This window comes from Crossiella sp. S99.2, assembly GCF_023094165.1.
Classification (GTDB): domain Bacteria; phylum Actinomycetota; class Actinomycetes; order Mycobacteriales; family Pseudonocardiaceae; genus Crossiella.
In genome coordinates this window covers 706,594-761,972 of sequence record NZ_JALMDK010000002.1, presented here as the reverse complement: position 1 = coordinate 761,972, position 55,379 = coordinate 706,594, and the positions used below count along the sequence as shown (strand labels likewise).

Below are 55,379 nucleotides of genomic sequence, written 5' to 3'. Positions count from 1 at the left end.
TGTGAGGCTTTCGCGGTCACGTCCGGGTCGATGTCGATGGTGGTCACCAGGTCCGCGCTGCCGGTCAACTGGGCGAGGAGGCTGGCGTTGTACCCGGTTCCCGCCCCGATCTCGAGGATGCGGTTGCCCGGTTGGACGTCGAGTTGGTCGAGCATGGCCGCGACCAGCCAAGGCGCCGACGCGCAGGACAACGACCGGCCGTCGTCGAAGCGATGGGTGACTACCGCCTGCCATGGGTCGTAGGCGACCGCCAGGTCGGCGTCCGGTACGAACTCGTGCCGCGGTGTGTCGAGCAGCACCCGCTCGACCTCGCTTCGCTGCGCGTGTCCGGCTTTCCGGATCCTCTCGACCATTGCCGCACGCAACGTTTCAGGCGAAGTAGTGGTGGTGTGCATCGTTTCCTTCGTGTCAACGGTCGTCGGGTTGGCGGGTAATGGCCAATGATCGACACGGACTGCTTCTCGGACGGAGGAACCAAACCCGTTGTGGTCTAACGGTTTCGATTGGGGCCAGCATTACGAGTTTGCTGGAGCGTTGACGTTGGAAGACATCGCCTTCACGTTGCGTGCCATGACTTCTTCGGCGCAGGCAAGTGCTGTCGTGAGGTCTGCCAGCAGCGGGGCAGGGAGTGTGCCGCTGCCGAGCGCACACGTGTCGACCAAGTCGGACATCTCGCGTGCTTGGGAGTCGGTAAGCAGTTCGCGGCAGCCATTGTGGGCGAGTACGTCGCGGGCGACGTATCCGTCTCGTGTAGCGGTGGCGTGGTCGATCAGATCGAGGGCGACCTGGTGCACGGATGGATCGTCGGCGGTGCCGATGGCGTCGATGAAAGACAATCCGAGCCGTGTGTGGAAGACCGCTAAGCCTGGCGCGGAGGCGTCGAGTCCGCGGTACTGGTTCAGGAGCGTGGCTAGATCGACGTCGCCCGACGTGCACTGGATGGTCAGGCAGGCGGTCACGGCGTTCTCCCAGGGGTCTCCTGGTGTTGTGTCGGCCAGGAGGGCGAGGGCGTTGTCGGTGTCTCCGGATACGGCGTGGGCGATGACCGCGATCTGACGACCGTCAAGCATCCGGCGCCCGACGCCCTTGTATTCATCGAGCCGAGCGCGTGCCTCCGTCCAGCGGCCGGCTGCGGCCAGAGCGCGGCCACCGGTGGCCAGCAGGACTGCCCACAGCCAGCGGCGGATGTGCTGGTGCGTCTCGGCGGAGTCCGTGAGGTCGGCCGGGATCTCGATGCCGTCGACGATGGCGTCAGCTTGGGCGGAGACCGAGGTGAACAGGGTGTCCATCAGTGCGAAGGCGCGCTCGCCTCGGCCCTCGCGGATGTAGAGGCGGGCGAGGTTGATGATCGGTTCGAGCGCGAGACGGGCTACCTGCGCGCCCAAGGGCCGGGCGCGCAGGTAGATGTTCGCCTGCTGGTGGCACCACTGCCGGGCCAGGTCGGGCCGGCCGCAGTCGGAGGCGATGAGCGCCGCGTTGTTGTGCACGGCGGCGGCTTCGGTGAGGTCGCCGGTGCACTCGACTTGGCGTGCTCGGTCGCACAGTCCGGCAACCCGCCGGACCAGTGGGAGACAGGCCGGGCGGGCGCGGGCGACGAGCGGGAAGCGGTGGGCGAACTGGCCAGCGGGGTCCACGAGCGTCACTCCCAGGTGACGGTCATGGGCTTGGTGGGTCGGTCCAGGACCACGAAGCCGGGGTTGGTGTCTGGCTGGGGCGCGGTGTTGGGAATGGCGAAGCGGACGGTGCTGGAGCGGAAGCCCTTGTCCCAGGTCGAGATCTCGGCCGAGACCTGCTCGGCGAGTTCCTGCGCGGTGGGGCCGTGGCCGATGACGCCGACCTCGTAGCGTCGGCCGCCGTTCGGATCGGGGTCGGCGGCGCGGATGGTGAGGTAGGCGAGGCTGCCGTCGGCGGCGGTGGTGGCCATCGCCACTGAGGGGAACATCGGCCGCACGAGGCCGCTTTCCTTCGCGGTGGGAGCGACCTCCACGCGCATCAGCGGGTTGGGCAGGTGGCAGGCCAGCCAGAGGTCCAGCCACTCGAAGGATTCCATCGGGACGAAGTGCACGCCGGTCCACACCTCGCAGGCGGGGCTGTCGAAGACCCCGGCCAGGGTGTCCGAGTCGGTGGCGTGGTTGTTGTCCTTGTGGATTTGCAGCGTCACCTCCCCGGTGCCGGTGAGGTCCAGAACGCGGCGAGCGTCGTCGCCGAGGCCACGCAGGGGCATGAAGATCGCCATCTCGCTGCCCAGGCTGCGCCAGCCGTCCTGGTCGCGTTCGAAGACGATGCTGCGGGAGGCGCACCCGCGCAGGCGCACCGGAGCCACCAGGCGTCCGCCGGGTGCGAGCTGGTCGAGCCAGGCAGCCGGGACCTCGTGGGCGCCGACGGTGGCGATGACGCGGTCGAAAGGCGCCGTATCCGGGTGGCCGAGTGCGCCGTCGGCGACGACCGCCTCGACATTGTCGATACTGGCCGCAGCCAGGTGCTCGCGGGCTCCCGCGACGAGGTCCTCGTCGATGTCGATCGTGGTGACGCGCCCGTCTGCGCCGGTGAGGGTGGCCATCAGGGCGGCGTTGTAGCCGGTGGCCGCGCCGAGTTCGAGCAGCCGTTCGCCGGGCTGAACAGCGAGCTGTTCGAGCATCATGGCGACGATCTTGGGCTGGGACGCGGCGCTGATGCGGGTGCCATCGCCCTCGTGCTTGGTGTAGACGGGCTCGTCGGCGTACGCCTCGACCAGCGGGACGTCGGGCAGGAACAGGTGGCGGGGTACCTGCCGGAACGCGGCCTCCACAGCGTCGGTGCGGACCGTGCCGTCCTTGACGAGGCGGTCGGCGAGCTTGGCACGCAACTCGTCGGCGGAGCCGGTGGAAGCGTCACTGACAGTGGTTGTCATTGAGGGGACCCTAACGGTGTTGGAGGTGGTCCCGGCTGGTGCCTGCCGGGTAGGCGTGCTGTGGAAAACGGTGTTGACGGCCAGCGCGGCGAGGGTGGCCTGGTCGGCGCCGGATAGACCGGCGCGGTTGGCGTGAAAGATGAAGTGGTGCGCCAGAACCGCGCGTAGTCCTCGCTCGAGGTGACCTTCGCGGGCAAGTTCGGCGAGTTGGCGGCCTGCGGTGTCGAACGCTGTCCACCAGGTCTCGGGAACCGCGTCGGGTGCCACGTCGGCGACCTTGTGCGTGTCCGTGGTCATGAGTCGACGCACGGCTTGGCTCAACCGCTCGGTGTGTGGAGAGCGTGTGGAGGGAGCTTGGGCGGTGGGCCGGAGCGCGGCCACCTTGTCCCAGACGTCGCCCTGCTCGAACCAATCCAGCCCGGCCCCGCGCAACATCGAGCTAAACAGTAGGACGGTGGTCTCCCGCTGCCCCAAGGCGGCTGGTGCCGTGGCGCGGGCGAGGCAATGGCGGCTGTCGTGGTGGAACAGCGTGTGCGCGATGCCCATCCCGGCGGGGCCGCCGAAGGCGAGCGTCTCGGGTTCGTAGATCCCGCGTGCCCAGCGCGCGAGATGCCCATCGGCCTCCAGCTCGGACAGCAGCGTGTCGACGGCGGCCGTGTCGGGGTTGACCTGTCGGTAACGCAGTCGCCAGGCGGGCGTCTTGCGCAGGTGCCACCACGTGTTGAGTTCGCCGTCCTGCTGGGCCTGGTCGAGGGCGGGTGCGAGCAGGGTCGCGGCGGTGTGCTCGGCGGTGGTCGGGTCGGCGAACTCGACCAGGTAGTGGTGCCAGCGGCTGTCCGGCGGCATCAGCGTGGAATCTCCTCTCGGTCGGGCAGGTCAAGTGATCAGCAGGCAGGTGTCCCAGCCAGTCGCGGACGCGGTCTCTGCGGCGAGGACGGCTAGGCCGACTCCGGCGGCGCCTTCCAGGAAGCCAGGGCCTTCTGGAACGGCCTGGACCCAGGCGCGGTGCAGCATCTCGGTGGCCAGCGCGCGCAGTCGGGAGGCGGCTGGCCCCGATGTGTCGACGGCGGTGCCGACGGTGATTCGGGCGAGGCCGGCGTAGCCGTGGCACAGCGAGGCGTCGCTGATCAACGCATCCTGTTCCGGGTCCGTCACCGCACTGACCAAGGCTTCTTCGGCGATCTGGCGGCGATCGACGTCGCCGAGGGACAGAGCGGCGAGGTGCAGGGCGCGGGCGATGCCCGCTGTTCCGTAGCACCAACTCGGACGGCGGCTGGCCCCGCTGTGCCGCACGTACATCGGCGTCGAACGCGCCTCGTCTCGGGTGATCATGTAGGGCCACCGGTATCCGCTCGGGGTGTTCATGCGCCAGGAGTCCAGCCACGCACAAATCGTCGCGACGGCCTGGCGCTGCCCGTCCACGGCGATGCCCCGGCGCAGGGCCTGGGCCAGCAGTGCCAGCGGGCCGCCGATGCCATGTGCGACGCCGAAGTTGCCGTGGCCTCCGGGGAACTCGTCGTCCGTGTGACCGGTGGGACCGGTGAGGGTCCACCACCCCGGCAGGGCCTCTCCTTCGACCATCACCGATTGAGTGAGCCGCACGAGGGCGCCCAGAATGGCCGGCAGAGCGGTGCCGTCGGGATCGTGGTGCAGCAGATGGGCACCGAGACCAGCGAGGCCCCGAATCGTGTCGAACTCGGCCATCTGCGGCAACATCCCGACGGCGTCCATGCGCTCGTGAGCCTTGTCGACGCGGTTGTGGGCATCGGTGGCGATCTGCCGGGTCAAGGGCGTGAGAGCGGACTGGTACGTGCCGGGACGGACGGCGGCGGCGCCTGCGAGGGCGCGCGCGACCGCCGGCGCGCCGTAGAACAAGCCGGTGCTAGCTCCGGTGGTGACCGGCTTGCTGGTGACGGCGGTCAGCCAATCGTGGGCGCGGTCGAACGGCCGTATACCGGCGGCTGCCAGCTCGACGTGCAGCAGTGCGACGCCGGGAGCGCCGTGGGCGAGGGATTGGTGCCACCACGGCTCGTCCGTGGGCAGGTGGGCGGCGTCCGGCCGAGCGAGGCGATCGGCGATCCCCGTCGCGTACTCGACCGCGGTGTCCGAGGCGAGGTCGGCGTTCATCGCGGTCCTCCCGTGCGGGCGGCGAAGGTCAGGGCCGCGATCCGGGCCAGGTAGAGGCACACCGCCTTGTCGTCCGGCTCGATGCTGTAGGCCCGCAGGAAGTGGGTGTGCAGCAACGACCCCAATGCAGCGTCCGGGTCGACGCCCTCGGCCTCGGCCCTGGCCAGATGCGCTCGGTAGGCGGCTACGGTCTGGGCGCGCTCGGCCCATGTCGCGACGACCGAAGCTGCACCCGGTGCGCTGCGCAGGGAACGGAAGCTCTCGAAGGGGTCGGCCAGGCGTCGCGCCTCAGCGAACACCGGCCGAGGTACGACGGTAGGAGGTTTGGCCGGAACGTGGTCGATCAGCCACCGCATCCCGGCCTCGGTCCCTCCCATGAAGGCGACGGCAATGGCGGCGAAGTTCGCCGCGGCCAGAGCATGGTCGTGCGGTCGCGCGGGCCAGGCGAGCTGGGCGAGCACGGCGCGGGAGTCAGCCGTGAAGAACGCCTCGACGGCTGATAGTGCCGCACCTGAGCCCCAACGGCCGGTCTCCGGGTAGGAGGTCGCGAAAGCGATGTCGCGCAGCAGGCCGAGGCGGCGGAGCCGGTCGGCCCAGGCGCTGACCTGGCCAGCCGCCTCGCCGAACACCACCGGCTCTGAGTTGGGAAGGCGGATCCGCAAGCGCAGGTAGTGCTCGTTGCCCTCGCGGAATCGCAGAAACCACCACTGCGGTTGGGCCTCGCCCCACTCCGCCAGCAGCGCGGGCAGGTGCTTGGCGAGCACGGTGTTGTGACGTTGCGGGTCGCCGTAGAGCTTGGCGAACAGCAAGGGGGAACCACCCGGCGACAGCCCGTGCTCGCCTGGCCGGACGATCCGCTGGGGCGTCGGGCGCGGTGGTCGCGTCGTGGCCTGCGGCTGACAGCTGGCCATGGGTACGACGACGTCGTGAGCACGGCCATCGAGCCACCCGGCGGCGTCCTCAGCAGGTCCTTCCTCCAGCACCGCGTGGGGGTGGGTACCGAGGTGCTCGCGCAGCAGCACCCGGTGCGCATCCTCGATGAGATCGAGCGGCAACCGCCAGTCCCCGTCGACCAGGAACACCGCCTGCGGGAGGCGGCGGCGGGTGCGCCACTCGGCCAGGGCGGCGTCCCAGGTCGCCCAGCTGGAGGTCCGGTCGGGAAGGTCGGCTGCGGCCAACCGCCACCGGGCCGGGGACAGCACGATGCGGCCGAAGCGCAGCCGGGGAAGAAACGGCAACGTGGCCGCTGTGCCCCAGTCGAAATCGGTGACCTCCGCGCAATGGGCGCGGGTCAGTTCGACCAGGAGGCGGGCCAGCGGCGGGGTGTGTTTGCGCAGGTTGAGTGCGTGCAAGCCCCACGCTTCGACCCTCGCGCCGAGGGCGGGTGCGGTCAGATACAGGCGGTTGCTGTCGCAACTGACCGCCAAGTCCGCCGCCGTGAGGACCGCCGTTGACGCGGCGGTGTCGCGGTGTTCGGCGAGGCTGACGATGGTCGGCAGAACCTGGACGCTACGGGCGACATGTGCGGTGGCGGGGTCCAGCGGCGGGAACGACAGCTGGGCCTGGATGACCCCGCCAGACTCGGGCGAGGCGAGCGGACTGGTCAGCGTTCGGCGGTCGTGCTCGTCAAACAGGTGCAGGAATCGGCCGCTGACGACGCCAGCCGATCGCGAGACTGAGGTGACTGTGAGCTGGAAGTTACCTTGCTTCAGGGCTTGCAGGCTCTGGGAGTCGACGCGGGCGCACAGTTCGAGGTGGGAGGGCAGCTGTATCGAGTGCACAGGCGCCTGTTCCAGCTCGGCGATCAAATTCTCGTCGAGGACGACCTCGTGCTGGCCGTCCAACGCGGCGGCTTGGGCCAAATCCAGCAGCCGTTCGTCTCGAGACGTCCGTTGGGGGCGTGTGACTACGCCGCTGGTGCCGGGGTAGCCGTCAGGCCAGCCGATCCCGCTGTCGGCGATGACCTCGAGCAGCGGCACCTGCGCGCCGGTGCCGAACCGCTGATAGAAGCGCCGGTGAAAGTCAGCCCAGGCCGCTATGCCGCCGGGACGGGACGTCAGGCGCGCCAGCAGCAACGCGGCACGTTCCGCTTCGCGGGCGACTGTTTCGGGGAGCACGACGTCCAGGTCCAGCCGTAGGTCGACCGTGACGGGATTTCGCCGTGACGGAGCCAGGCGGCTCATGGACGCGGCGGCCTCGATCCGTAGCGTGCGCCGCGTTGCTGCAGGGCTGTTCCGATGTTGCCGCAACAAGTCGTGGATGTCGTTCAGCGTCGTGCACTGCTCGATGGCAGCCTCGCCGGCCATTTCCAGCTCGCGCGCCAGGTGGCCCAGTGCGTCGGGCTCGGTGCTCGGCGCGTGGAGGTTGGTGACGAGCACGCGATGAGCCACCAACGTGGCGAGCAAGCCGGTCACCGTGCTCCCGGCAGCGCTCGGGAACTCGGCAAGGACCTGCTCGCGCACGTCATCGAAAGGAATCGGTGCCCGCGCCGCGCGGACGGCCGCGCGCACCGGGCCGGTGTGGCGGAGCTCGATTTCGACCGCACCGGTGCCCCGATGGTTGATGGTCGGCTGGTACGGAACCACTAGCCGCTCACCGCGCACCATCAACGTGGAGTTCGCGACGAGGACCAAGCGCTCCAGGATCTCGGCCCGACCTTCCAACTGACGGATGACCTCGGCGAGCCACCCGGCTTCAGCGCCGGCAACTGCTCGATGATCGCCGCCCCAGCGCTGCGAGGGAGCCGAGCCGAACCGCGCCGCAGTGACCCCGGCAAACAAGCCGTTAGGAGTCGGACGACCGGTCAGCCGCGCCAGGTAACGCACAACGGACAGCGCCGCGCGCCGGGATTCGCGCTCGTCCACAACCTGAGTGCGACACAGGTTGTGGACGCGATCAGCAAGGACAGGGCTGGCCAGGCCGATGGCATCACGGACGGCTTCGACCTCCCACACTTCGCGCAGCCAGTCCACCCGCTCGGTGACGGCGTCGGCCCCGGCCGCAGTCAGCGCCGGCCACGGCGGAAGTTTCAGCTCGCCCTCTGCAACAGCTCGGACCAACAGGCCACCCGCGGCTCGGAAGCCGACGCGGTCGGGCAAGGCCGTGGACACGGGACACCTTTCTAGTGCGACGGATGGAAACCGGACGCCCGCCCAGGAAGCCCCAGGCGGGCGTCCGGTCGCTCGAGACAATCAGGCGGCGCTGATGCAGGTCGACTTCTCGCACGTCGTCCCGCAGCCGTCATCCGTCATGTTGATCAGATGCGCCGGGTCCACCACCTCGACCAGCGTGATGTCGAGGTCGAACTCCGAGCCCATCTCGACCTCCGCGGCGGGCGTGGCCACCGCGGCCGGCGACCACTCCATCTGAACCGTCACAGATCCTCCTTCGTGGGTTTTACGCTCCGAGTCCCGGCGAGTCGGTCCTGACTCGCCCGCCAGCGGGCGGACCAGCCTGGAGCTCGACTCGATGTACCGAGCGCTCCTGCCAGCACATCCGCGCGCGGAATTCCATCGAAGTGGAGGGCAGTCCCACCACCACACACCCCTCGGCGGCACGTCCCGGTGAAAGACGCTTCCGGATACTCGGGCTGCGCCGAAGCGGAAGCTCGCCCGGACCGCAGCGACATCAGTCAAGCCCTTGTGATCAACGACAGCCAGAGCGCCGACGCGGCGTCGATGAGGCGGCAATGAGGCGTCACCGCCTCTGACCTGCTCAAACGCCTTTTCAGAGGCGGTAGTCCGAACGGGTACAGCTCGCCGAGCGGGTGATCAGCCTTGACCCGTAGCTGGCTATCGTGGCAGGTGACCGACGGGGTGAGGTGGTGTTCATGGGTGACCGACGAGATGCCTTCGCCGCGCGGCGTGAGCAGATGGGCTACACCCAGGAGAGCTTCGGCGCGGCGGTGGGCGTGGAGTTCTCCACGGTCGGACGCTGGGAACGCGGCACCCTGACCCCGCAGCCGTACCGTCGACCGTGTTTGGCTAAGACCCTCGATGTGAGCCTCGACGAGTTGGATGCGTTGCTCACGCCGAACCGGCAAGCTTCTACCGTTGCCACTGAACCAGCCGACCCTGCGGAGGCCGACGACATGAACCGTCGCGACCTGCTGCGCTTGTTCACCATGACCGGCGCGTTGCTCGCGCTGCCTGCTGGCGAGACAGTATTCGGCGACGTCGACCGGCTCGCCGCCACAGCTCACACCGGCACGGTGGACACGGCGGGAGCAGCGGAGTTCGCCCAGCTCAACTCCCACCTGTGGCGCGTGTACGCACTCTCGCCGACCAAGGCTCAGGTGCTGCCACTGGTCCGAGCCCAACTCGGTGTACTCAGCGACTCCTTGCGACGACCGCAGACACCGACCATCCGACATCGGCTCTGCGAACTGACCGCCGACCTCTTCCAGTTGGCGGGGGAAATCTTCTTCGACGGCAACCGATACACCGACGCCGCTCACTGCTACACGCTTGCGGCAACAGCGAGCAGGGAGGCCGCCGCTTCCGACCTGTGGGCCTGCGCGTTGACCAGGCATGCTTTCGTCGCCGTGTACGAGCGCCGATTCGCGGATGCCGCGCCGATGCTCGACGTGGCCGCCACCCTCGCACGTCGCGGCGACCCCAGCCTGTCGACCCGACACTGGGTCGCCGTGGTGCAGGCCGAGACCTTCGCCGGCCTCGGCGACTTTGACTCCTGCCAACATGCCCTCGACACCGCTGCTGAGGTCCAGCGCCTACGAGGCCAGGTCCACAACGGCGGCTGGCTCCGGTTCGACGGCTCCCGCTTGGCTGAAGAACGCGGTACCTGCTACGTCACGCTGGGCCGCCACGACCTAGCTGAAGCGGCTCTGGTCGACGCCCTGCAGGGCACCTTGACCGCCCGCCGGAAAGCTGCCGTCCTGACCGACCTGGCGATGATCGGCGTGCACCGTCGCGACCCGGACCAGGTCGTCACCTACGCCGACACCGTCCTGACTACCGCCCGCCAGACCCGCTCGGGGGTCATCGCACAGAAGCTGCGGGTCCTTCAGCCACACCTTGCCCCCTTGCTCAACGACCAACAAATCCAGCGACTCGATGCCGAGATCACCGAACTCGTCGGCAACCGCGCCGCGTGATGGAGGACGACCGAATGCACAACGACCGTGGCCGCGTGTTCCGCGAGGCGTGGATCGCCGGAGTCACCAAGCACTACCCCGGTGAACCGAAGCCTGGCTACATCACCCCGTGGGACCAGACCCCCGACTGGGAACGCGACGCCGCGACCGCCGTGTACGACCAGGTCGTCGCCTTCATCAAGGCCACCGACGGCGCCACCACCAAACTGACCCCAGACCAGAAAGGCCGCTTTGTGGCGTTGTGCTGGATCGGCCAGATCTTCAAGCACTTCCCCGAGCCGAAGCCGTCGTACGTCGCGGACTGGAACGATTTGCCGGACTGGCAGAAGGCGACGGACATCGACATCTTCGAGCGCATCGAAAACGATGCCTGACCAGGCGAGCATCGACGCTGCGGCCGTCGATGCTCGCCTTGCCGAGACCGAGTACGACGACGCTCAGGCGTGGCTACACGCACGTTCGACCGCGTCGGAGCCGCTCGCGGCCGAAGTCTGGGTCACCGACCCGGAGCACCGCCACGTGCTGCTCGTGCGGCACCGGGTGCGAGGCTGGGTACCGCCTGGCGGAACCGTCGAGCCAGGCGAGACGCCTCGAGCCGCAGCAGCCCGTGAACTCTTCGAGGAGACCGGCCTGATAGGCGAGCTGCTGTCAGTGCCGGCGGCCGTCGCTGTCCGCTCTTTCCGCGCCGACTGGACGCCAACGCTGAGCCTGTCCTACGGAGCCGTCATCAGCCGCGACGCGCCACTCGGCGGGGAGACGGGACAGCCGCCGAAGTGGGTCGACCTGAACGAATCGTGGGAGAGCGTGTTCCCCGAGGATCGCGACCGAATCCGCGCGTATGTGCGCAGGCTCGCGGCAGAGCACGCGGTCGAGGCGCGCTGATCCTGTCGGCGGGGCTTTGGTTGGTGGCGGCCCCTGCGGACATGCACAGATCGTCCCAAGCGCCATCCCGCCCTGGTGTTTCATGGACGGTCTGGGTCGCACGTCCGGACGTGAACGTCCTGCCGTTTCGTCGTTGACATGGCCGCTGATCAGGTCCGATCAACGCCGGGTAGCGTGGTGAGCTAGCGAATCTGGGAGTGATCATGGCGATACGACGAGATGCCCTCGCAGCGCGGCGCGAGGCTCTCGGCTTCACCCAGGAAACCCTCGCCCAGGAGCTTGGGGTGGAGCTCTCGACAACCGGGCGGTGGGAGCGCGGAACGCTGACGCCGCAGCCCTGGAGGCGTCCGGATCTAGCCAAGTTGCTCAAGGTGTCCCTGGATGATCTGGACATCCTGCTCAATCCGCCGGGGTCAAAGATTGCGACTGGCCACGCCTCGGCGACGCGGCGCGAGGTCATGGTGGACGCGGCCCTTCTCACTGGCGTGATTGCCGCCGACCACATGTTGGGAACCCGCAGCGAGGAGCCACTGCGGCGTCATAGGACGACCCTCTCGAGCGCGTCAGCGCAGGTTGCAGATCTCCATCGGAAGTATCAGGCCGCCCACTATCGCGACGTTGCCCGGCGATTGCCTGAAGTCAGTGCGGCGGTTGACGCCCTGGTAGCCGACGGGCCAGCGCGAAAACGGCGAGAAGCGCTCGGGCTGCAGTGCAGTGTGGCCATCGTGGCGGCCAAGCTCGCGACCAAGGCGGGCGACGGTGAGGCGGGTTGGGCCGCAGCCGAGCGGGCTCGGGAGGCGGCCGAGTCGGCCGAGGACACCTTTGGCCTCGCCGCTGCGGCATATCAGCGGGTGTGCGCTCTGCTGCGCGCGGACAATGGCGAGATTGCTGAGCAGATAGCAGTCTCCGCCGCCGCCGAGCTGCGAGGCCAGAACCCGCAGAGTGCGACCTGGCGAGGCGCGTTGACCCTGATCAGTGCGGTCATCGCCGCGCGCCGCAACGATTTTGCCGCAGCAGGCGAGCGACTCGATCACGCCGACGCACTGGCGCGGCGGCTCGGCGCTGACGGCAACATCGGGTGGACCGCATTCGGCCCGACGAACGTGCTGATCCATCGCACGTCAGTCGCGGTCGCCCTGAATGATCCCCGAGGTGCGCTTGCGACGGCAGAGCAGTTGGACATCACCGCGTTGCCGGTCGGTCTGAACGGACGGCAGGCTCAGTTCCACCTAGACAGCGCGTGGGCGCACGCGCAGCTCACGGAAGACCCGCAGGCGGTGATCCATCTGCTGGAAACCGAGCGGGTGGCGCCCGAACTGGTCCGGGCCAACCCGAACGCTCGCTCGTTGATAGAGGGCTTGCTCGCCCGCGAGCGTCGCCGCGAAGTGCCGGCCTTGCGCGGTCTCGCCTTGCGCGCCGGAGTCGCCGCGTGAACGTCGATCCGCGGTGGCTGTACCTGGTGACCTCAGCTGCCCCGCCGGTGTTGCGGCTTGAGGAGTTCATTCCCGCCCTGTACGCCGACGGCTGGGCGGTTTGTGTGATCGCGACACCGACTGCTGCGACGTGGATCGACCTCGACGCCTTGGCCGCAACCACCGGATGCCTTACAAGGGTGCACCCGCGACCGCCCCGACAGCAGGAGGAGTCGCTCCCGCGAGCCGAAGCGGTCCTGGCGGCCCCGGCGACGTTCAACTCGATCAACAAGTGGGCATCGGGCACCAGCGACACGCTCGCGCTGGGCGTGCTCAACGAGATGCTCGGTGCCGGAGTCCCGATCATCGCGGCTCCGTGCGTCAAACCGGTACTCCGCCAGCATCCTGCTTACGCCGACAGTATCGCCCGACTCACAAACGCCGGCGTGATGCTACTCGATCCGGACGCCATAACCAGACGCGCTGAGGACGGTCTGGCGACCTTCGACTGGTCGCAAATCATCGCAGCTCTGCGCGACGCAACAAGGTCTGTTGTGGACAGGTAGCGAGGCTCCTGTTCTGAGTCGGTTCGACTTCCCGTTGCCATCGCGCAAGACCTCATCGACCGTCCAATGTAGATCAGTGGCGGCTCAATCCAGTAGCTGTTCTCGATCACGCCAGCCCAAGCGAAGCAACGTGAGTGCACTGGCTGACAACCGAGGGCCAAGCCGGTCGATGGCCTCTGCCGTGAAAGGTATGTCGGTTCGTCCGCCACGGCCGATCACCCGTCCCTCGTCGTTGGTGTCCACGAGATCGGCGAACAACCGGTCAAATACCTCGTCGTCGACCACGGCCACGGTCATCTGGACCGCCCCGAGCTCCAAGGGCTCCATCGCCAGACCGTAGTGCCAGATTCGAAGCCCACCCTCGGCGCGCGCTCGATCGAATGATCGGAACGGCTCCTCGTTTGTGTAGTCGATCGGCCGGGACGTGGAACCATCGTGCTCGGGGTTTCCGAGGAACTCCTCGGAGAACTCGCGCATGATATTGCGCCACAACGAGAAGTCATTGCGCACGTCGGCCAGATCGACCGAAGATGGCTGGAATTCACCGGCCGGCATCACGTGGCACAGGCCGCCGCCGTCCGCGACCTTTCCGCCGTCGCGCTCGTGCAGCACGAACCGGTGCTGACCGTCCGACCCGTCACGCCGGATAGTCAACGTGCTGATCCCCGGCGACATCAGCAACCGCTGAGGGTCGAAAGGATCGCCGATCGCCGCGCGCAGGGGAAGAGCGCTCCAGTCCGGCACCGAGCGGTTCGAGGCCAGCCATGCAGCCTTGAACTCGTGCGCGAGAGCCTGCTTGACGTCGAACACCTCGAAGAAGGTGGTGGTTCCGAAGCTCAGCGCCAATCCGTGATCGGATTGCAGGTCGAGTAGCCGGTAGCTCAGCCGGTTTTCCAGCAGCCGTGGTCGAACGAGATCTCGCACCGCTCGGCTGTAGCCCGCGTACAGCTCGCCCCGGTCGGTCAGCGGCAGGACGTGCTCCAACGATCCCAGTGGGCGAGTCGGTCGCTGCCCGTCGGACCACACCAGTCGCACCGACTCCAAGTGGACTGGCTGGTCAAGCAGCCAGCCGGGACCGGCGAGCACATGACCGCCGGGCGCCCGTTGTGATTCCGGATAGAGCCAGGCCGCCAGTTCGGTCAGCTCGCGGCCTCGCACCCCTGGCGCGTTTCGCACATGAAGCCATTCCTGCTGGCTGCGCCGTACGTTGGCTGGAGCGGTCTTGTTCGACTTCGGGGTGGCTGATCTGGAGTCGGATTGGTGTTTCGTCCGGTGCAGGATGTCGTCGAGTTCAGGGAGGGAGATCCGCAGGCTCGTCGCGAGGTCCGGTCGTTGCCATGGCTGGGGTGCTTGCGTACCCCGTTCCCATCGGCCGATGGTGCTGCGGTCGATACTCAGTTGCTCGGCGAGGCTCTCCTGCGTGAAGCCAGCGGCCAGGCGGTACGCGGCCAGCGGACTCACCGACTCGCCCATCAGCAGACCACCCCGTCAGTCACCGGCGCATCGTACCGACATCTCACGTATGCGCAGGTCACAGGGGTTGCAGAGAACCCCTCGATCGGAGCCTGGTCACAATGTCGACGCCGCCGGGAGGCGACCGAGGATGGGCACCGGTACGAAGTTCTCCGCGTAACGCACGCCGATTCTGGAGCCCCATAGCCGGGCAAGGATCTCGGCCATGGGACCGAAATGGTCGCTGATCGGCTGCGATGTGTGGGCCGCGAGCGCGCGCTTCTTGATCTCGTAGGTGTCACTGATTTCGATGGTGGTGTGTGCGGGTACGGGGCAGTCGGCGGTGAGGCTGTTGTAGGTGTCGGCGGTGTAGACGCGGCGTGGGTGGCCGGTGGCGATGACGACGTCGGGCAGGGCGGCGACGAGCGTTTCAGCGAGATTCCGGTGGTCGGGGTGAACGTCGCGGAGGGGGTGGGTGATGACGATCTCGGGTCGGACGGCGAGCAGCAGTTCACGCAGGGCCGTCACCGTGGGTTGGTCGTACTGGTACAACTTGGCCCCCAGGATCGCCGCTCCCGCCGCCGCTTCGGCATCCCGCACTGGTTCGGGGTGATGCGGGATCGCGATGGTGACAGCGGCCCCGGAGGCGGAGCAACGGGCGAGGGTTCCGCCCGCCCAGAGTTCGGCGTCGTCGGGGTGTGCCATCACGGTCAGCACCGACGCCGGAGCGGTGAACGGCGAGGCGGTCACCAGAGCCCGAGTTTCTCGACGACGTCGGCCGGCTTGGGCAGCTCGCGCGTGGGGTGGCCGGTCGGGTGGTGTGGGAGGTCGAGGTCGGTGCGCATCCGGATGAGGTCGCGCCAGGCGAGCACCTGCTCCCAGGCGTCGATGACCTTGGTCTTCTTCGCCCCGGTCAGCCGTCCGGAGGCGAGAAGCTGGTCGAGGCGCAGCCCGCCGGCCAGGAGCTTGGCGGCCGTGCCTTCACCGATCCCTTTCACCCCTGGGATGTTGTCGGCGGAGTCGCCCTTCAACGCGCAGAAGTCGGGCCACTGGTCCGGTGTGACGCCGTAGCGGTCGACGACCTCGGCCGGGCCGATGTGCCGTCGGCCGCGTTTCATCACGGTGTTGAGCGCGTGGACCCGGTCGTCGACGAGTTGGTAGAAGTCGCGATCGCCGGACATGATCCGCACCTGCCGCTCGGGCTCCTGGTTCCGGGTGGCGGTGACGAGGGTGGCGATCACGTCGTCGGCTTCGGCGGTGTCGATCTCGATCCAGGCGATGCCGTAGTCGGTCAGCGCTCGCTGGACGTGCGGGATCGCGCGCAAGGGTTTGAGCGCGGCCTCGTCGAGGCCGCGGTTGGCCTTGTAGTCGGCGTCGCTGTCCTTGCGCTCGGCGGCGCCGTGCTCGCCGTCGAACACCACGAGCACCTCGGGTGGCTCGGGCAGTTCTTCGCGGATGGCGACGCGCAGGAGGGCGAAGAACCCGAACTCCGCGGTCAGGTCGCGAGTCTTGTCGCGGGAGAGGATCGCGGCGGGGAATCCGAAAGCCGCGCGCCAGAGGAGGTTGTGACCGTCAACCAGGAGCAAAGGGACGCCAGCAGGCATCACCGCACCGCCTTTACGAATGTCTCGGCGACTGTGGTGGGCAGATAGTCCCGCGAGCGGTAGTACGCAGCCCTGGATAGTTCGGCGTAGCGTAGCGGATCTTCAAGCAGGTGCTCGGCGGCGCGCCACAGGCCGTGCTCGCCCCACGATCGGGGGACGATCACCCCACCGGCCCCGTCGCCGGTGCCGACCAGGGCGGGCAGGTTGCCTACGTCGAAGGCGACCACCGGGGTGCCGACGCTCATCGCCTCGAGCGCGACCAGCCCGAAGGTCTCGCGCAGCGAGGGTACGACCACCACCGCGGCCTGCGCGAGCCAGTACGGCACCTGGTCCCAGGGCAGGCCGCCGCCGTGGATTGTGCCGAGCTTGAGGTGGGCTGCGGAGTAGCGGCACCGGTCCAGTTCGACCGCCTGGCCGCCGGCCGTAATCTCGAATCCGGCCTCGCCGACGATCACCTCGATCGTCCGGTCAACCAGGCGCCCGGCGTCCAGCAAGGCCCGGATGTTCTTCTCCGGCCCGAGCCGGGCCAGGATCCGGATCGGGCCGTGCCGACGCAGGGCTTCCCGTCGTGAGTCGGGCGGCGGTGCGTGGTCGTGGAGCAGGGCGTTGGGCATGATCTGCCAACGGTCAGTGTCGTAGCCGCGATCGTGTGCCTGGTCGAGCACCGTCTGGGACGGCGCGATCACCAGGTCGGCGCGGTCCAGGGCGGGCTGGAGGTCTTGGTCGTGGCCGACGACGTGCATGGCCAGTACCGAGCGCGCCCGGCTGACCGGCGCGGCTCGGCCGAGGCCCCACAAGCCGTCGGTGTAGACGGCGACGTCGACCCGGTGCTTGCGGTACAACTCGCACAGTTCGGCGGCGAGCAGGGCGTCCTGCCCGTGGGTGCTGACCGCGTCGCGCAGTTCATCGTCGTCACAGGGGAAGTCGACGCCAACCGAACACACCCTGACCACGTCGTCGTCCGGGGTGCCGATCGGAGCGGCGGTCAGGATGAGGCTGCGGTGGCCGAGCTGGCGCAGTCCATGCGCGAGGGCGGCGGTGGCTCGCTCGATCCCGGCCGGCGCGTTCGGTGTGTAGGAGGCCAGGACGAACGCGATGGTCAACGGAGGCGGGCTAGGCATGGCAGAGGACCTCCTCCGGGCGTGGCAGAGGGGTGGTGTCCTGGTCGGCGGGCGGCTTTTCCCAGGGAAAGACCACCCAGTCCGAGACGGTCCAGATCGAGTAGTCGGGCAGCGTGGTCGCCCCGGTGTTGAGGCACAGGACTGCGGTCAGGAGCTGCGCGCTCGGGCTGAGCAAGGGTGCGAGGTCGTGCCGGAGGCGGCGGAGGGTGGCGCCGCTGCCGCAGATGTCGTCCACCACCAGCACCCTGCCCTTCATTCGTTGCCCGTTCAGGGCGCGGGTCAGCGGGTCGAGGTCGAGGGTCACCTTGCCCGTGGCCTGCTGATAGGTCGCGTCGCCGACGTTGTGGCTGGCGTGGACCGTACGAGCTTTCACCCCGAGCGTGGAGGCGATCATGCGGGCGGGCGCGACGCCACCATTGGCGATGGCGATGACGTGCTCGACCGACTGGTGATCGCGCAGGATCGCGCCGGCCAGCAGCGTGGTGGCCTCGCGGAGTGAATCGGGGCTCAAGCGCCAGATCTGGTGGTGCTCGAAGACGCGGCGTGCAGTGGTCATACGTGGTCCATTCGTTGGTGGGCAAGAGATGTCGCGTCAGTGAGGTGATCGCAGGTCCTATGCGTCTTGGAGCTCGCGCAGGGCTTGCACGAGGTCGTACATGGGAGATCCGGCGATCCCGGCAAGTGCGGTCAGTGCGTGGGCGTCGAGTTCTTCGACAGGAGTACGTCCGACCGGGCATTGGCGGGCTCGGACCGTCGCCCATCGCTGGAGGGGCTGCAGCCGGGGGTCGGTCGTGTGTGCGAGGGCCGACAGGTCGACCTTGACGCGCCCGTCGTGATCGCTGCCGAACGCGAGGGTGGTCGCGCGGAGCAACAGCTCGTCGGGCCGCTGTTTCAGCACAGCGCACAGTGCGACCAGCCGCTCGACGGATATGCGGCGTGTGCCGAGCTCGTAGGTGGCGAGGGTTTGCAGGGACAGCTCGTCCTCGTCGTCAGCGCCCATTTCGGCGCGCATCTGTTTGCGGGTCCAGCCGCGTTCTTTCCGGGCGGTCCGCAGCAGGTCTCCCAGCACCCGCGCGAACTGGTCGAGTTGTTCGCTCGTCGGCGTGTTCATCGCTTGTCCTCACCTGGTGTGGTGCGTGCCCGCAGCTGGGCTGGGTCGACGGGGTTCGAGGAGTCGTTCATGCCGAGCCGTCCCGCGCAGTCAGTGCGAGGTCGTTGACCTCAAGCAGCGGGCGAAGGGCGGAAATGGCGTGCGAGCCCGGCTGGTTGCGCCACACCTGGCCGTCGGCTCGGATAACAGTGAAACCCCCTGCTGCCTCGCGAGTGCGCAGGCGTACGGGTACGGCTGAGGTGGTGCTCAGCTCGGCGAGGAGGTCTGTGGCCTCGTCGTCGGTCAACTGCTCGGTGTCGGCTAGGGCTGCGCCTTCCCCGATGGGGAGCATCTGTAGGAAGGTCACGCCGTGCACGCCGAGTGCGGCGGCCATTTCGACCATCGCTCGGACGCCGGCTCGCGCGGTGGAGCGCATGAGTACGGTCTGGATCTGAGTGGGGATGCCGTGGGCGACCGCCGCGCGGATTCCGGCAACTGCGCGCTTGAAGCTGCCCTTGCCGCGCCAGTGGTCGTGGCGTTCAGCGTCCGGGCCGTCGAGGCTGACACGCAGGGCGTCCACGCGGGTGGCTAGGGCTTCGGCGCGGCGGGCCAGGTGCGTTCCGTTGGTCGTGACGCTGACCGCGCAGCCGCCGGCTACGAGGATGTCGATCAGCTCGGGCAATTCGCGCAGCAGCAGCGGTTCGCCGCCGGAGATGTCCACACCCAGGACCGCGGACTCGGCGAGCAGGTGCGCGATGCGGTAGCGGTCGGTTCGGGCCAGTTCGGACACGGTCTTGTCGTCCAGGCAGTGGGGACACGCGAGGTTACAGCGCACCAAGGGCGACCAGCACACGCTGATCGGCATGTCGGCGTGCACGGTCGCCGGATGGATCTCGGGCCAGGAGGCGACGTCGGCGTCGGACAACCGGACACGGTCGGAGCTGAGTTCGGCACCGGTGCGGTGGGTCAGCCCGGTCAACGGGTCATGGACGACGAACCCGGTACCGTGTGTCCGCGCCGTGAAGGTCCGCGTCGTGGCGGTGCGTCGCCCGATCACAGCGTGTCCTGCGGTGGCAGCATCGGCGGGGCGTACAGCTCCTCGAACGGCTTCGGGCCGACGTACTGGCGGCAGGTACAAGGCACCCACTGGTTTCCGATCCAGGTACCGCCCTCGGTGCGCGCGTCCTTGTGCAGGATCTGGCCGTGGCACTCCTTGGTGTCAGGGTCGTGCTGTTCCAGCCCATGCGAGCAGCCGCACAACGGTTTCGGCGTGGTGTCTGCGGGTGCGCGGCGGCGGGTCAGTTTGCCGGCCAGCAGCCCTGTGGCGAACAGGCCAGCGCCGACCGCGAGGGAGATCGGGTCGATCATCGGGCAGTGTCTTCTTTCTCGTCGTTGTCGTCGTGGCGGCTTTCGATGCAGGGGTCCGTCGCTGGCGCTAGTGGGGTCGCAGTACCTCGCAGGTGTGCAGCAGCTCGCTCACCTCGGCGATGAACGAGTGGGTGCGGCCGGTCGGGGCGGGCCGTCGCATCAGGTCCCAATAGCGAGCGAGGGTGTCGGGCCAGGTGGCGAGTTTGCGTTGCCATTGCTGTTCCGCGTCCGGTGGATCGAGGTGGAACCCGACGACCTGCCGCAGCGGGATCACCAGCAGCCCGCTCGCGATCAGGCACGCGCCGAGGTAGGTGTCTTCCATCCCCCAGCCGATCCGGCCGAACTCGGGATCGAACCCTCCGACGTTGAGGACGGCGGCGCGTGGAACGGCGACGAGGCAAGTGACGACCATGCGGGGCAGGTCCCAGTCGACATAGCGCTGGCCGTAGCCGAGGTCGACGAAGTCGTGGGTGTGGTCCAGCGGACGACCGTCGAGGCGCTCGGTCAGGGTGATGCCGGTGTAGAGCAGCGGGCGGCCGACCGGGGGCCGCCATACGACCCGGTGGTCTGCGCCGAGTTGGGGATGCTCGGCCAGGACACCGCGTCCACCCTGGTGCAGGTCGTAGGGCAGGTTGTGGCGGAACCCGACGAGCACCGTGGTATCCGTGGCACGGGCGGTGATGTCGGTGATCACGTGCGGGGGCAGGACCATGTCGGCGTCGAGGTAGAGCACCGTCTGCCCGCGGGCGAGCGCGGTGCCGAGGTTGCGTGCGGTGGCCCCGCCCGCGCGTTCTGGGAGCCGCAGGACTGTGGTGACGACCGGGTGTCGGGCAGCGATGGCGGCCGTGGTGTCAGTGCTGGCGTCGTCGACGACTATGACCTCGAACTCGTGCCGATGGTGCTGGCCTTCCAGGGCGTCGAGCACTGCTGGCAGGCAGTAGCTGACGTTGTAGGCCGGGACGACGACCGACAGGGTGCGCACGGCGGCCAGCGAAAGCTCCGACGGTGTGGGCTCGTGCCACCCGATCCCGGATATGGCTTCCCAGCTGCGAGTGCTGCTGGTGTGAAAATTGTTGCGGCGCAACAGTTCCTCGTACAGCGTGGTCACGCCCACCCCCACTGCTGGAGGTAGGTCAACCCGTCCCGCCATCCCCACGGGTCCGGGATGATCGCGATCTGATCGAACCGGTCGAGGTGGTCGAACACGCGCTGCAAGGCGAGCAGGTACAGCGGCTCAACCAGGATCAGCATGTGCCGCAACGACGGTGTCTCGGCCAGTTCGGCGTCCAGTTGCGCGGAGACCGTCCGCTCGTGCAGACGCACGGCTTCGGCCCGGTTCGTGAGCCGGCGGTCGTAGGTGCTGATCGCGTTCTCGGGACGCAGCAGACCGTGTGCGGCCGAGAGAATACGGATACGGGCTCGGCGAGCGGGATCTGCGGCGAAGTGATCACGCGCCTGCGGAACGCACGCGCCCTGGTAGAGATCAAGCGCCGCAACCGGGGCGCTGGTGACGAGCTTCTCCCGCGAGCAGTTGAGGATGATCAATCCCTGGTCGGGCGCGAGGACGCGCGTGCTGGGCGGCCGGAGTGTCAAGGTTCGCGCACCACCCGCAGGCCGATGCCGCGCGAGCGCAGTTCAGCGGGCGCGGCGTTAAGGAAGGTGGACTGCGCGTACAACAGTGGTGCGGCGTACGAACCGCCACGGATGACGACTCCGTCGCTCATCGCGGTACTGGAGGTCCATTCCCACACGTTGCCCGCGACATCGAGCACGCCTTCGGGCGTGGCGCCTTCGGGATGTGTGTCGACCGGTGTGACTGTGCCGTGCCCGGAGTCACGCAGGTTCGCGAACGCGGGCTGCCACGGTGCGTTGCCCCATGGCCAGCGTCGGCGGTCAGTTCCGGCGGCCATCCACTCCCACTCCGCCGAGCGCGGCAACCGCCCGCCCAACCGGCTGGCGATCTCGGTCGCCTCGGCGTGGCTGATCTCCGTGAGGGGGAACCGTGGGCCGTGGCCAGGGTGTTCGCTCGGCAGGTGTCCGTAGGCGATCGGCGTGCGCGTCCACAACAGGGTCGGGACCTGGATGGGGCGCGCGGCGTCCCCGAAGGCGCAGACTCCGCCGGTGACCTCGATCCATTCCAGGTTCATGCCTCAGCCGCCGATCAGGAACAGGTCTTCGACGTTGGCGTCGTCGCGGATGCGGCTCTTGGCCTCGTTGGGCCGCAACCGAAGCTGCAGGAGTGCGTCGCTGATGGTGTAGAACGCCTCCTGTGCTTCCTCGCGGGTTCGGGCGAAGGCGACATAGTTGTCGGCGAAGCGGACGACTCGAAGCCCGGAGACTCGTTTGTCCACTTGGGACAATCGGAGATTGATCAGCATGGGTGCCAGGCCGGAGCCGGGTGCGATCGGGCTCGGCATCGCGGCGAGCGCGGTTCGCAAGAGGGCCAGGAAGGTGCCGTCGTGGATGTACTCGGCGTGCCAGTCGACGACTTCGTCGACCGTCGCGCCATCGGACACCGAGGCGACGTCGAGATCGGCGACCCATCGGAAGTCCGCCTGGTGATAAACGGCGGCCTGGCGAAGGGAGGTGATGCGGTTGCGGCGCGGGCGGAATCCGGACACCCAATCGCGGAAGGCGCGCGCTTCCAGCACCGGTTCGAGGACGTTGCGCAGCGCGCGGTGCACCAGTCGATCCCGCACGGTGGGGATGAAGGTGTGCATCTGTTTGCCGGTGTAGGTGGGCAGCTGCACGTCGCGGACCGGTCCGGGCTGCCACGTTCCGCTCGCGAGTTCGATGGCCAGCTGTGGAACCATCACACGGGCCTCGCGGCGAAGGTGGCCCCAGGTCATGTCATCGGCACCGGGTGCCGAGGCTCGCCGGCCACATTGACGCAACGCGCGACGCAAGTGCCTCTCGGACAGCTGGGACATCAGCGAGTGTGACTGCGGTCCGGAGACGGAGGGCGCTGGCGGGGTTGCCGCCTGCTGCGCTACTGTGCTGGGCGCTTGGGCGGCAGGAACGATCCCCTTGCCACGCTGTACCGGTTCGCAACCCGACACGCGCGAGCCGTGGCGCGGGGAACGACGGCCCCGCCCAGGCCCAGTCGGTGAGCCGAGTTCCGCCTCCGTCATCGTCGTCACCTCTTCACGCGCAGCGGTAGCTGGTGGGGTCGGTAATGCCGCTCTGCACGAACGCTTCCTTGCGTTCGGTGCACGTTCCGCACGTGCCGCAGTGCGCTGCCTCGCCTCGGTAGCACGACCACGTCCGCTCGAACGGAACGCCCAGCGCCGCGCCGACCCGGACGATGTCGGTCTTGCTCTGAGTGAGAAACGGCGCGAGGATCTCGAACTCGTCGACCAGCAGCCCCTCGTTGGCGGTACGGGCTGACCGGGTGAACCGCTCGACGAACTCCGTTCGGCAGTCCGGGTAGATGGCGTGATCACCGGCGTGCGCGCCGAACGCCACCACATCGGCCTTGCGCACGATCGCCACCGCGACCGCGATGTCGAGCATGATCGCGTTGCGGTTCGGGACGACCGTGGCACGCATCGACTCGTCGGTGTAGTGCCCGTCGGGTACCGACACCTTGGAGTCGGTCAGGGCCGAGCCGACCAGTAGCCGCCCGAGCATCGCGAGCTCAATTGTCTCGTGTGGACAGTTGAGCAGTCGCGCGATGTCGGCCGCGTGCTCCAGTTCGACTCGGTGCCGTTGGCCGTAGTCGAAGGACAACAACGTCAGCTCGGCCCCGCGCGCGGCTAGCCAGTACGCCAGCACGGTGGAGTCCAGCCCGCCGGAGGCGATCACGATGGCGTGACGTGGGTGCCGATGTTCAAGAGTGCCTATCGGCATCTTCACCACGTCCCGCACAGCGAGGACGTTGAGCGGGCCGCGCCGACCACTGCGGTCCACGGCGGGAGGGTCATGTGTGGTTGCGGTCGTTCAAGCCACCGCACGCCTTCGTCCACGTTGTCCAAAGCGGGGAGCAGAATGCTGTCACCGCGCCGTTTCCAGCCGACCTGGATGCGCACCAGGTCGTCCCAGGCCGACTGGCGCATGGTCGTTCGTGGTTGGGTGAGGAAGATCCAGTCGCTGGGATCACCGGGGACCACGATGATGGGTGCGCGCAACATGTGGCGCGCAAGGAAGTTGTTGACCTCCCCGGCGAACCCGGCGCGCATGATCAGCGCGTCGACGTTCGTGCCGAGTTGAAGGCGGACGTCGCCGGTGGCGCTGTCGATGGTGGTTGGCCACGCAAACACGTCGCTGTAGTCCCGCGCGCGTTGGTCGGGTTGCTGCTCGGCCAGGGCGGATTGGTGGTCGATGACGGCGGTCATGAGTCGGTCCTCCTCGAGAGCGATGGGTGCTGGTGGCGGCCGGGCGGAAGGCGTCGTGGAACCGCTTCCGCCCGGCCGCAGTCGGTGGCGCGGGCGCGCGCTCGTCCGAAGGCACGGCGAGAAATCCGGCCTGGCCTCAACATCTGGCTAGACGGCCCCCGCTCGGTGAGGTGGGTGCTCGGCGAGCAGTACCTCACGCAGTGCCGCCCGGAGCTGCCCGGCCTCGGCGTTGGTCAATCGGGCGAGCCGTCCACCGGGCAGCTCGATCTCGACGTCCGCGGGAGTGCGCCGCCGTAGGTGCAGCGCGGACCGCTGGCCGTCGCCGTCGCGGCAGTCGACTTTGCGGTGGTGCCATCCCAGCCGACGAAGCAAGGTCGCGGCGGGCACGGTCTGACATGACCGCCTCATGTGCCGTTGGGCTTTCTGATCAGGCCGAGGCCGTGTGTTCCGGCCGTGGCGATCGCGTGCCGCAGGACCTGGTTCGGGGGTTGGCGTGGCGCGCGGCGATGCGAACCGGCGTAGGCGGATTCGGTCTGCTGCCGACGTCGCCATGCCAGCCGCAGCAGGCAACAGACAAAAGCCAGCGCGGCGCTCGCCGTGATGACCAGGGCGATCATCCGGCCTCACCCCTGTTGGCGGGGATCGCGGCGGGACCAGGTATCGGGGTCGTGGTCCCGCCGCGATATGACGGCAGAGCAGGGCGCCCCTCGGCGGTTGGGGGAAGACCGCCGTTGTTCTGCTCCGCCGTGCCCGCCATGCCGGTTGTCGTGATGAGGCCAGGTGCACCTGGCGCGGGTGTGGTCGCCACCTCGGTGGCTTGCGCGACGGCGGAGCGGAACTGGGCGGCGGCGGTGCGGTCGAGTACCGCGACTTCCCCTGGGGGAGCCACGACCACGACCTCCGAGCCACGCACGACAACACGCAGGATCCGCTCGCGGCCGGCGACATCACGGCACGCGATGGACCAGGGTCCGGTGTTCATCGTGCGGCACCGCCTCGCGCGGTGTCCCTACTCCATTCCCGTCGACACACCGGCTGCACGAACAAACACGGCACAGCGAGCTGAGTCTGTGGGCATCGCGGCGCGCAGGGCGTCGCGAATCGCTGGGAGAGCATATCTACTCCAATAGTCAGCGAGTCCCTATTTGGTTTGTTGAGGCGTTTGTCGTCCGCCGCAGGCCGTCAAAAACGGTCCGCGATCGGCACCCGGTGACCATTCGGGGCGCCACCCAGGCGGTGCCCGTGGCCGGTTCCAAAACTGCTGGTGGTTGCGGCTGCGAACACCGATCAACTAAACGATCGCCACAGGGACCGGACCAGAGCGGCTGTGGGGCGGCGATGAGGCGCAGATGGAGCGTCACCCCCGCTGACCTGCCCAGACGTTGGCCGAGCGGCGTCTACGTCAATCGGGTGAAGCGGGTTGACACCGTGTGTAACCAGGCTTCTCGATCGTGCGTTCCCGGACGCCGCGGCACCTAGGAGGCACATTTCCTCGGCCGCGTTCGGAGGCGTGAACGAATGGTACCTACGCCACCCCACAGTCGGTGAGGCTTCTCGACGAACACAAAGGCAGCTCGTGCGCCTGTTTCCGGCGACGCCGTTGATCCAGCGGCCTGTCGGACTTTCGGTATCTTGTGGCCCTAGCCTTGACCTGGCCAAACTGCGACGGGAACATCAAGGGCGGTCTAGCCGGACGGGGACGAGCATGGCAGCACGACGAGATGGCCTGGCACGGCGCCGCGCGGCGATGGGTTTCACCCAGGACACGCTGGCCGAGCGCCTCGGGCTCGAACGATCCACGGTAGGTCGCTGGGAGCGCGGCACCGGCACACCGCAGCCGTGGAACCAACCCGACCTCGCCAAGGCCCTGGACTTGTCCCACGACGCCCTCGCCACCCTCCTCGGTCCTGATCAACTCGCCAGTCCTCCCGCTGGCCGGACGTCCGAGCTTGAGGTTGCGCACGAGGTAGCCGCTGCGTTCAACTGGCCGGACTGGCACCAAGCCGGGCAGGCCAGCGTCCTGGAGCCACCCTGGTCGATCACCGGGACGATGCAGGTTCTTCACGAGGTCGCGGGAGGCACGATGGATCGCCGGGGGTTCCTGATCATCACGGGTGCCGCGCTCGCTGGTGTGGCAGACCGATGGGGTTCAGCCCTGACCGGTGCCATTCCCTCGACCACGGGCGCGCTGCCCGAACGTCGTGACCCGCGCCTGTCCGCCACGGTCCTGGACCGGCTCGACCACCGGCTGGCAGACCTTCGCCAGCTCGATGACGAGTTCGGCGGACGCGAGCTCCACCAGCTCGCGGTCGCGGAATTCAACTGGCTGACTCGCCTCGCCGATCACGCCGACTACAGCACCGCCGCCGGGCAGCGGCTCTTCAGCCTCGTCACCGAGGCGGCCCGCCTGTGCGGATGGCTACACTTCGACGCTGCCCATCATGCCGCCGCCCAGTCCTACTACGTCGCGGCCCTGCGGTCCTCGGCCAGCGCGAACGACTCCCTGACCGGCGCGCACGTCCTGGCGTGCATGAGCTTCCAGGCAACGCTCACCGGCCACCACCAGGAAGCCATCGCCCTGATCGACGCCGCCGAGGACCAGACCAAGCACACCGCCACTCCGCGCCTTCGAGCACTGCTGGCGAGCAGGAAGGCGCGGGCGTACGCGAAAGCGGGCGACGCGGCAGCCTGCGGTCGCGCACTCAACGATGCCGAGCGACGGCTCGACGCGACCACATCCCATACACCGGAACCCGACTGGATCTACTTCTTCGACGAGTCCGAACTCGCCGCGCAGGCCGCTGCCTGCTGGGTCGACCTCCGCCAGCCCGCCAAGGCCCGCCCGCTGATCGACAACGCGCTGAACACCATGAACCCCCAATACGTCCGGGACCGCACGATCTACCACGTCCGCAGCGCCGAAGCGCACCTGCACGCCAACGACCTCGACCTCGCCTGCGACGACCTCCACACCGCGGCCGATCTCGCCGGCCACACTGGCTCGGTGCGCTCCATCCACACCATTCACATCGCGCGCCGCGCGATGTCGCGCTACGACCGCGACGCTCGGGTCCAGAAACTCGACCTCCAGCTCGCCGACCTGGCCGCCTAACGAATGCACAGCTCTCACAGGGTCGCGCTCGTAACGGGCGCGAACCGGGGTATCGGCTACGCCATAGCCGGACAGCTCGCCGAACGGGGTATCCACGTGGTCGCCACCGCCCGCGACGTCGCGCAAGCGAACCGGACCGCGACCGACCTCATGGCCCGAGGGTGGGCTGCCTCCGGCATGCATCTCGACGTGGCGAAGCCTGACACCATCACCGCAGCGGTTCAGCACACCCTCGACCAGCATGGCCGGATCGACGTCCTCGTGAACAACGCCGGGATCAGCGACGGCGATCAGCAGCCGTCGCAGATCGACCTCGAGCTGGTCTCCCGCGTCTGGCAGGTGAACGTACTTGGTGCCTGGCAATGCGCCGAGGCCGTGATTCCCGCGATGCGAGCCGCCGGGTACGGCCGGATCGTCAACCTGTCCAGCACGCTCGGCTCCCTGCATCACATGACCCGGCCCACCGAGCCCGCCTACCGCGTCTCCAAGGCCGCCCTCAACGCCGTGACACGAGTCCTCGCCGCGGAGCTCGCCGGCACCGGGGTGCTGGTCAATTCAGCCTCGCCCGGTTGGGTCCGCACCGACCTTGGTGGCCCGAACGCTCCACGCAGCGTCGAGCAGGGTGCCGACACGCCTGTCTGGCTCGCCACGCTGCCCGACGACGGCCCCACTGGCGGATTCTTCTACGATCGCGAGCCTTTGGAATGGTGACGCACACCGTCAGAACCTCGCCGTTGCGACGGCCGGCGCCCGAAACTGCGGATCACAGGGCAGCGCATCCGTGACGGTCACCTGGGCGTGACGAATGGCCCCGCACCAGGTGACCAGATCGACTATGTTCTGCGGTCCGTGTGTTAGATGGCTCTGGCCCTACTGCGGGTTAGCCCTGATCACGGTCACCTGTGGTCGCGAACCCTGTCCACCGACCAGCCGATGAAATCCGCGATCTCCTCGTCGGGCGTGCTCTGCAAGGAGATCCAGTCGTCCAGCACCTCACTCAGGCTGTCGGGGATGCCTGCGGTCACGGGGCGGGGTCCAGGCTCCGACTCGATCTGGTCGATGTGGATCCACGTGCCATCGGGATCGAGGCGGTCGGTCGTCGCGTCGTAACCTTCAAGGCCATCGTCGCCGTGAGCTAGTTGTTCACCGGTGCGCCAGTCGAGGATCTCCCATGAGTCCGGCCCGGTCTGCCCGCCATCAACAATGCGATGTCCTCTAGCCTCCAACGCCTGGATCTCAGCGTCTCGTTGCTGCGTATCCTGGCCTTGCCCGGACAACAACGCTCGAATGTGGGCGCGGACCAAGTCGGTACGGCTCAGCGCAGGCTGCTGGCGAGGGTCGCCTACCTCACGAGCAGCGCGCGCGTAGCTCGCGCCGGATTCGGACATACGCTGCCGCACTGCTCGGGTACGAGCTCTTCTGGATTTGCTCATCACGGACTCCCAATGGGACTCCCACGCCGCCCCACGAGGTCAGCAGGCAACATCAGGTCCACGCTGCGTCGGAGACGGCTTGTCCTCGGTTGCCGGCTGCGGCGTGGGCGTTCCGGCTCGGAGTCGGGCGGGCGTGACCGCCGTGCATGAGTATATCGGGAGACTCGACGATCACAGGCTCCGTGTAGGAGGTGGCACGTGCGAGCTACCGGCGCTCGCGCAGCGCGGTGAACGGCACGAACTGGTCGACCAGGTGCAGCTTGTCGCGGCGGCCGTCGGCGTAGCCGATCTCGTAGTTGACGATCCCGTACCAGTCGCCCTCCACACTGGGGAAGCGGCCATGAAGTCGTCCTGGCACCACACCGGTGAGGTCCAGGCCGGTCACGATGACGTGCCGTGGTGCATCCGCCGGGCGGAGGAAGAGGATGTCCAGGTTCACCCACACCGACGTGAGGATCGGCCGGCGTCCCCGTGGATGTCATCGCCCTCCCAGTGCGTGAACGGGCTGTTGATCACGGCGCACCAGCCCTACCTCGCGCTGGCCGCGATCCGCACGCGGCGGAGGATGAGGTCGCCATAGGGTTCGTCGTCCAGTTCGGCACGGTCGGGGCTTGGGCGATTGCTGGTCAAGCGCCAACTCGCATCGACTCCGGGCGTTGCTGCACAGGCAGGGCAGTGCACGCAGACCTCGCCTCCGGCGAAGATCACCCTGCTGACTCCGGGTATGACGTTGTGCCGCGCGCCTTTGCAGGTGGCAGGAAGGACGGCGATCGTCGTGCCGCTCTGATCGACTCGGTAGCGCAATGCACCGTCCGGCGCGGCGGCTGAAGGCAGCGAAGTCACGTCGGCAAACTACCACCGTGCTCGCACATGTGTTCGACTCGCGTGGAATCCGGCGGCTCCCCGCCGTGCGTTTGTACCACAGGTAATGGCCTGTCGTTGTCGGTCGCGCCGGGGCGAGGAGCACTTGGCCGGGCGCGTCCGGAACGAATCCGGTGGAGACTGTCGTGATGGAGGTATGACTCAGATCGACGAGCGGAACAGTCACAGCGTGGAGCGGCAGATGGCGGACGGTGAGGCGCGAGACGAGCACGAGCCGACCCCGGCCGAGGTGCTGGCGTGGCGCCGCGATGACGTGTTCCTCCCCGAGGCCGAGGCCACTCAGGAGGAGTTCCCGTCCATGCGGAACATCTCGGCCGCATTCATTTTCGGCGGCGTGGCCCGCCCGCTCGAACCGGCTCCGCCGGAGTACGCGACGCTCTCGATGTCCCACCCCTCGGACCGGGAGGTCGTCGCACTCGCGCAGTGGAACATGCTGTGGGAGGCGGCCCAGTTCCGGCGGCGCTTCTTCGACCTGGACGACCTGCCGAAGCCGATGGCGAAGATCGCCGACCTCGGCGACGTCAACGTTACGTTCGTGCCCCGGACAAGGGCGCGGTATTTCGAGTACGCGCCGCTGTTCCACCTGCTGCCCAAGCGCGTGCTGGACATGTTCGGACTGCCGGTGCTGCGTGGCGGCCAGTGGCCGTTCATGGCCGACTGGGCGGGCATCGACGACTTCCTGCCACCCGATTTCGAGGCCCGGTTGGCCCGTGCCTGGGCGTGGACGGTGTGGCCGCAGCTGGTGTCAGGGTCGAAGATGAAGGCGTTCTCGACCGACGACCCGATCCGGCTGCTGGCTCACAACCTGGACTTCTGGGTGCCCGCGGTCACCGCCACCATCCAAGAGCGCCTACGGGACTTTCCCGAGGTCGACAAGGGTAAGACGCCCGGCCCGGTCACCTTGGAGGACGGCAGCGTGCTCGCCGGGGCCGTGGCCGGCAACCCGCGGATGGGCGGACAAGTGTGGTTTGGCGAGGACGATGCCCGCGACGCCGTGGCCGAGACCGTGGAGGCCGCCGACCGGACCGGCCGGCTGCGCGGCATCCTCGACGCGGTCCGCTCCCACCGGGTCGAGGACGACTTCTCCAGCCACTGGTCGTACGCGCGCGAAGACTTCGAACGCAAGCTGCACGGGAAGCGGCGCAAGGTGACGGTGAGGTTCGTCGAGCTGACCGACACCGTCCCCGTCCAGGGGCTGGAGAGCGAGGTGCTGGGCAACCTGGTCACCAACGACTTCCTCACGCTGCTGGATGCCCGGAACCGGCAGATCGTCGTGCTGCTTAACAGTGGTGTCACCAGCAAGACCGAGATCGCCGAGGTGCTCGGCTACGCCAACCACAGCGCCGTGTCGAAGCGACTCGCACAAATCCGCCGCGCCGCCGAGGCGTACTTCGACGAGAACTAACCCGCCCAGCTAGACCGTCCTCGGCGCTCAATATCACCCGTGCGAGTGACGATGGCCATCGTGGAAATGGTGCTCAGGCAGGGCCCCGTCCCGCCGCCGTGACGGCGCCTGCGCTTCAGCGAACGTTACGTCGGAACGACCGTGATCGTGATCAATGCCCCGAGCAACAGGAACGGCCCCATCGGTACCAGCGAGCCCTGCGGTCTTCGTCGGGTCGCCCGAAGCAGCAGCCACATCAAGGCGGCTGCGAACCAGCCGAGGACGGTGGCCGTGACGAGTGCCGACCAGCCCAGCCAGCCGAGCGCAAGTCCGAGCAGACCGCCCAGCTTCACGTCGCCGGCTCCTAGCCCGCCTCCGGACACCAGCGCAAGCGCGAGGTAGAACACGGCGATGACCGCCATCCCGACCAGCGCACGCAGAAAGTCCGGTCCTCTGGAGTACAGGATGGCCGAGGTCGCGAGCAGTCCGCCGACGAGGGCGACGCCCGAGTAGACGAGCACGCTGGGTAGCCGTTGCTCGAGGACATCGATCACGCCGAGTGCCACGCCGATCGCAGCGAGAACACTGTAAGGCAGCAAATCGAACTGGTGTCCGAAGCGCCAGGCAAGAGCTCCGAACGCGAGGGCGGTCAGCAGCACAGCCGTGAGCCGCGTCGCGTTGGATGCGGCTGGAGCTACCGTGACCAGGGGACGAACGCCGAGCGTCAGCGCGACGCCCACGAGGATGCCCACTCCTGTCCACACCATGGTGAATGCGGTGGACATCAGCCATCACCGGAATTAGTTACGTTCGGTAGCCGATCTGCCACCCTTCACCCCCGGAAAGCCGCTGGTCACATCCCCAGTGTTACCCGAGGCAACCTCAGACAGTGATGCCCGTAGCCCGAAAGAGTGAAGATTCATTAGAAATGCCATTCCGACTTCAAAGTCAGTCACTTACACACTTTGCAGTCGGTGGGGGTAGGTGGTGTAGACGTGGTGTGTATCACGAAAAAGAAAGACGATCTTCACTGATGTCTGGGGGGTGGGGTGTGGTAGCTCGTATGGTCTTGATCGCCGGTGGGCGCCGGGTCAGGGTGGTGCTCGGGCTTGGAGCCACGCTGATGGTCCTCGCCGCCTGTAGTTCCGGCACGACGACCAGCCCGCCGTCCGGCACGACCCAAGCGACCGGACAAGCACCGGCAACGTCGGCGCCGCCGACCACAGCATTGTCCGTCGTGGACAAAGCCAAGCAGGACGCTCTCGCCTCTTATCGAGGGATGTGGCAAGACTTCGTCGCCGCTGGGACCACATCGGACTGGCAGTCACCGAAACTGGGGCGGTACGCAACAGGGATCGCGCTGACGAACATGTCACGGGCCCTGTACGCCGATCACTACAACGGCTTGGTGACCAAGGGCGAACCCACTTACGAGCCTTCGGTGTCCTCTGTCGAACCCCCTGACAACCCGAACAAGATCGTGATCAAGGACTGCTCCGACGATTCACGGTGGCTGAAGTACAAGGCCGACACCGGGCAGCTCGCCAATGACACTCCGGGCGGTCGGCACCTCATCAACGCCATCGTCCAGAAGCAGGCGGACGGATCATGGAAGGTCTCGGAGTACGGCGTCCACGAGGCGGGGACATGCTGAACCTACGACGCGTTTCGATCGTGACAGGACTGGTGGTTGTCGGCGGCTTCTGCGGTGTGGCTCCGGCGTTGGCTGACGGTGGCTACGGCAGCACGACCTGTGACCAGACGCCGGCTCCGGTCTGCGACCTTGGCGCGGGCAAAGGCGGAGACAACAGCAAGCCGGGGAACCCAGGCAACGGCAACAAACCTGGACGTCCGGGCAACGGCAACCCAGGCAAGGACAACAGCAACCCCGGCGACACGATCATCGGCGGGAACTCGAACCTGGCCAAGTGTTCCTACGTGAAGAGCGACTACCAGCCGCCGTCCGGTGGTGTGGTCACCGCCGCCTTCACCAAGCCACTGAACACAGGCGGTGCGACCGCGCAACCCGCTGTCTTCACCCGTCCAGCAGCGGGTGGTGTGGTCTTGGCGCAAGCCGCCCAACCAGCACAGGGCCAGCAAGGTTCCTGGTACGTATGGCAATGCTCGACTGCGGGCGTCACCGACGGGCTGTACCGGCCACCGGTGTGGATCGCGGATGGACAGCAACCCGGAGCGGCGCAGTTGCCCTCGCCAGCCGAGTTGGCGCAGATGGCGCGCAAGCAGTTGCGGCTGCCCACACCGACGATCGCGGCGAACCCTGTCGGCGATCAGCTGGTGAACTTGCCGACGTGGATGTGGCTCTCGAGCGGATGGGGGCCGGTATCGGCGACAGCGACCGTGCCGGGCGTATCGGTGACGGCGACCGCGACGCCGACGTCGGTGACGTGGTCCATGGGCGACGGCAGCACCGTGACGTGTACCGGGGCGGGCACGCCGTTCCGAGCCGGGACTGACCCGAAGGCACCGTCACCGGACTGCGGCCACACCTACCGCACCTCGTCCGCGAAGCAAGCGGGGCAAGCATTCCCGGTCGCCGCCACGGTGCACTGGACGGTCACCTGGGCGGGCGCGGGCCAAGGCGGAACGTTCCCGGACCTGACCACGACCGGTAACGCGGCCTTCCGTGTCGCGGAATCCCAAGCCCTCAACAACGGCGGCGGCTGACCTTCCCAGGCAGCACCTCCTTTCATAACAACACAAACAAACTGACTCATCCTTCCGCTCGCTGAAGAACATCAGAGACGCGGCGCACTACCCCCATGCCTGGAGGAGGTACCGGCGTGACCACGAACATCACGAGCCAGCCGGACACCGACCGACCCACGAAGTCGGCCAGCGGTCCCTGGGTCGCGGACGACAAGAAGCCCGCCTCGCGGCTGCGCGGAACGAAACGACGCCGCAGCATCCCGCACCTGCTGCTGGGTGCACTGCTTGTGCTGGCGTGTGCCGCCGCGTTCCTGGTGGTGTCGCTGAACTCCGGGAACCGAGAAACGGTCTTGGCGTTGGCGCGGCCGGTGGCGGTCGGGCAGGTTCTGACCGCGCAGGATCTCAAGCAGGTCAACGTCGCCGTCGACCCCGGAGTGTCTGTTGTGGACGCGAACCAGGCGGCGAGCGTGGTGGGTAAGACGATGTCGTCGAGCCTGCCCGCCGGTGCACTGCTGACCCTGGACGCGGTGAGCGGTGCCGGTGTTCCCGTGACGGGGCAGGCGCTCGCGGCGTTGTCGTTGAAGGCGGGCCAGTTCCCGGTGGAGGTGTCGCCGGGCGCGCACGTGTCGGTGGTGTTCGTGCCGGGCCAGTCGGGCGCCGCGCTGGGCAGCCCGCCGACGCCGGACTCCACGACGGTGTGGCCGGCGGTGGTCACCAGCGTGACCTCGCCGCCGAACCAGCAGGTCACGGTGGTGTCTGTGCAGTTGAGCCAGGCCGCCGCCCGCCAGATCGCCGCCGTGCCCGCGGGTCAGTTGTCGATCGTGATGCTTCCGGGAAGTGGTCAGTGATGTTGGTGGCGGTGCTGTCGGTGAAAGGGTCGCCTGGGGTGACCACGTTCTCGGTCGCGCTGGCCGCGCGCTGGCCATCGCCCTCACGCGCGCTGCTGGTGGAGGCCGACCCGTCCGGCGGGGACGTCGGGACGCGGTTCTCGCTGGAATCGGCGCCGGGGCTGGTGAGCTTGGCGGTCGCCGCTCGGCGTAGCGACGACCCGGCGTTGCTGTGGCAGCACGCGCAGGCCCTGCCGGGCGGGCTGCCGGTGGTGGCCGCGCCACCGGATGCCGACCGCGCGCGAGCGGCGTTGTCCGCGCTGGCCGACCCGAGCACTGGCGCGGGCGTCCTGCGGACGGCCGCGAGCGCGCCGGATGCCGTGGTGATCGTCGACTGCGGCCGGATCGACGCCGGGTCGCCGGCGATGCCGATCGTGCGCTCTGCCGACGCGATGGTTTTGCTGACCCGTGCTCACGCCGACGACCTCGCGCACCTGGCCCGTCGCCTGCCGGCGATCGGCCGTTGGACCGCGCATCCGGCGATGTTGCTGGTCGGCGAGGGGTATTCCACCGCTGAAGTCGCCCGCGAACTCGGTGTTCTGCCGTTGGGCCGCGTTCCTGACGATCCGCACGGGGCCGCTGTGTTGTGTGGACGGCCCAGCACGCTGCGGTGGGGCCGCAGCGGACCGGCCCATTCGGCGTTGGGGCAGGTCGCGCACAAGGTCGCGAAGGTTCTCATCGCCGAGCAGGCACCGCCGCCCGCGTTGCCTCGGCAAGCACCGGCCGACAACCAGCCGATGCAGGTGTTGCGCGCGGTGCCTGGCGTACACGGTGTGCCCGGCGTGCCCGCCAGTCCGGTCTCGGCCAACGGTCTGCGACTCGCGCCGACACCCCTGCCGCCGAACACCGAGAACACCTCGCGCGGAGGGCAAGCGTCATGACCTATCCGCCCAACAGCCCTCCGCCCAACGGCTATCCGGCTCCGGTACCCCTGCGTCCCCACCAACAGCAGGGACAACCATCAGGTTGGCAACCGGCCAATACATCCGGACACCCCAACTGGGCGCAGTCAGCCCCGCAATCAGCGCCGAGCGGCCCGGAGCCGGTGCAGGCAACCGAGGCTGTCGGGCGGCTGCGCCAGCACTTGCGCGACACGCTCAGTACTGAGTTGCCGCTGCGGGTAGATGCCCAGCAGCGCCGCACCGGCGCCCCGGTCACCAGGGAGGCCCGCCGCGAGCTGGCGCGGGCGATCTTGGAGGACGCGGTCGCCGCGCACAGCGAGAACGAGCTGATGGACAACCGGTCGCTGGTCGGCCGGGATGTCGAGCAGCGGGTGATCACCGAGGTCATCAACGAACTGTTCGGCATGGCCGGCCTGCAGCCGCTGCTGGATGACCCGTCGGTGGAGACGATCAACGCCAATCGCTACGACCGGGTCTTCGTGCAGTACAACGACGGCCGCCGCGCGCGGGTCGCCCCGATCGCGGGCTCGAACGAGGAGCTGACCGATCTGGTGCGGCTGCTCGCGGCCCGCGCGTCCAGCCAGGAACGTCGCTTCGATTACGGCTCCCCAGCGGTCAACCTCCAGTTGCCTGGCGGGGAGCGGTTGTTCGCCGTGATGGGCCTGACCGCGGGTGGGGTGACCTCGCTGTCGATCCGCCGGCACGGCTACCTCACCGTCACCCTGCCCGAGCTGCGAACTCGCGGCACCATCGACCCCGGCTTGGAGCAATTCCTGCGCGCGCTGGTGCGGGCGCGCAAGAACATCCTGATCACCGGCGGCACGGGCGCGGGCAAGACCACCCTGCTGCGAGCGCTGGCCTCGGAGATGGACCCGATGGAACGCATCGTGACCATCGAGGACGCCTTCGAGCTCGGCCTGGAACTCGACCCCGACATTCACGCCGACGTGACCGCCTTCCAGGCCCGTGAAGCCAACGTGGAGGGCGAGGGCGCGATCTCCCAGGCCGAACTCGTCCGCTGGGGCCTGCGCATGAGCCCGGACCGAGTGATCGTCGGCGAAATCCGAGGACCGGAAGTCATCCCGATGTGCAACGCCATGAGCCAGGGCAACGACGGCTCGATGGCGACCCTGCACGCCTCCAGCTCACGGATCGCCTTCACCCGGCTGGCCTCCTACGCCGCACAAGGCGTCGAACGCCTCCCGCTGGACGCTACGAACCTGCTGGTCGCCTCGGCGGTGCACTTTGTCGTGCACCTGGCCCGCGGCACCGACCGCACCACTCGCGTCGTGTCCTCGATCCGCGAGGTCGTCGGCGCCGACGGCCCGCAGGTGGTCTCCAACGAGGTCTATCGGCCCGGCGCGGACCGCCGCGCCCGTCCAGTGGCCGGGGCGCTGCGCACCGACACCCTCGACGACCTCGTCGACGCCGGGTTCGACCCCGGCCTGCTCGAGCAACCGGAAGGCTGGTGGCCGCGGTGAACATCACGATCAGCGCCACCACCGCCCTGCTCGGCGTCGGCGTCGGTGTCGGGTTGCTGCTGGTCATCATCGGCTGGCGCGGCGTGGACGCGAACCGGCGCTCCGGACTGTTCCGCCGCGGGCAGTCTCGCCGCGCGCAAGCCGCGCCGCGAGACCAGCGCCAGGCGCTGCGGGTCGGACTGGCGGTCGCGGTGGGTGTGCTCACCGGGGTGGCCACCGGCTGGGTTGTCGGCGCCGTGCTGGCCGGGCTCGCGGTCTGGGCGCTGCCTCGTGTCCTGGGCCGCGACCCCGAGCACGCCCGCCGGGTGGCGCGGATCGAAGCGATCGCGACCTGGACGGAGATGCTGCGCGACACGCTCTCGGCCGCCGCCGGGCTGGAGCAGGCCATCCTCGCGACCGCGCCACTGGCGCCGCCGGCCATCCGCGGCGAGATCACCGACCTCGCGGTGCGAATCGAGAACGGAGACCGGCTGGCGCCCTCCCTGCGCCACCTGGCCGACCAGCTCGCCGACCCCACCGGCGACCTCGTCCTCGCCGCCCTGGTGCTCGCCGCAGAACAGCAAGCCCGCCAGCTCGGTGACCTGCTCGGCTCCCTCGCGCACACCGCCCGCGAGCAAGCCTCGATGCGGATGCGGGTCGAAGCCGGACGCGCCCGAACCCGAACCAGCGTGCGGGTGATCGTCGGCACCACCTTGTGCTTCGCCGTGGCCGTCGTGCTGCTCAACCGCCCGTACCTGTCCGCCTACGACTCCGCGACCGGGCAGATCGTCCTGCTGGGCATCGGCGTCCTGTTTGGACTGGGCTTCACGTGGCTGGTGCGGGTCGCCAGGGTCGCCGAGCCCGAACGGTTCTTGTCCCTGGCCGCCGATTCCGAGGACCAGCCCGCACTCCTCGCCGAGAGGCAGGTGTGACCACCGTGATCACCGCACTGATTCTGGGAGCCGGGCTGGGCCTCGGCCTGTGGGCGCTGGCGGTGTGGGCGTTCCCGCCCCGGCCCGCCCTGGGCGCGGTCCTGGCGCGCAGCACGGCTGCGCCCGCGCCGACCCCGATCCTGGCCACCGAGGACACCGGGTGGGCGGCCAGGCTCGGCCGCCCGTTCATCGCGCCGCTGTGCGCGCTCGGTCTGCCCGGCGAGCGGCTGGCTCGCGATCTGGCGGTCATCGGCCGCCCGGTCGCGACCCATCTGGCGGAGAAGGCAACCCTCGCGATCGCCGGGCTGCTCGCGCCGGTCCTGCTGCAACTGCTGCTCACCCTGGCCGGGTTGTCGCTGGGGATCGAGTTTCCGATCATCGCCGGACTCGTTCTGGCCGCTGCGGGATTCGTCCTGCCCGACCTGCAAGCGAAGTCCGACGCGGCGAAGCTGCGCACCGGGTTCCGCCACGCCCTGTCCGCCTACCTCGACCTGGTGTGGATCACTCTGGCCGGTGGCGCCGGGGTCGACAGCGCGCTGAACGACTCGGTCGCCATCGGCCGAGGCTGGGCGTTCGAGCAGATCCGCCGAGCCCTGGACACCGCCCGGCTGACCCGCACGACACCGTGGGCGACGCTGCGCCAGCTCGGCGAGGAACTCGACGTCACCGAGCTGTCCGAGCTCGCCGCTTCGGTCAGCCTGGCCGGCACCGAGGGCGCGAAGGTGCGCACCTCGCTCGCGGCCAAGGCCGGGGCGCTGCGTACGCATCAGATCACCGACGCCGAAGGCGACGCCCAAGCCGCCACCGAACGCATGTCGCTGCCGGTGATGGCGTTGTTCCTGGGCTTCTTGGCGTTCATCGCCTACCCCGCACTCACGCAAGTCCTCAATGGACTCTGAGTGGTGGGGGCACGTGGAAATGGGAGGAGAAGCGCTATGCACCTCTACCTGGTGACATTGTGGACGACGGTAAAAGCACGGTGGGAAGTGCTGCGCCGGGAACCCGAGGCCGGGTACTCGACCGAGACCGTGCTGGTGACAGCGTTGCTGGTGGTGGCCGCGTTGGCGATCATCGCGATCATCATCGCGAAGGTCACCGCCAAGGCCAACGGCATCAACCTGTAACCGTGATGAGCCGGGAGCAGGCACAGCGGTGGCGTCACCGCCGCGCCGACAGAGGCCGCGGTGATGGCCGGCAGCGGCCTGCGCACGGGAGGACGGCCTCGCGAGGCCGTATCCGGCTGCTTCTGCGCGGTGACCGCGGCGCGGTCAGCGCGGAGCTGGTGATCGCGACGCCGCTGCTTCTGTTGATGCTGCTGGCGATCGTGCAGTTCGCGCTGTGGTCGCACGCCACGCACATCGCCCAGGCCGCCGCGTCTCAAGGGCTCGCCGCCGCGCGAGCCCAGAACGGAACCGCGGCTGCGGGCAGCGCGAGTGCGCAGCAGATGCTCGATCAGCTCGCACGCGGCCCCTTGACCGGCACCAGTGTCGGTGCCGACCGCACCGCCAACTCGGCGTCGATCCGGATCTCCGGGACCGCGACGTCGGTCGTCCCGTTCCTCAGTTTGCCGGTGCACGCCGAGGCGTCCGGCCCGGTCGAACGGTTCGTTCCCGATCTGGCCAGCGGTGGGTGATCGGACGCTATGACGACCACGAAATCGCCCGCCGCCCGGACACCCGCCATGCGCCCGTCCGGTAGCCCAGAACGCCCGCTGGGGCGCTATCACCCCCGCCTGGGTCGGTGGGTGGCCTGGTGGCGCGCGGACCGTGGCTCAGTGGCTGCGGAAGTCACCATAGCGGCACCGTTTCTGGTCATGCTGCTCGTGTTCGTCGCCGTGGTGATCCACCGAGGGGTGGATGCCCGGCTGCGGCTGGACGATGCCGCGCACCAAGCGGCCCGCGCGGCGAGCATCGAACGCACCTCGGCCACCGCCACCGCAGCGGCTCAGTCCACCGCCACCAACGCGCTGTCCTCAGCCGGAGTGACCTGTGCGTCGCTGAGCGTGGACACCGCCACCGGCGGGATGCGACCGGGCGGCACGGTCAGCGTGACGGTGTCGTGTGCGGTCGACTTCGGCGACGCGCTGATCCTCGGTGTTCCCGGTCAGAAACGCTTGTCCGCCACCGCTGTCGAACCAGTCGATACCTGGCGCTCGGTCTCGGGAAATGCCTCCGGAGGCGGCGCATGATCCGCCAGGCACACGATAAGTCGACACTCTGGTGGACACGGCGGAGCCACTGGTGGCGAACGCAGCGGCGGACCTGGTGGCGGGCCGACGACGGCCGGGCGACCGCGTTCGTCGTGGTACTCACCATCGGGATCCTCGCCTTGGCCGGGCTGACCCTGGACGGGGGCTTGGCCTTGTCCGCCAAGGTCAAGGCCAACGGGCAGGCGGAAGCCGCCGCTCGCGCCGGCGCCCAGGCCATCGACCTCTCCGCCTACCGCAGCACCGGCACCCTGCAACTGGTACCGGTCCAGGCGGTCGCCGACGCGCAAAGCTATCTCGCCACCGTCGGCGCCTCCGGAACTGTGACCGTCTCCGGCGACACCGTCACGGTCACCATCACCGCCTCCCAGAACACGCAACTGCTGGGCATGGTCGGGATCTCCAGCCTCACCGTCCACGGCACCGGCAGCGCTCATCCCCAGCGCGGGGTGGTGACCATCGACCCATAGCCGCGCTCCAACGCTCACACCAGTACGCCAACACAGAGGAGATCGGGATGGCTACGACCGACGAGATCGCCACGGCCGAGGAGATCGACCGCCGAGTCGAGGCGGCCGACACGGCTCGGCGCCTGAAGCGATCCGCCGCGGCAAAGCAAGTCGGCGAACTCGCCAAAACCCGAACCGAGCTCGCCACGCAACTCGACGAGGTCGAACGACAGCTCGGCGAAGTACTCGCTGACGCGAGCGACGTGCTGGACATCGACGAGCTGGCGCGGTTCACCAACATTCCGGCAGCCGACCTGACGGGATGGCTCACGACCCGGAAACCGAACCGCACCACGAAAAAGAAGAAGCCCGCTGTGACTGCGGCGAGCACCACAGCCCGAGGACCGTCCGCGGCGAAGGGACCGACAAACGGCCTTGCGTCCGTGCCACGCGAGCCCGCCGCACCTCGCACCGACACCGCGGACACGCCTGAGCGCGTCACGGCGGGGTGACCTGACAGACGTTCGTCACCAAGACACACCCGGCGCGTGCATCCGTTGCCTCGTGGCGTGGTGAGCATCGATCCCTAAAGCCCTGTACTGCCAAGGAAACGAGTCAGCTGTGACCTCGACATCGCACAAGTCCGGCCGGGAGCCGACACGGCCACCGGGCGCGGGCCGCCGCGTGTGGTGGGCACTGGCCGGCATGTTCCGGTTCGCCGGCCGGGCGCTCCGAGGGCTCATCGCAGCCGCGGTGTTACTCGCGCTTGTGGCGGGCTTGCCCTGGGCGCTGTGGCACTACGTCGGCTGGCCGTTGCCGAACCACGTCCCGACATGGGCCGAAGTCCAGGGCGTACTGCTCGGCCCGATGACGACCACGTTCCTGCTGGGCTTTCTCGCCTGCTTGTGCTGGATCACGTGGGCCGCGTTCACCATCGACGTCCTTCGGTGCACGATCGACCTGGCACGCAGTGGGTTCGACGCAGCCCGGTTGCCGGACTTCTCCGCCGCCGGTCCGATGCACGCGCTGGCGGCCGTACTGGTCGGCGCAGTCCTGCTGGCAGTACTGGGCAACCGACCCTCACCAGCACCACCCACCTCGTTGTCCACGGCGCTCGGGACCGGATCGCAAGTCGTGGCGACCGCCCCAGCCTGGCAACACCCAGGCCCCGCCGGCGAGACCCCGGTGGTCCGCAACGCGGTCTTCGCCACCCAGACCACCACCGGCGACAGCAGCACCGTCGCCGCTCCCACACATCCGGAGTCGGTGGTCGTGCTGGCACCACAGAACGGAATCCACGACTCGTTGTGGCGCATCGCCGAACGCACCCTCGGCGACGGCGCGCGCTGGCCGGAGATCTTCGACCTCAACAAGGGCAAGCCGCAACCGAACGGGCACACGTTCACCAAACCCAGCCTGATCTTCCCCGGCGAGGAACTCGCACTGCCACACGACCCGAGCGCGCCGACGGTGCCACCCCAGCAGCCAGCCGACCCGGACCAGTCCACTCCCGCCCCACCGACCGCTCCCGCCCCGCCGACCACCGCTGTGCCACCGACGAGCATCCAACCGTCCACACCAGCGCAACCAGCGCCGTCCACCCAACAAGCACCACCGGCCGCGACCGGCACCAACTCGGCTCCCGCGACGAGCGAACCCGGCTTCCGCTGGGGAGCGGAGCTGTTCGTCGGGCTCGGCCTGGCCGCCGCGATCAGCGCGGCATTGCTCGTCGCCCGCCGCCGCCACAACAGCCGATACCGGCCCGGCAGCGGCGACCGCGACGACCTGCCCGTCGCACCGGTGGTCTACCAGCTGCGGCTGGCGCACCTGCGCTCCGAGGCCGACGACGAGATCGACCTCGACGAGGACTACCCGGGCGACGAGGAACAGCAGCGTCCGCAGCGTGTCCCGCCCGCGCCGCCCCTTGTGGTGGGCGCGCCCCAGACCGGCGCCGGCCGACCCCCCACCGTCGCGCCGGGTCTGGGTGTCCGCGACGGTCGCGAGGTCGCCCTCGACCTCGCGACCGCCCGCGGCCTTGGCCTGGTCGGCGCCGGTGCTCCCGCTGCGGCCCGTGCTCTGCTGATCACCGCGCTCACCAGCTCCCCAGACCACCTGGCGACGTCGGCCGGGGCGATCGTCATCGTCCCGGCCGACGACCTGGTCTCGGTGCTCGGACGCGGAGCAACACAGGAGCACCTGCCCTCGGCCGTGCGGGTCGTCGCCGACCTGGACGGCGCGCTGGACGCGGTGGAGGCCGAGACCCTGGTGCGAGCCACGGCCAGCCGGGAACCCGAGGCCGAGCCAGGGACGTGGCCGCCGCTGGTGTTGGTGGCACGACCACCAGCACACCACTCACGACTGCAGGCGGTCCTGGATAACGGAGCGCCGTTCGGGGTCACCGGTCTGCTGCTGGGCCAGTGGCAACCCGGCGTTACCGCCTACGTCCGCGACGATGGCTCGATCTCGGCCACCGGCCCTGGTCTGGGCGAGGCCCTGCGCGGCACCCGGATGTTCCGCCTTGGCGGCGGCGACGCCGCCGAGCTGCTGGCCCTGCTGCGTCAAGCCGAACCCGACCCGCCGGCCACCGACGAGCTCGTCGCGCCGCCCGTGCCGCGTCCTCGCATCGTGGCGGCGCACCCCGCCGGCAACGACCAAGCACAAGGCGAGGCCGACCCGCTCGAGACCGGCGGCTCGGGCGCGGACGAGATCGAGCTGGAAGTCACGGCCGCGGTCACGCAATCGGCGCTCCCGGACACCGAGCTGGAGATCCTCGGCCCCGCTCAGGTTCAGCCGCCCGGTGCCCGGCTGCGCCCACCGGCCTCCGGCGTCCGGCAGGTCCCGTCGCGCTTGGCCGACGACGAGACCGAGCACCACGACGAGGGCGAAGCCGACGAACCGGCGTCCACCAGCGAGCCCGCCAAACCCGTGGCCGAGACACCGCCGACCACCACCAGCGGCGGTGAACAGGACACCAGCCCAGCGCTGCTCACCGTGACCGTGCTCGGTGACCTGCGGGTGCACTGGCACCCCGAACCCGGCGCCACCGGCGATGCGCGCGAGATCACCGGCGCCTTGCAGCCCCGGACCAAGGAGTTGCTGGTGCTGCTGGCGCTGCATCCGGACGGTGCCACCCGCGAGACGCTCGTCTCGGCCTTGTGGGGCCAGGACCCGCCGGCGCGGCCGACCAACGCCCTGCACACGGCGTTGTCGCGGATGCGCAGCGCGCTGGCCACGGCCACGAACGGCACGGTGACCGACGTCGTCTCCGCCAGCAACGGGCGCTACCAGCTCGATCCCGCGAGCGTTCGCAGTGACTACTGGCGCTTCGCGCGCGCCGTGGCCGCCCGCCGCGCCGCCGCCACCGACTCCGCGCGTGTCGATGCGTACCGCGAGGTGGTCAACAGCTACGGCGGACCGCTGGCCGAGGGCATGTCGAACGAGTGGATCGAGCCCGCCCGCGAGGCGATCCGCCGCGACGCTATCGACGCTGTCGCGGCGCTGGCCCGCGCGCTGGTGGACTCCGATCCCCAGCAGACCCTGGATCTGCTGGAAGTCGCGCGGGCCTTCGATCCGCACAACGAGCTGCTCTACCGCGACATCATGCGGCTGCAGGAACGTCTCGGGCAGCTGGACGCCATCCCGCGGACGCTGACCTTGCTGACCACCCGGCTCGCCGAGGTCGACGCGGCGCCGACTCCGCAGGCTCGTGGGCTGGCTGCCCGGCTGGGGCAGCGTCACGAGGACGGCTCAGCCGGCGCCACGAGTGCACAGGCCCAGGGCGAACGTGGGCGCATCGCGGCCAGCTGAGGCGGTGGGGCAATGGCGGCGAGGGCCTGCCGTTGCCGGCCCGGAGCGTGCGGGTGTCTGCCAGCTCGGCCTATTCGTCGTCCTCGTCATCGGTGAGACCGATTTCGTCCAGCTCACCCATTCCCGTCAGCGTGCCCATCTCGTCACCATTCCGGCGACTGTATGCCTGAGCTTGCGCGATGAGTTCCTGATGCTTCTCAGCCCAGGCCACGAGCACCTCGGCCTGCGTCAAGAACTCCAAGACTTCCGGCTTCAACTCGTAAGTAACTGTGACCGGAAAAGTCTTTGTGCACCGGATGCGCGTCAAAAGACCTTCTTCGGTCATCTTTTTCAATGTACGCGCCAGAATGCTATCGTGCAGGACGGCGTGTTTGTCCGACCATTCTTCACCAATGGAATACGAGCTGATCGTGGAAAGAATCTCTTTTCGCCGCATGGGGCCGCCCGAGAGCGTGACCAGGATGGCCGGTGCCCACTTGTCCCCGAAAAGGTACTTCAGGTCGTACAAACCCCGAAGGAACCTCTCGTCCCCCACCTTCATAACGCCTCCCCGTGTGCACTGACCCGGCCCTCGCGCCGCGCCCGTCGTCCCCTCGTCCGGCGACGCACCCCCTGCGGCAGCCACCTGAACGGTCGTGCCTGCTCAGCACGACCACAGAGCCGGTCTCGGCCTCCTCGTCTCGTAGCGACAGAGCCCTCCACGTTACGCCGAACGGCGGAACCAGCCCACCGTATTCCTACTCAAAGCCAACCCTGACCGAATGTCACGCCGAGTAGTCGTTTCAGGGATCATCGACACGCACGGTGGCTTCCATTGGGGGTTCATACGGGGGATCATGATGGGGTTCATACGGGGGATCAGGTTAGAGGACCACCCCCTGCGGCCTGCGAAGACGCTGGTCATGCGGGCCATCGGGGGATCCGCTGGTATCCCAGACTCGCTTGTCCACAAGCCGGTAGACACATCGGGGCGGGCTGGGTGGTCGTCGCTTCCATGCTGCTCCCTTGGTCACCCTTTCTATCTATCTTACGCTCGCCCTTACCCCCCTTTCCTATTTGTTTGTTTTATTTCTTGCTGTTCATTGACGTCATTCCTCATGTCCCGCCGAACCATTCCTGTCCGCGGCGGCCGGCGCGCGGCCGGGTCACTGGCCTGCGGAAATCGGCGCAACGGCGGCCGGAATTGTGACCGCACGGACGACTTTCTATTCGCCGGGAATGGCGGCGGCGAACATCGCGAAAAGAGTCTTGAAAATGGGCGGCTATTTCTATTGCGCGCGGCGCGCGGCAGAGTGATAATTGAATTACCACCGGGGGAACCGGAAACCACACCGAATACCACACCCGGCGCGAGCTATGTCCGACGAATGGGGCCGATTATGTGTTACGCCGACACCGCCACCGAAACCGACAACACGGTGACCGCGTTTTGTTACTGCGGGTGGGTCGAATACGGCCACACTCCGGAATCGGCCGACGCCGCCGCCGAAGCCCACGAGAACGCGCCCGACGTCATCGACGACACCGCCGCCGTGGCGGCCTGACCGTTCCCCGCCGCCCCGCACTAGATCGAAAGGACCCACCCGCGATGACCACGCCAGCCACGCCGACGACCGCCCCGGCGGCATCCGGCACGACGACCGCCGCCCCGGCGGGCGGGCGGTTGCCCAACGGCGAACTCCGCCGACAGGTGGCGCAAGTCCTCACCGATCAGGCGGGCACCGAACTGACCCCGCGCAACATCGCCGCCGCACTCGGCGGGAAGTCATCGGGCGCGATCGGCAACGCGCTCGCCGCGCTCACCGCCGGGGGCTACGCCGAACAAACCTCGACCAAACCGGTCCGCTACCGGTCGACCCCGACCACCGCCGACGCCGCCGCCGCGCCCGTGGCGGTCCCGTCGGGCACACCCCGCCGCCCCCGCACGCCCCGCCCGACGACGCCACCGCCCGCGACGACCACGCCCGCCGCCCCGGCGACTCCGGCCGTGACCGGTCCGGTAGCGCGCCCGAACGGGCAGCTCTACCACCCGCGCAAGCTGTCCGGACTTCCGGACGTGACCGCGCTGCGCAAGTTGCGTGACGCCGGGGTCGCCGCCCTGATGTACGGACCACCCGGAACCGGGAAGACCTCGGTCGTCGAGGCCGCTTTCGGTGACCTGGTCACGGTTCAGGGCGACGGGGACACCACGGTCGCCGACATCGTGGGCGAGTACACCCAGACCCCGGACGGGAAATTCGTGTTCGTGCACGGTCCGCTGGTCCGCGCGATGCGCGAAGGCCGGACCCTGTTTATCGACGACGCCACGCTCATACCGCCGACCGTGCTCGCCGTGGTGTACCCCGCGATGGACGGCCGCCGCCAGATCATGATCAAGGCCAACGGCGGCGAGGTCATCGACGCCGCCCCCGGTTTCTACGTCGTGGCCGGACACAACCCCGGCGTGCACGGCGCGGTGCTGTCCGATGCGTTGGCGTCGCGGTTTTCCGTGCAGATCCAGGTGTCCACCGACTATGACCTCGCCACGCAACTCAAGATCGACACCCGCGCCGTGTCCGTGGCGCGCAACCTGTCCACCCGACAGGCGGGCGGCGAGATCCGTTGGGCACCGCAACTGCGCGAACTGCTGGCATTCCAGAAGATCGCCGACGTGTTGGGGACCGACGCCGCCGCCGGGAACCTGATCGGCACCGCCCCGGAAGAGGACCGCGACATCGTGGCCACCGCCGTCAAGATCGCCTTCGGTAAAACCGTTGCCCCGCTGGCACTCGGTGCCCGTATCTGACCCACCGCCCCGCCCGAACCGTCCGGAAAGGACACACCGCGATGACCGCGCACATGATCGCCGACCCCGCCGCCACCGCGTCGGCAGTGTTCCCCGCCGCCCCCGGATGGGACGCGCTCTCCGCCGCACTGACCGCCGAAGTCCCCGCGATCGCCGACCGCGACGACCTACTGGTCACCATCGCGCCCGGTGCGGGACAGGGTGCCCCGGCGTGTTTCCTGCCCGCCACCGCCATGATCGAAGTCGACGGTACGCACCTGCACCCGGTCGACCCCGCCACCGCCAAACCCCACCGGATCAGCGACCGGAAACGCTACGCCCCCACGTGGGGCGCGCTGACCCACGAATGCGCGCACAGCAAACACACCCGGTGGCTCGCCGACGTGCCCACCGACGCCGACCCCGGCGCGGTAGACGCCGCGCTGCTGCTGGAAGAGCCCCGGATCGAACAGGCACAGATCCGCCGCCGCCCTGATGACCGCCACTGGTTGCGCGCGTGCGTGAAAACCATCGTCACGGGCGGCATGAAACTCGACGACCCCGCCTTCGCCCCGAAAATGACCCCGCGCGACGCCGCCCACACCGCCGCCCTGTTCCTCGGGCGCACCGACGGCGGCATCCTCACCCGCACCGAAACCGCGCCCGTCGCGCGTGCTGTGGAAGACGTACTCGGCGCGGAGAAACTCGGGAAGCTGCGGGCGTTGTGGCGCAAGGCATTCCGCACCGCCGATGACGACACCGCCGCCATGATCGAACTCGGCCGCCAGTGGTGCGAGATCATCGGACCGGACCCCGACACCACCCCGCCGCACCTCGCCGACCCGTCCGCCACCCCGGACCCGTCCGGCACCCCGTCGCCGTCCCCGTTGGCCGACGTGATCGGCAAGGTACTGGGCAAGGTGACGCGCGCGGTAGCGCGGGCGAAGCTGCCCGAGGACCCCGCCGAGATCGCCGCCCGCGAGAAGGCCGCCGCCGACGCCGCCGCGAAGAAGGCCGACGACGCCGCCCGCACCGTGTTCACGGTAGGCGGTCCCCGTGACGGGCGCACCGAAACGATCGGCACCCGCCCGCCGACCACGGGCGAACGCACCGCCGCGCGGGTGCTCGGGCGCGCGTTGACCACCGCCGGGGTCCGTGACCGGGTGGCGACGAAGACGACCTCGCCGATTCCGCCCGGACGCCTTCGGATGCGTGGCGCGCTGGCACGCGAGGCGCAACTGGCCGCCGGGGCGATGCCGACCGCCGAACCGTTCACCCGCACTACCCGCACGACGGTCCCGACCCCGCCGCTACGGCTGGGCATCGCGTGCGACGTGTCCGGGTCCATGGGCAGCTTCGCGAAACCGGTCGCCTCGACCGCGTGGATTCTGGCCAACGCCGCCGCGCAGAGTCCGGTGCCCGCCGACACCGCCACCGTGATCTTCGGGCACCACGTCCGCCCGATCACCCGCCCCGGCAAGACGCCCGCCGCCGTGACCGACTTCGCCACCCGCGACAACTGGGAAGCCATCGACACCGCGATCGAGGCCCTCGACGGCGCGCTCGGGCTGTCGCGCCCCGGTGCCGCGCGGTTGCTGGTCATCGTGTCCGACGGCAAGTTCCGCGACGGACCCCGCCGCAACGGGCAGCAGCTTCTCGACCGGTTGCGCGCCACCGGTTGCGCCGTGTTGTGGATCGCCCCGGACGTCCCTGGGCGCAAGCCGATGACCGGGGCGACCGTGCACGTGATGACCGACCCCACCACCACCGCGCAGGCCATTGGCCGCGCCGCCACCGCCGCCCTGCGCGCCACCCGCTGAACAACCCGCACCCGGAACCCCGGAATTGGAGATGACTTTCGATGACCAACACCGACATCGCGACCGTGGGTGACCTGATCGCCGCCCTCGACCAGTACGACCCGACCGCCCCGGTACGGCTCGCCACGCAACCCGGCTACCCGCTGGAGAATCTCCTCGCGCGGGTCGCGTGCACCCCGGACGACGCCGAGTACGAAGGCCCCACGCGCACCGACCCGCCCGTGGTGTGGCTCGGCGCGGGCGCGCAGGTCGGGTACCTGCCCGCGCTCGCCGCCAACGCCCTGGGGTGGTCGTGATGACCACGACCGCGCCCGGACTTACCGCCGCGCTGGCCGAGCGTGCCCCTGCACGCCGCGCGCGCCCACCGCACCGCCGACCCCGACGGATTCCACCACCGCCACGACGACGCCGACCAGTGGAACCGCTGGGCACGCCGTGCCCGTGTCGCGCGCACCATCGCCGCCGCCCTGCAGGTCGGTGTGGACGGCGTGCTCGTCACCGATGACCCGCGTCGCATCTATCGCACCCGCACCGGACCGGTTCCCGGTGACCTGATCACCGTCACCGACCCGGTGACCGGGCGCGCGTGGCGGTTTATCCCGGACTTCACCGCCCCCGGCGACGGCTGGCTGCTCCTCGACCGTTGCCCCGGTTGTGACGCCGAGGTCCCGGTCACCCGCATCGCCACCTTGGGCGACCTCGGCGAGTACCTCGACCCCGACGGCGACAGCCCGATCGCCGACGAGGCCCGCGACGAGTCGATCCACCAACCGGGCTGTGCCCTCGGCTTACCCGCTGTGAACGGCTAGCGGCCTCGAGCCGACGCCCGCCTCGGCACGTCCGGAACCCCGCAACCCACACCGAAGGAGGTCACGTCGTGACCAGCAACGCCCCCGGCAACACCACACGGACCAACCACGCCTGTGTCGCCCTTCCGGCCGAGTCGGTGCTGGTCGCCCCGGCACCACCCCGCGCCGTGCCGCTACGCCCGCCCGACGGGATGTGGGGGCTGGTCGTGGTGGCGGTACGGACCACCGACACCACCGACCTGCTCGCGGGCGTGTGGCTGCCCGCACCCCCGCCCGCCGCCCTGCACACCGGAGACGTCGTGGTGCGCCTGCTCGCACCCGCCGATGACGACCTCGCCGTGGCCGACGTCGAGGTCGTAGCCGCCACCCAGGGCGGGTGGACCACGGTCCGCACGTGGCAGGCGGTGGGCACGCGCTGGCCGCACGAGGTGGCGATGTCGGCACTCGTGCACATGCGCTACCTCGCCGACGTCGCCTTCAAGGATGCCCAGTGGGCGACGCTGACCGGACCGATCGCCGCCGCCTTGCCTCCAGGACTGCTTACTGCCGGACTCGCCGGCGAGTCCGCGGCGGCCTCGCCGGCGCCTCGCGCGCACCCGGATGCCCTCGCCGAGCTGATCGAGGCCGGACTCGTCGAGGTGGGCGAGCAGCTGGTGTGGAACGGGCACACCGCCACCGTCCGGCAGGGCGGTGTCCTGCACGACGGCGGACCGCACGAGTTCGCCGTTTCCACCGTCACCGCGCTCGCGACCAGTCTCGCGGGCTCCACGGTCAACGGCTGGCACCTCTGGCGACGTGCCCGCGACGACCGCCCGCTGTCAGACCTGCGCACCGCACTCGCCACCCGCTGAACCGCGACAAACCCACCCATCCGACGGGAGACCGCGATGACCACTGCCATCACCGAACGCGACCAGGACGCCGGAGCCACCCCGGCCCGCTACCACTACACCCGCGTCGTCGAGATAGCCGGGCGCACCGTCCGCGCCCACCTCGAGCGAGGCGTCTACCTCAACGACAGCGGTGCCGTCGCCGAGGTGCTCACCGACCAGACAGACTGGACCAGCCTCGCCGCCGACGATCTCAACAACTGGTGGCACGACACCCCACCCCCGAGCCTGGACGTCAACGCCGCCGCCGTCCTCGGCCCGCTCGCCGAGCGGCTGCTGCATCGCGCCGCCGAGATTCTCGCCGCACCGCCGCCCACGGTGAGCTTGTCACCCCATCTCTACCGCGCGGTGAGCGCGTTGCTGGCCACCAGTAGCGGCTACAACGCCGAATGCCGCATCGCCCCGAACGACATCACGTGGGCGACCAACAACGGCGGAACGCTGCACATCTTCGAGCACCCCGACGGCAGCGTCACCTTCACCAAAGCCCACCGCGACGAATGCCCTTTCGTAGCAAGCAAAGGCGCTCAGGACTGCGACGACGAATGCTACTTCGACCTTCCGAGCCGGGTATAGGAAACACCCCACCCACAGGAGATCACCATGACACCGTATGAAGTTCCCGAGACCGTCAGCCGTCGCTTCACGGAGAACGGCTGCGAGGTGACCGCGATCGTCGCCGACCCCGCCGACGCACAACAAACCTTGTACGGCACCGTCACCCGCGACGGGGCACTCGTCGGCAGCTACTACTGCGCCGACCGCGTCCGCCAGTCCGACTGGTACATCGTGACCGCCCTCGGCCGTCCTCTTACCCTCGACGGCCAACCCGTGAACCCGGTCTCCGAAGGTGACGCCGTCCTCGTGCTGACCACCATTCTGACCGCCCGCGACAGCTTCGAGATCGAACAGCGACTCCGCGACGCGATCCGCCCGCCGCAGAGGTGACCGGTGACCACCACCGCCGACTTCTACGACGGGCGCGGACCGCACGCCGTCTGGCTCGGCTCACTCCAAGGCGACGCCGACCCCGCCACGGTGCGCGCCATCGCATGTGGACGGCTGCTACTGGACGCAACCGACCCGCTCACCTACGCCGACGCCGTGACCGACCTGCTCGACGTGTGGGCCGATGAGGACCACGGGCACGGCTACCACCCACGCAACGGCTGGCCGTGGTTGTGGCCCGACAGCCACGACACGGACTGGGTGTTCACGTTCGCCCACGGTCGGGTGTGGATCACGACCGGGCGCGCGTGGCTGCGTGTCCAACAGAGAGTGTCGCAGTAAGACCGACGTAACCGATCCCATTCCCTACTAGAACAACAGGAGTTCACGATGTCGGAGGCCGTCACAACAACACCATCCATCACGAGGCAGGCCATGTCCGCCGCCGATCACTGCGCCGCCGCCGAAGACGAGTTTGCGAACGCACAGCGACTTTACGCCTCCGACCCGGACGAGTACCGGCGAGCGATGGACTCCGCGTCGATGCACCTGCGGATCGCCGAGGTCATGACCCAGGGGTCGTCACTGGTCACCGAGCTCGCGATCGCCGAGACGAACCCGGCGTGGAAGTCCATCCGGATGAACGCGTCGCACGAGGCCAAAGCATGGAACGAACTTCTGGGACGAGCCCGACGATGAACCCGTCGGACACAGGAGGCGCGATGAACGACAACAACGAAAACGCTCAGAGCAATCAGGTCCGCCTCCTGGACTTCGAGGCGACCTGTCCGGACTGCGCCGTCGCCGTCGGCGAGCCACACGAATACGACGAGTACGACGGCGGGTGTGACGTCGCGCGGTGCCTGGTGACCGGGCTGCAGCGGCTGATGTGCGACCTCGACCATGACTGCGGCCGAGACGTCTGGACCGGGTGGTGGCCCGGCTTGGTCGACTGCGAGCAACTCGGCTGGATGATCGGCCCTGGTTTTCCCGACCTCAACCGCCTTTACACCGAGGCGACCTGGGATCCCGCTCGGTGCGTCTGGGTGAAGGCCGACTGACCTCGGCCGCGCTACCGCCCGGAGGTAACCAGCATGCCCCGTGACCACGCCGACTTCTACGTCGGAACCGGACCGAACGCCCGCTGGCTGGGCTCACTGGCCGACGTGGGCGGCCCGGCCGAGCTGGCTCGTCTCGGCGCGGCGGGCGACGCCGAGACGACCGCCGTGCTCTCCGCCACCGATCGGAACGGCTTCGCGATGGCCGTCGCCGCACTGCTCGTGCGCCAGCGGGCCGCCGAGGTCGGGTTCGTCGCCGTACCTGGCCCGGACGGGAAGGCGGATTGGCCGTGGCTGGCCACCACCAGCAGCGGCTGGTACGCCTACGCCCTCGCCGACGGGCAGGCGCTTGTGTCCGCCCACGGCGGTCCGTGGTTCCGGCCCGACCCGCGCCGCCCCGACGGCGGTGCCGGGGTCGCCACCGGTCCGGACGCTGCGCTGCCCGTGTTCGGTGACACCACGCCGAAGACCGCGACTTTCACTTACACCGGCTTCCGGGGCCTGCCGATCCCGATCAGAGCCACCTTGCCGCCGGCCTACCTCGCGCACCGCGGCGAGGTCGCCCTCGCCGTGGCCGGCGCCGCGGAGTACGTTGCTGGGCCGGCGTTGGCCTCTGGCCGACCTCGCCGCGTCAGCCGTCCGCGAGGTCATGCACGGCCTGCTGCGGCCCGGCCCGGCTCGTGGCCTGCACGTGCTGCCTGCCGATGCGACGTTCGCTAACGGGCGTGTAGTGACCGCGCTGCGGTTCGTGCTCGACGCCGACCGCTACGCCGAGGGCAATAACCCTGACCACGCCCGTGAGCTGCTGGAGTCGGCCGCCGACGTCGCCGCGCAGGCCGTCACCGCCCACCGCACCCATCAACCGCACCCGTGGCCACCGCGCTGACCACGCCGAACGACAAGGTTCCGATCATGGGCTTCACCGGTTCGCTCATCCTCGCCCGCACTCAGGTCTCGCTGATCGACATGCTGGCCCCGCACGAGGCGGAGCTCGTCAGCCGCCGCGACGACCACTGGCAGCTCGCCGCTGTCATGGGGGAATCCCCGGACATACCCGGCTGGGCCGCCGAGCTGGTCGAGGCCACGGCCGCGCCCGTGCTGATCGCGGTCGTCGGCGACAGCGACACCGCTCTGCTGCTGGCCGACAGCCCCGACGGGCATCGGTGGATCACGGTGCTCAACGCCCCGCCCGACAGCGCGGGCCGGGCGGCGGTCGCCGACTCCAGGGCGATGACCGCGATCGCCGAGGCTGCCGTCTCGTGGGCAGCTGAAGCCGGGCACGCCGTCGCGACCGATGCCGTCCTGACGGCGTTGTGTGAGGCCGACCGCGACAACCGCGCCGCCGACCAAGCGTTCAGCGATGCCCTGGACGCAGGCGATTTCGCGGCAACGCACGAGGTTGTGCGCAACCAGATCTCGTTCATCGAGGTCTACGTGCTGCGGGTGCTGGTCGCGCTCGGGGTTGCCGTGTCGGTCCAGGACACCGGTTCGTGGTGGGCGCATCTCGCCGACCAGGCACACGCGCCGACCCCGTTGCCCGGAGATCTGCCGACCGAATAGCGGGCGGACGCGAATGTGGTTGTGTCCCAACGGGAATTCCGTTGGGACACAACCACATTCGCCATCTCGTTCGGGCGTTAAATTAGTTCGTCGGCGCGGGAGCCGCTTCCTGCTCTGCCGGGGCGAGCGCGAACCGCCTCGGCTTGTCCTGCGTCTTCGCCGCCACGCCGCTCTCGACCAGCTTGTCCAGCGCGTTGCTCACCGCGCCTGAGGATTTCCCGCCCAACGCGTTCGCGATCGCGGTGGGACCGAACTGCTCGCCGGGGTGATCGCGCAGGTAGTCCTCGACCATCCCGCGCAACCCACCGGGTGCCAACCGTGCCTTCTTCTCGTCCGTCGCGTCCGCGCCATTCTCCGTCGTCGTGTCGCCGTCGGTCGTCGCGCCGTCCGCGCCGTTGGCGGCGGTGGGGTCGTTCACCTCGGCGACAACAGGCTCGGCATCCACGGGGGCGGCGTCGTCGGAGTCGGCCGGGTCCTGCGCGCCATCGGCTGCGGTGTCCGTCTGCTCGACGGGGTCTTCCTCCGTGACTGCGGAGTCGTCGGCGTCGGTTGCGTCCGAGGCGACCGTTTCGGCCTGCGTGGTGTCGGTCGCGTCAGCGTCCTCCGCCGCAGCGGTGTCCACCGGGGTCAGGTCGGTCTGGGTGGTGTCGACTTCGGTGATCGCCCACAGGTCGGCGGCGCGCCGCCCGCCCTCGGCGATCCCGGCGGTGCGGGTGACGCTGCCGTCGGCGGCCCATTTCGCGAGGATCTTCTGCGCGGTCGATTTCCCGATCTTCGCTGCTGCGGACAGGTCGGCGGCGGTGCTGTTCGGGGCGGCGTGCAACGCCTCCCACAGCTTGTCTTCGGTGTCCGTGCGGACCTTCGCGGCGACGGTCTGCTCGGGAACCGGCCGCAACGTCGGAGCGGATCCGGTCGCGCTGGCGGTGGTGGTGCGGGTTTTGCGGGTGCGGGTCTTGCTGGACATGACATCCCTCGATTCGCGTTCATGATCGGTGGCGGGTGGTCATGCCCCGGCCGGAGCGGGTGTGGCCCCCGGTGCGCTGCCGGTGTGTTCGGGCTACACGACTATGGACGCTTCCTTCGGCCCATGAAGTCAAGCGGGTTCGGCAAACAAGACGTCTGTCTCGTGTAGACGGTGGCGCGGACCTGGGAATCGTTGCGCCACACGGGTCCACTTCGGCCCCATTGCGCACATGTCCGTTGACAACCACGCGGTCACGAAGCGTCCATACACGTCGGCCACCCGGCCGCTAACCCGGAAACCGAAGGGGCGCATAGACAATGATGACCGACCGCGACATCCACGAACCACCCGAACTGGCCGCCGACGCGGCCGTGGACGCACCGCGAACCGATCCCCAGCCCGATGACACCACCGCGACCGCCAGGGCGTCACAGCCGCACGACGAGGCGACGATGCGGGCGTGGGAGGGGCTGCCGCCGGACACGA

At 68.9% G+C, this 55,379-nt stretch carries 64 protein-coding genes (2 of these 64 only partly in view); 36 read left to right on the top strand and 28 right to left on the bottom strand.

What is annotated here, in order from left to right:
- The 6 genes from fxlM (MZC64_RS10150) to MZC64_RS10125 form a co-directional block, all read right to left on the bottom strand.
- Positions 1–395, bottom strand: partial view of a methyltransferase, FxLD system gene (fxlM, locus tag MZC64_RS10150; RefSeq protein WP_282104997.1) — the 5' end (the start) only. The gene continues 826 nt to the left of window position 1, outside the view; 395 of the gene's 1,221 nt are visible here — the first part of the coding sequence; the start codon lies at positions 393–395; the stop codon falls past the left edge of the window.
- A 120-nt stretch (positions 396–515) separates the two neighbouring features.
- Positions 516–1,643 (bottom strand): hypothetical protein, encoded by a 1,128-nt coding sequence (locus tag MZC64_RS10145; RefSeq protein WP_247763154.1) that lies wholly within the window; start codon positions 1,641–1,643, stop codon positions 516–518.
- Positions 1,640–3,736, bottom strand: coding sequence for a methyltransferase, FxLD system (gene fxlM / locus MZC64_RS10140; protein ID WP_247763152.1), 2,097 nt, complete (start codon positions 3,734–3,736; stop codon positions 1,640–1,642). The genes MZC64_RS10145 and fxlM (MZC64_RS10140) overlap by 4 nt, the downstream gene beginning before the upstream one ends.
- 30 nt (positions 3,737–3,766) lie before the next feature.
- Complete coding sequence (locus MZC64_RS10135; RefSeq protein ID WP_247763150.1) at positions 3,767–5,017, bottom strand: lanthionine synthetase C family protein; 1,251 nt, start codon at positions 5,015–5,017, stop codon at positions 3,767–3,769.
- Positions 5,014–8,127: a lantibiotic dehydratase gene (locus MZC64_RS10130; RefSeq protein WP_247763148.1), complete on the bottom strand. Its 3,114-nt coding sequence runs from the start codon at positions 8,125–8,127 to the stop codon at positions 5,014–5,016. The genes MZC64_RS10135 and MZC64_RS10130 overlap by 4 nt, the downstream gene beginning before the upstream one ends.
- Before the next feature lie 81 nt (positions 8,128–8,208).
- Entirely contained in the window at positions 8,209–8,394 is a 186-nt protein-coding gene (locus tag MZC64_RS10125; protein WP_247763141.1) for an FxLD family lanthipeptide, read from the bottom strand.
- A gap of 452 nt (positions 8,395–8,846) precedes the next feature.
- Between MZC64_RS10125 and MZC64_RS10120 the strand changes: the two genes are divergently transcribed.
- The 5 genes from MZC64_RS10120 (at position 8,847) to MZC64_RS10100 (ending at position 12,990) form a co-directional block, all read left to right on the top strand.
- Complete coding sequence (locus tag MZC64_RS10120) at positions 8,847–10,130, top strand: helix-turn-helix domain-containing protein (protein WP_247763139.1); 1,284 nt, start codon at positions 8,847–8,849, stop codon at positions 10,128–10,130.
- Positions 10,131–10,144: 14 nt separating this feature from the next.
- A complete protein-coding gene (locus MZC64_RS10115) occupies positions 10,145–10,504 on the top strand; it encodes a hypothetical protein (RefSeq protein WP_247763137.1) in 360 nt (119 codons plus the stop codon).
- Entirely contained in the window at positions 10,497–11,012 is a 516-nt protein-coding gene (locus MZC64_RS10110) for an NUDIX hydrolase (RefSeq protein WP_247763136.1), read from the top strand. Before MZC64_RS10115 ends, MZC64_RS10110 begins: the two co-directional genes overlap by 8 nt.
- Before the next feature lie 203 nt (positions 11,013–11,215).
- Positions 11,216–12,445 (top strand): helix-turn-helix transcriptional regulator, encoded by a 1,230-nt coding sequence (locus tag MZC64_RS10105; protein ID WP_247763134.1) that lies wholly within the window; start codon positions 11,216–11,218, stop codon positions 12,443–12,445.
- Entirely contained in the window at positions 12,442–12,990 is a 549-nt protein-coding gene (locus tag MZC64_RS10100) for a flavoprotein (protein WP_247763132.1), read from the top strand. Before MZC64_RS10105 ends, MZC64_RS10100 begins: the two co-directional genes overlap by 4 nt.
- Before the next feature lie 84 nt (positions 12,991–13,074).
- Here MZC64_RS10100 and MZC64_RS10095 read toward each other — a convergent pair whose 3' ends face one another.
- The 16 genes from MZC64_RS10095 to MZC64_RS10020 all read right to left on the bottom strand — a co-directional run bounded on the left by MZC64_RS10095 (position 13,075) and on the right by MZC64_RS10020 (position 24,576).
- Positions 13,075–14,463 (bottom strand): helix-turn-helix transcriptional regulator, encoded by a 1,389-nt coding sequence (locus MZC64_RS10095; protein ID WP_247763130.1) that lies wholly within the window; start codon positions 14,461–14,463, stop codon positions 13,075–13,077.
- Between the two features lie 96 nt (positions 14,464–14,559).
- The gene (locus MZC64_RS10090) at positions 14,560–15,192 is read right to left on the bottom strand and encodes a PIG-L family deacetylase (protein WP_247763129.1); all 633 of its coding nucleotides are present in this window, start codon (positions 15,190–15,192) and stop codon (positions 14,560–14,562) included.
- On the bottom strand, positions 15,189–16,046 hold the full coding sequence (locus tag MZC64_RS10085; protein ID WP_247763121.1) for a 5'-3' exonuclease H3TH domain-containing protein: 858 nt from the start codon (positions 16,044–16,046) through the stop codon (positions 15,189–15,191). Before MZC64_RS10085 ends, MZC64_RS10090 begins: the two co-directional genes overlap by 4 nt.
- Positions 16,046–17,167: a glycosyltransferase family 4 protein gene (locus MZC64_RS10080; RefSeq protein ID WP_247763119.1), complete on the bottom strand. Its 1,122-nt coding sequence runs from the start codon at positions 17,165–17,167 to the stop codon at positions 16,046–16,048. The genes MZC64_RS10085 and MZC64_RS10080 overlap by 1 nt, the downstream gene beginning before the upstream one ends.
- Positions 17,160–17,723 (bottom strand): phosphoribosyltransferase, encoded by a 564-nt coding sequence (locus MZC64_RS10075; RefSeq protein WP_247763118.1) that lies wholly within the window; start codon positions 17,721–17,723, stop codon positions 17,160–17,162. Before MZC64_RS10075 ends, MZC64_RS10080 begins: the two co-directional genes overlap by 8 nt.
- Before the next feature lie 57 nt (positions 17,724–17,780).
- Positions 17,781–18,278: a helix-turn-helix domain-containing protein gene (locus MZC64_RS10070; protein ID WP_247763116.1), complete on the bottom strand. Its 498-nt coding sequence runs from the start codon at positions 18,276–18,278 to the stop codon at positions 17,781–17,783.
- A gap of 67 nt (positions 18,279–18,345) precedes the next feature.
- Positions 18,346–19,314 carry a radical SAM protein gene (locus MZC64_RS10065; protein ID WP_247763110.1) on the bottom strand — a complete coding sequence of 323 codons (969 nt, stop codon included), beginning with the start codon at positions 19,312–19,314 and terminating at the stop codon, positions 18,346–18,348.
- Positions 19,311–19,625 (bottom strand): hypothetical protein, encoded by a 315-nt coding sequence (locus MZC64_RS10060; RefSeq protein ID WP_247763108.1) that lies wholly within the window; start codon positions 19,623–19,625, stop codon positions 19,311–19,313. Before MZC64_RS10060 ends, MZC64_RS10065 begins: the two co-directional genes overlap by 4 nt.
- Positions 19,626–19,692: 67 nt before the next feature.
- On the bottom strand, positions 19,693–20,733 hold the full coding sequence (locus MZC64_RS10055) for a glycosyltransferase (protein ID WP_247763107.1): 1,041 nt from the start codon (positions 20,731–20,733) through the stop codon (positions 19,693–19,695).
- Positions 20,730–21,218 (bottom strand): DUF6884 domain-containing protein, encoded by a 489-nt coding sequence (locus MZC64_RS10050; protein WP_247763105.1) that lies wholly within the window; start codon positions 21,216–21,218, stop codon positions 20,730–20,732. The genes MZC64_RS10055 and MZC64_RS10050 overlap by 4 nt, the downstream gene beginning before the upstream one ends.
- Positions 21,215–21,772 (bottom strand): SUMF1/EgtB/PvdO family nonheme iron enzyme, encoded by a 558-nt coding sequence (locus MZC64_RS10045; RefSeq protein ID WP_247763104.1) that lies wholly within the window; start codon positions 21,770–21,772, stop codon positions 21,215–21,217. The genes MZC64_RS10050 and MZC64_RS10045 overlap by 4 nt, the downstream gene beginning before the upstream one ends.
- Before the next feature lie 3 nt (positions 21,773–21,775).
- Positions 21,776–22,474, bottom strand: a complete 699-nt coding sequence (locus MZC64_RS10040; protein WP_247763102.1) for a reverse transcriptase domain-containing protein — start codon at positions 22,472–22,474, stop codon at positions 21,776–21,778.
- A gap of 295 nt (positions 22,475–22,769) precedes the next feature.
- Positions 22,770–23,474: a 7-cyano-7-deazaguanine synthase QueC gene (gene queC, locus MZC64_RS10035; RefSeq protein ID WP_247763379.1), complete on the bottom strand. Its 705-nt coding sequence runs from the start codon at positions 23,472–23,474 to the stop codon at positions 22,770–22,772.
- A 2-nt stretch (positions 23,475–23,476) separates the two neighbouring features.
- Positions 23,477–23,959, bottom strand: coding sequence for a hypothetical protein (locus tag MZC64_RS10030; RefSeq protein WP_247763100.1), 483 nt, complete (start codon positions 23,957–23,959; stop codon positions 23,477–23,479).
- A gap of 147 nt (positions 23,960–24,106) precedes the next feature.
- Positions 24,107–24,346 (bottom strand): hypothetical protein, encoded by a 240-nt coding sequence (locus tag MZC64_RS10025; protein WP_247763098.1) that lies wholly within the window; start codon positions 24,344–24,346, stop codon positions 24,107–24,109.
- 17 nt (positions 24,347–24,363) lie between these two features.
- Positions 24,364–24,576: a hypothetical protein gene (locus MZC64_RS10020; RefSeq protein ID WP_247763096.1), complete on the bottom strand. Its 213-nt coding sequence runs from the start codon at positions 24,574–24,576 to the stop codon at positions 24,364–24,366.
- 1,088 nt (positions 24,577–25,664) lie between these two features.
- Here MZC64_RS10020 and MZC64_RS10015 point away from each other — a divergent pair.
- On the top strand, positions 25,665–27,071 hold the full coding sequence (locus MZC64_RS10015) for a helix-turn-helix domain-containing protein (protein ID WP_247763093.1): 1,407 nt from the start codon (positions 25,665–25,667) through the stop codon (positions 27,069–27,071).
- Positions 27,072–27,074: 3 nt separating this feature from the next.
- The gene (locus MZC64_RS10010; protein ID WP_247763092.1) at positions 27,075–27,782 is read left to right on the top strand and encodes an SDR family oxidoreductase; all 708 of its coding nucleotides are present in this window, start codon (positions 27,075–27,077) and stop codon (positions 27,780–27,782) included.
- Between the two features lie 185 nt (positions 27,783–27,967).
- Here MZC64_RS10010 and MZC64_RS10005 read toward each other — a convergent pair whose 3' ends face one another.
- From MZC64_RS10005 to MZC64_RS09995, 3 genes are all read right to left on the bottom strand, one after another.
- Positions 27,968–28,504 (bottom strand): hypothetical protein, encoded by a 537-nt coding sequence (locus tag MZC64_RS10005; RefSeq protein WP_247763089.1) that lies wholly within the window; start codon positions 28,502–28,504, stop codon positions 27,968–27,970.
- Between the two features lie 205 nt (positions 28,505–28,709).
- Positions 28,710–28,949 (bottom strand): hypothetical protein, encoded by a 240-nt coding sequence (locus MZC64_RS10000; protein ID WP_247763086.1) that lies wholly within the window; start codon positions 28,947–28,949, stop codon positions 28,710–28,712.
- Positions 28,950–29,032: 83 nt separating this feature from the next.
- Positions 29,033–29,347, bottom strand: coding sequence for a hypothetical protein (locus tag MZC64_RS09995; RefSeq protein ID WP_247763082.1), 315 nt, complete (start codon positions 29,345–29,347; stop codon positions 29,033–29,035).
- A 175-nt stretch (positions 29,348–29,522) separates the two neighbouring features.
- Between MZC64_RS09995 and MZC64_RS09990 the strand changes: the two genes are divergently transcribed.
- On the top strand, positions 29,523–30,791 hold the full coding sequence (locus MZC64_RS09990; RefSeq protein ID WP_247763080.1) for a sigma-70 family RNA polymerase sigma factor: 1,269 nt from the start codon (positions 29,523–29,525) through the stop codon (positions 30,789–30,791).
- 125 nt (positions 30,792–30,916) lie between these two features.
- On the opposite strand, the gene MZC64_RS09985 is transcribed toward MZC64_RS09990, so the two are convergent.
- Entirely contained in the window at positions 30,917–31,555 is a 639-nt protein-coding gene (locus MZC64_RS09985; RefSeq protein WP_247763077.1) for an A24 family peptidase, read from the bottom strand.
- A 278-nt stretch (positions 31,556–31,833) separates the two neighbouring features.
- Here MZC64_RS09985 and MZC64_RS09980 point away from each other — a divergent pair, with 278 nt between their 5' ends.
- The 13 genes from MZC64_RS09980 to MZC64_RS09920 all read left to right on the top strand — a co-directional run bounded on the left by MZC64_RS09980 (position 31,834) and on the right by MZC64_RS09920 (position 44,080).
- Entirely contained in the window at positions 31,834–32,424 is a 591-nt protein-coding gene (locus MZC64_RS09980; RefSeq protein WP_247763075.1) for a hypothetical protein, read from the top strand.
- The gene (locus MZC64_RS09975) at positions 32,418–33,455 is read left to right on the top strand and encodes a hypothetical protein (protein WP_247763073.1); all 1,038 of its coding nucleotides are present in this window, start codon (positions 32,418–32,420) and stop codon (positions 33,453–33,455) included. Before MZC64_RS09980 ends, MZC64_RS09975 begins: the two co-directional genes overlap by 7 nt.
- Before the next feature lie 116 nt (positions 33,456–33,571).
- Positions 33,572–34,285, top strand: a complete 714-nt coding sequence (locus MZC64_RS09970; RefSeq protein ID WP_247763070.1) for an SAF domain-containing protein — start codon at positions 33,572–33,574, stop codon at positions 34,283–34,285.
- The gene (locus tag MZC64_RS09965; RefSeq protein WP_247763069.1) at positions 34,285–35,205 is read left to right on the top strand and encodes a chromosome partitioning protein; all 921 of its coding nucleotides are present in this window, start codon (positions 34,285–34,287) and stop codon (positions 35,203–35,205) included. Before MZC64_RS09970 ends, MZC64_RS09965 begins: the two co-directional genes overlap by 1 nt.
- Positions 35,202–36,707, top strand: a complete 1,506-nt coding sequence (locus MZC64_RS09960) for a CpaF family protein (RefSeq protein WP_247763067.1) — start codon at positions 35,202–35,204, stop codon at positions 36,705–36,707. Before MZC64_RS09965 ends, MZC64_RS09960 begins: the two co-directional genes overlap by 4 nt.
- Positions 36,695–37,618 (top strand): type II secretion system F family protein, encoded by a 924-nt coding sequence (locus MZC64_RS09955; protein WP_247763065.1) that lies wholly within the window; start codon positions 36,695–36,697, stop codon positions 37,616–37,618. The genes MZC64_RS09960 and MZC64_RS09955 overlap by 13 nt, the downstream gene beginning before the upstream one ends.
- A 5-nt stretch (positions 37,619–37,623) precedes the next feature.
- The gene (locus MZC64_RS09950; protein WP_247763062.1) at positions 37,624–38,517 is read left to right on the top strand and encodes a type II secretion system F family protein; all 894 of its coding nucleotides are present in this window, start codon (positions 37,624–37,626) and stop codon (positions 38,515–38,517) included.
- A gap of 36 nt (positions 38,518–38,553) precedes the next feature.
- On the top strand, positions 38,554–38,742 hold the full coding sequence (locus MZC64_RS09945; protein ID WP_098513947.1) for a hypothetical protein: 189 nt from the start codon (positions 38,554–38,556) through the stop codon (positions 38,740–38,742).
- A gap of 5 nt (positions 38,743–38,747) precedes the next feature.
- Positions 38,748–39,251 carry a TadE/TadG family type IV pilus assembly protein gene (locus MZC64_RS09940; RefSeq protein WP_282105148.1) on the top strand — a complete coding sequence of 168 codons (504 nt, stop codon included), beginning with the start codon at positions 38,748–38,750 and terminating at the stop codon, positions 39,249–39,251.
- A gap of 141 nt (positions 39,252–39,392) precedes the next feature.
- On the top strand, positions 39,393–39,806 hold the full coding sequence (locus MZC64_RS09935) for a pilus assembly protein TadE (protein WP_247763059.1): 414 nt from the start codon (positions 39,393–39,395) through the stop codon (positions 39,804–39,806).
- Complete coding sequence (locus tag MZC64_RS09930) at positions 39,803–40,294, top strand: pilus assembly protein TadG-related protein (protein WP_247763056.1); 492 nt, start codon at positions 39,803–39,805, stop codon at positions 40,292–40,294. The genes MZC64_RS09935 and MZC64_RS09930 overlap by 4 nt, the downstream gene beginning before the upstream one ends.
- Positions 40,295–40,341: 47 nt before the next feature.
- Positions 40,342–40,785: a hypothetical protein gene (locus tag MZC64_RS09925; protein ID WP_247763053.1), complete on the top strand. Its 444-nt coding sequence runs from the start codon at positions 40,342–40,344 to the stop codon at positions 40,783–40,785.
- Positions 40,786–40,894: 109 nt separating this feature from the next.
- The gene (locus tag MZC64_RS09920) at positions 40,895–44,080 is read left to right on the top strand and encodes a BTAD domain-containing putative transcriptional regulator (RefSeq protein ID WP_247763050.1); all 3,186 of its coding nucleotides are present in this window, start codon (positions 40,895–40,897) and stop codon (positions 44,078–44,080) included.
- A gap of 70 nt (positions 44,081–44,150) precedes the next feature.
- Here MZC64_RS09920 and MZC64_RS09915 read toward each other — a convergent pair whose 3' ends face one another.
- A complete protein-coding gene (locus MZC64_RS09915) occupies positions 44,151–44,621 on the bottom strand; it encodes a helix-turn-helix domain-containing protein (RefSeq protein WP_247763047.1) in 471 nt (156 codons plus the stop codon).
- A 556-nt stretch (positions 44,622–45,177) separates the two neighbouring features.
- Here MZC64_RS09915 and MZC64_RS09910 point away from each other — a divergent pair.
- The 14 genes from MZC64_RS09910 to MZC64_RS09845 all read left to right on the top strand — a co-directional run bounded on the left by MZC64_RS09910 (position 45,178) and on the right by MZC64_RS09845 (position 53,929).
- Positions 45,178–45,624 (top strand): hypothetical protein, encoded by a 447-nt coding sequence (locus MZC64_RS09910; RefSeq protein WP_247763044.1) that lies wholly within the window; start codon positions 45,178–45,180, stop codon positions 45,622–45,624.
- A 44-nt stretch (positions 45,625–45,668) separates the two neighbouring features.
- Complete coding sequence (locus tag MZC64_RS09905) at positions 45,669–46,865, top strand: AAA family ATPase (protein WP_247763041.1); 1,197 nt, start codon at positions 45,669–45,671, stop codon at positions 46,863–46,865.
- Positions 46,866–46,906: 41 nt separating this feature from the next.
- Complete coding sequence (locus MZC64_RS09900) at positions 46,907–48,664, top strand: vWA domain-containing protein (RefSeq protein ID WP_247763039.1); 1,758 nt, start codon at positions 46,907–46,909, stop codon at positions 48,662–48,664.
- 41 nt (positions 48,665–48,705) lie between these two features.
- The gene (locus MZC64_RS09895; protein WP_247763038.1) at positions 48,706–48,960 is read left to right on the top strand and encodes a hypothetical protein; all 255 of its coding nucleotides are present in this window, start codon (positions 48,706–48,708) and stop codon (positions 48,958–48,960) included.
- A gap of 42 nt (positions 48,961–49,002) precedes the next feature.
- Positions 49,003–49,473 (top strand): hypothetical protein, encoded by a 471-nt coding sequence (locus MZC64_RS09890; RefSeq protein WP_247763036.1) that lies wholly within the window; start codon positions 49,003–49,005, stop codon positions 49,471–49,473.
- Positions 49,474–49,541: 68 nt separating this feature from the next.
- A complete protein-coding gene (locus MZC64_RS48580) occupies positions 49,542–50,324 on the top strand; it encodes a hypothetical protein (protein WP_247763035.1) in 783 nt (260 codons plus the stop codon).
- A gap of 36 nt (positions 50,325–50,360) precedes the next feature.
- Entirely contained in the window at positions 50,361–50,939 is a 579-nt protein-coding gene (locus MZC64_RS09880; RefSeq protein WP_247763033.1) for a hypothetical protein, read from the top strand.
- Positions 50,940–50,966: 27 nt separating this feature from the next.
- Positions 50,967–51,311 (top strand): hypothetical protein, encoded by a 345-nt coding sequence (locus MZC64_RS09875; protein ID WP_247763031.1) that lies wholly within the window; start codon positions 50,967–50,969, stop codon positions 51,309–51,311.
- A gap of 3 nt (positions 51,312–51,314) precedes the next feature.
- On the top strand, positions 51,315–51,653 hold the full coding sequence (locus MZC64_RS09870; RefSeq protein ID WP_247763030.1) for a hypothetical protein: 339 nt from the start codon (positions 51,315–51,317) through the stop codon (positions 51,651–51,653).
- A 48-nt stretch (positions 51,654–51,701) separates the two neighbouring features.
- The gene (locus tag MZC64_RS09865) at positions 51,702–52,010 is read left to right on the top strand and encodes a hypothetical protein (protein WP_026469331.1); all 309 of its coding nucleotides are present in this window, start codon (positions 51,702–51,704) and stop codon (positions 52,008–52,010) included.
- A gap of 23 nt (positions 52,011–52,033) precedes the next feature.
- Positions 52,034–52,372: a hypothetical protein gene (locus tag MZC64_RS09860; RefSeq protein ID WP_086780758.1), complete on the top strand. Its 339-nt coding sequence runs from the start codon at positions 52,034–52,036 to the stop codon at positions 52,370–52,372.
- Positions 52,373–52,405: 33 nt separating this feature from the next.
- Positions 52,406–53,089 carry a hypothetical protein gene (locus MZC64_RS09855; RefSeq protein WP_247763028.1) on the top strand — a complete coding sequence of 228 codons (684 nt, stop codon included), beginning with the start codon at positions 52,406–52,408 and terminating at the stop codon, positions 53,087–53,089.
- Positions 53,090–53,099: 10 nt separating this feature from the next.
- Complete coding sequence (locus tag MZC64_RS09850; protein WP_247763025.1) at positions 53,100–53,255, top strand: hypothetical protein; 156 nt, start codon at positions 53,100–53,102, stop codon at positions 53,253–53,255.
- A complete protein-coding gene (locus MZC64_RS09845) occupies positions 53,240–53,929 on the top strand; it encodes a hypothetical protein (RefSeq protein WP_247763016.1) in 690 nt (229 codons plus the stop codon). The genes MZC64_RS09850 and MZC64_RS09845 overlap by 16 nt, the downstream gene beginning before the upstream one ends.
- Positions 53,930–54,011: 82 nt before the next feature.
- Here the strand turns inward: MZC64_RS09845 and MZC64_RS09840 are convergent, their stop codons facing one another.
- Positions 54,012–54,893 carry a helix-turn-helix domain-containing protein gene (locus MZC64_RS09840; RefSeq protein WP_247763015.1) on the bottom strand — a complete coding sequence of 294 codons (882 nt, stop codon included), beginning with the start codon at positions 54,891–54,893 and terminating at the stop codon, positions 54,012–54,014.
- Positions 54,894–55,210: 317 nt separating this feature from the next.
- Here MZC64_RS09840 and MZC64_RS09835 point away from each other — a divergent pair, with 317 nt between their 5' ends.
- Positions 55,211–55,379: the beginning of a hypothetical protein gene (locus MZC64_RS09835; protein ID WP_247763013.1), read on the top strand. The gene runs 716 nt beyond the window's last position; 169 of the gene's 885 nt are visible here — the first part of the coding sequence; the start codon lies at positions 55,211–55,213; its stop codon lies beyond the right edge, outside the window.

Excerpts from the sequence above, each read along its gene's own strand:
- fxlM (WP_247763152.1), bottom strand. The coding sequence starts at position 3,736 with ATGCCGCCGGACAGCCGCTGGCACCACTACCTGGTCGAGTTCGCCGAC.
- MZC64_RS10135 (WP_247763150.1), bottom strand. The coding sequence starts at position 5,017 with ATGAACGCCGACCTCGCCTCGGACACCGCGGTCGAGTACGCGACGGGG.
- MZC64_RS10120 (WP_247763139.1), top strand. The coding sequence starts at position 8,847 with ATGGGTGACCGACGAGATGCCTTCGCCGCGCGGCGTGAGCAGATGGGC.
- MZC64_RS10115 (WP_247763137.1), top strand. The coding sequence starts at position 10,145 with ATGCACAACGACCGTGGCCGCGTGTTCCGCGAGGCGTGGATCGCCGGA.
- MZC64_RS10110 (WP_247763136.1), top strand. The coding sequence starts at position 10,497 with ATGCCTGACCAGGCGAGCATCGACGCTGCGGCCGTCGATGCTCGCCTT.
- MZC64_RS10105 (WP_247763134.1), top strand. The coding sequence starts at position 11,216 with ATGGCGATACGACGAGATGCCCTCGCAGCGCGGCGCGAGGCTCTCGGC.
- MZC64_RS10095 (WP_247763130.1), bottom strand. The coding sequence starts at position 14,463 with ATGGGCGAGTCGGTGAGTCCGCTGGCCGCGTACCGCCTGGCCGCTGGC.
- MZC64_RS10085 (WP_247763121.1), bottom strand. The coding sequence starts at position 16,046 with ATGCCTGCTGGCGTCCCTTTGCTCCTGGTTGACGGTCACAACCTCCTC.
- MZC64_RS10080 (WP_247763119.1), bottom strand. The coding sequence starts at position 17,167 with ATGCCTAGCCCGCCTCCGTTGACCATCGCGTTCGTCCTGGCCTCCTAC.
- MZC64_RS10075 (WP_247763118.1), bottom strand. The coding sequence starts at position 17,723 with ATGACCACTGCACGCCGCGTCTTCGAGCACCACCAGATCTGGCGCTTG.
- MZC64_RS10070 (WP_247763116.1), bottom strand. The coding sequence starts at position 18,278 with ATGAACACGCCGACGAGCGAACAACTCGACCAGTTCGCGCGGGTGCTG.
- MZC64_RS10060 (WP_247763108.1), bottom strand. The coding sequence starts at position 19,625 with ATGATCGACCCGATCTCCCTCGCGGTCGGCGCTGGCCTGTTCGCCACA.
- MZC64_RS10045 (WP_247763104.1), bottom strand. The coding sequence starts at position 21,772 with ATGAACCTGGAATGGATCGAGGTCACCGGCGGAGTCTGCGCCTTCGGG.
- MZC64_RS10040 (WP_247763102.1), bottom strand. The coding sequence starts at position 22,474 with ATGACCTGGGGCCACCTTCGCCGCGAGGCCCGTGTGATGGTTCCACAG.
- queC (WP_247763379.1), bottom strand. The coding sequence starts at position 23,474 with ATGCCGATAGGCACTCTTGAACATCGGCACCCACGTCACGCCATCGTG.
- MZC64_RS10030 (WP_247763100.1), bottom strand. The coding sequence starts at position 23,959 with ATGACCGCCGTCATCGACCACCAATCCGCCCTGGCCGAGCAGCAACCC.
- MZC64_RS10020 (WP_247763096.1), bottom strand. The coding sequence starts at position 24,576 with ATGATCGCCCTGGTCATCACGGCGAGCGCCGCGCTGGCTTTTGTCTGT.
- MZC64_RS10015 (WP_247763093.1), top strand. The coding sequence starts at position 25,665 with ATGGCAGCACGACGAGATGGCCTGGCACGGCGCCGCGCGGCGATGGGT.
- MZC64_RS10010 (WP_247763092.1), top strand. The coding sequence starts at position 27,075 with ATGCACAGCTCTCACAGGGTCGCGCTCGTAACGGGCGCGAACCGGGGT.
- MZC64_RS10005 (WP_247763089.1), bottom strand. The coding sequence starts at position 28,504 with ATGAGCAAATCCAGAAGAGCTCGTACCCGAGCAGTGCGGCAGCGTATG.
- MZC64_RS09990 (WP_247763080.1), top strand. The coding sequence starts at position 29,523 with ATGACTCAGATCGACGAGCGGAACAGTCACAGCGTGGAGCGGCAGATG.
- MZC64_RS09985 (WP_247763077.1), bottom strand. The coding sequence starts at position 31,555 with ATGTCCACCGCATTCACCATGGTGTGGACAGGAGTGGGCATCCTCGTG.
- MZC64_RS09980 (WP_247763075.1), top strand. The coding sequence starts at position 31,834 with ATGGTCTTGATCGCCGGTGGGCGCCGGGTCAGGGTGGTGCTCGGGCTT.
- MZC64_RS09975 (WP_247763073.1), top strand. The coding sequence starts at position 32,418 with ATGCTGAACCTACGACGCGTTTCGATCGTGACAGGACTGGTGGTTGTC.
- MZC64_RS09965 (WP_247763069.1), top strand. The coding sequence starts at position 34,285 with ATGTTGGTGGCGGTGCTGTCGGTGAAAGGGTCGCCTGGGGTGACCACG.
- MZC64_RS09960 (WP_247763067.1), top strand. The coding sequence starts at position 35,202 with ATGACCTATCCGCCCAACAGCCCTCCGCCCAACGGCTATCCGGCTCCG.
- MZC64_RS09945 (WP_098513947.1), top strand. The coding sequence starts at position 38,554 with ATGCACCTCTACCTGGTGACATTGTGGACGACGGTAAAAGCACGGTGG.
- MZC64_RS09940 (WP_282105148.1), top strand. The coding sequence starts at position 38,748 with ATGAGCCGGGAGCAGGCACAGCGGTGGCGTCACCGCCGCGCCGACAGA.
- MZC64_RS09930 (WP_247763056.1), top strand. The coding sequence starts at position 39,803 with ATGATCCGCCAGGCACACGATAAGTCGACACTCTGGTGGACACGGCGG.
- MZC64_RS09925 (WP_247763053.1), top strand. The coding sequence starts at position 40,342 with ATGGCTACGACCGACGAGATCGCCACGGCCGAGGAGATCGACCGCCGA.
- MZC64_RS09915 (WP_247763047.1), bottom strand. The coding sequence starts at position 44,621 with ATGAAGGTGGGGGACGAGAGGTTCCTTCGGGGTTTGTACGACCTGAAG.
- MZC64_RS09910 (WP_247763044.1), top strand. The coding sequence starts at position 45,178 with ATGTCCCGCCGAACCATTCCTGTCCGCGGCGGCCGGCGCGCGGCCGGG.
- MZC64_RS09905 (WP_247763041.1), top strand. The coding sequence starts at position 45,669 with ATGACCACGCCAGCCACGCCGACGACCGCCCCGGCGGCATCCGGCACG.
- MZC64_RS09900 (WP_247763039.1), top strand. The coding sequence starts at position 46,907 with ATGACCGCGCACATGATCGCCGACCCCGCCGCCACCGCGTCGGCAGTG.
- MZC64_RS09895 (WP_247763038.1), top strand. The coding sequence starts at position 48,706 with ATGACCAACACCGACATCGCGACCGTGGGTGACCTGATCGCCGCCCTC.
- MZC64_RS09880 (WP_247763033.1), top strand. The coding sequence starts at position 50,361 with ATGACCACTGCCATCACCGAACGCGACCAGGACGCCGGAGCCACCCCG.
- MZC64_RS09875 (WP_247763031.1), top strand. The coding sequence starts at position 50,967 with ATGACACCGTATGAAGTTCCCGAGACCGTCAGCCGTCGCTTCACGGAG.
- MZC64_RS09865 (WP_026469331.1), top strand. The coding sequence starts at position 51,702 with ATGTCGGAGGCCGTCACAACAACACCATCCATCACGAGGCAGGCCATG.
- MZC64_RS09860 (WP_086780758.1), top strand. The coding sequence starts at position 52,034 with ATGAACGACAACAACGAAAACGCTCAGAGCAATCAGGTCCGCCTCCTG.
- MZC64_RS09855 (WP_247763028.1), top strand. The coding sequence starts at position 52,406 with ATGCCCCGTGACCACGCCGACTTCTACGTCGGAACCGGACCGAACGCC.
- MZC64_RS09840 (WP_247763015.1), bottom strand. The coding sequence starts at position 54,893 with ATGTCCAGCAAGACCCGCACCCGCAAAACCCGCACCACCACCGCCAGC.